Below are 57,671 nucleotides of genomic sequence, written 5' to 3'. Positions count from 1 at the left end.
CCGGCGAGATCGCCGTCGAACTCATCGCCGACAACGTGCACCTGCACCCCGAGACTGTACGCATGGCGTTCACCATCGCGGGTTCTGAGAACATCTGCCTGGTCAGCGACTCGACGGCGGCCGCAGGGTGCGCGTCCGGCACCTACCGGCTGGGACGGAGCGAGATCGCCATCGTCGGAGATTCCGCCGTCCTGACGGCGTCGGGCGGTCTGGCCGGCGGCGCCGCGAGCCTGCTCGACGTGGTGCGCTGCGCCGTCGAGGCGGGCGTCCCCGCGGAGGATGCCGTCCGCTCCGCGACGGCAGTGCCGGCGGGCGTCCTGGGACTGGCCGACGAAGTGGGGAGCCTGCGGAGCGGGCTGCGTGCCGACGCCCTGGTGGTCTCCCCCGACCTGCAGCTGAAGGGTGTGCTGCGAAGCGGGACCTGGGTCCGACCGCTGGAACTCTAGCCGGCCAGCACCGTTCCCGCCGGCGCGATCTGATGGCGGCGTCAGCGCCAGGTGCCGATACCGATCACCGGACCGGCCTCGATCCAGGAGGAGAGCCCTGCGTACACGTCGTACTTCATGGCCAGGTCGAAGGGCTTGCCCTCGTAGGCCAGCTGGACGATGATCGCCCCCGGCTGGATCCGCACACGCTCCGCTTCGGTGGGAGCCCGCCAGCCTTCCACCTCGAGGGAACTGCGGAGGAAACGGAATTTCGGAATCGGGCTCAGCGACAGAAGGCTGAGCCATTCCAGGTTCTTGTCCGTATAACGACAAACCCCCACCCGCCAGCCCTTAGGAGGGAGGCGGATGGAGGCGTCGAAAGTGCCGAGGGCACGGTTGAGCTGGTAGCGACGGAGCAGGAAGGCGCCGATCACGAGCACGAGCAGGCCGAAGACGACCGCAAGGCAGATGAACGTCACACCCAGTGGCTCCATGCCGGGAAGCCTAGACGGATTCCGGAGTCACCGAACCGCCGACCCTGGCGTTGTCCGCCACGATCACTACCCGGTTCGAGTCGACAGAGAAGAAGCCACCGTCCACACCGACCACCAGGCGTTCGCCGTCGACCGGCTCCACCGAGAGCTCACCCGCTTCGAGGATCGCCAGGATCGGAGAGTGACCGGGAAGGATCCCGATCTGCCCGTTGGCGGTGCGTGCGTTGACCGTGCGCGCTGCGCCCGACCACACGAAGTGGTCGGCCGCAACGATTTCGACCTCGAGTTCGCCGTGCGATGCCATCAGCGTTACTTACCGGTCTGAGCTTGGATCTTGGCCCACTGGCGCTCGACGTCGTCGAGGCCACCGATGTTGAAGAACGCCTGCTCCGCGATGTGGTCGAGGTCGCCGTTGCAGATCGCCGCGAAGCCTTCGATGGTGTCCTTGATGGAGACCGTCGAGCCCTCGACGCCGGTGAACTGCTTGGCCGTGTAGGTGTTCTGCGAGAGGAACTGCTGGATACGACGCGCTCGCGCGACGATGACCTTGTCCTCTTCGCTGAGCTCGTCGATACCGAGGATCGCGATGATGTCCTGCAGTTCCTTGTTCTTCTGGAGGATCTGCTTCACGCGCACGGCCGTGTTGTAGTGGTCGTGCCCGATGTACTGCGGGTCCAGGATGCGCGAGGTCGAGGCGAGCGGGTCCACGGCCGGGTAGAGGCCACGGGACGCGATCTCGCGGGAGAGCTCGGTGGTCGCATCGAGGTGCGCGAAGGTGGTTGCCGGAGCCGGGTCGGTGTAGTCATCGGCAGGGACGTAGATCGCCTGCATGGACGTGATCGAGTGGCCCTTGGTCGAGGTGATGCGCTCCTGCAGGAGGCCCATCTCGTCGGCCAGGTTGGGCTGGTAACCCACGGCGGACGGCATACGGCCGAGGAGGGTCGACACCTCCGAGCCTGCCTGGGTGAAGCGGAAGATGTTGTCGATGAAGAGCAGCACGTCCTGGTTCTGCACATCGCGGAAGTACTCCGCCATGGTCAGGGCCGAGAGGGCCACGCGGAGGCGCGTTCCCGGCGGCTCGTCCATCTGGCCGAATACAAGGGCCGTGTCCTTGAGGACGCCGGCTTCTTCCATCTCGACCCAGAGGTCGTTTCCTTCACGGGTGCGCTCACCGACGCCGGCGAACACCGAGGTGCCACCGAAGTTGCGGGCCACACGCGTGATCATCTCCTGGATGAGGACGGTCTTGCCGACGCCCGCACCACCGAAGAGGCCGATCTTTCCACCCTTGATGTAGGGGGTCAGGAGGTCGATCACCTTGATGCCCGTTTCGAGCATCTCGGTGGAGCCTTCCAGCGACGCGAAGGACGGTGCCTTGCGGTGGATCGGCCAGCGCTCGGTGATCTCGAGGGCGGACTCCTCGACGTCGAGGGGCTTGCCCAGGACGTTGAAGATGTGGCCCTTCACGCCGTCGCCGACGGGCACGGAGATGGGGGCACCGGTATCCTGCACCACGGTGCCGCGGACGAGTCCGTCGGTGGCCTGCAGGGAGATGGCGCGGACGAGGTTCTCACCCAGGTGCTGCGAGGTCTCGAAGGTGATCAGGCGGGTCACACCGTTGAGAGTGACCTCGGTGGTGAGCGCGTTGTACATTGCGGGGATTGCGTCGGCCGGGAACTCGACGTCGACAACCGGGCCGATGACACGTGCAATACGGCCGGTGGCGCCGGGGGCAACTGAGTCCGTACCGTGTTCAACAGTCTGGGCAGTCATCTCTCTCACTTCATTTACGTAGATGGCGTGGAAACAAGTCTAGCTGTGCACCCGGCGCCCGCGAGGACCCGGATGGGGTGTCAGGAGGCGTTCAGCGCATCCGCGCCGGCCACGATCTCCGAGAGCTCCTGGGTGATCTCCGCTTGGCGGGCGGTGTTGCGCAGGCGCGTGTACTTCTTGATGAGCTCGGTCGCGTTGTCGCCTGCCGACTTCATGGCCCGCTGGCGCGCTGCGAGTTCGCTCGCCGCTGCCTGCAGCATGGCGGCGAAGATGCGCGCCTCGATGTACCTCGGAAGGAGCGCGTCCAGGACCTGCTCGGGCTCGGGCTCGTACTCGTAGAGCGGAAGGAGCTCGCCGTCCTGCGCCTCGTCCTCGTCCACGACCTCGAGCGGGAGCAGCCGCATGACGGACGGCTCCTGCACGACCATGGACCGGAACTTGGTGTAGACGACGTGGATCTCGTCCACGCCACCGTCCTCGTAGTCCTTCAGGAAGGTGGACAGGAGCGCCTCACCGACCTCGCGGGCGACACTGAACTCGGGAGCATCGGTGCCTCCGGTCCAGATCCTTTCGTAGGCGCGGCCACGGAAGTCGAAGTACGACTGGGCCTTGCGTCCGACCAGGTATGCCTGGATCTCCTTGCCCTCGGAGCGGAGCGTCTCGAAGAGCCCCTCCGCCTGCTTCAGGGCACTGGCCGAGTACGAACCGGCGAGGCCGCGATCGGAGGCCATCACCAGTACGGCTGCTCGCCGCACCTGACCGTGCTCGGTGGTCAGCGGGTGGTCGATCTCCGTCTGCGACGACACGGCCGAAACGGCACGTGTGATCGCGTTCGCGTACGGCAGCGCAGCGGCGACACGCGTACGCGCCTTGCCGATGCGAGAAGTCGCGATCAGTTCCATCGCCTTGAAGATCTTCCGCGTCGACGTGGTCGAGGCGATCTTCTGGCGGTAGACCCGGATCTGGGCTCCCATTCTTGTCCTTTCCTTCGCTCCCGGGGAAGCGATCAGGCCAGGGTCCTGCACGCCGGGAGGGGTCGGGCCCCTCCCGGCAGCAGATCCTCTAGCGCTTGTGCCTGACGATCTTTTCCTGCTCGACCGAATCGGCGTCGATCGCTTCGTGCTCCTCGTGGCCGGGGTGGATCCCGTTCGCACCGGTACCGAAGAAGCCCTGCTTGAAGTTCGTGATCTGCGTCTTCAGCTCCTCGACGGTCGAATCCTCGAGCTTGCCGGTCTGGGCAAGCGTGGTGAGGATCGGCGAGGTGTGGCCGAGGTGCTCCAGGAACTCCGTCTCGAAGCGGTTGATGTCCTCGACCGGTACGTCGTCGAGGTGCCCGTTCGTTCCCGCCCAGATGGAGACGACCTGCTGCTCCACCGGCATCGGGGAGTACTGGCCCTGCTTGAGCAGTTCCATCAGGCGTGCACCGCGGGTCAGCTGCTGGCGTGAGGCTGCATCCAGATCGGAGGCGAACATCGCGAAGGCCTGCATGTCGCGGTACTGGGCGAGGTCGAGCTTCAAGGTGCCCGAGACCTTCTTCATCGACTTCACCTGTGCGGCGCCGCCTACACGGGACACCGACACGCCGACGTCCACGGCGGGACGCTGGTTGGCGTTGAACAGGTCCGACTGCAGGAAGATCTGGCCGTCGGTGATGGAGATGACGTTGGTCGGGATGTAGGCCGACACGTCGTTCGCCTTGGTCTCGACGAGCGGGAGCCCCGTCATCGAGCCCGCACCGAGCTCGTCCGAGAGCTTGGCACAACGCTCGAGGAGGCGGGAGTGCAGGTAGAACACGTCGCCCGGGTAGGCTTCGCGTCCCGGCGGGCGCCGGAGCAGCAGGGACACCGCACGGTAGGCCTCTGCCTGCTTGGACAGGTCGTCGAACACGATGAGGACGTGCTTGCCGCCGTACATCCAGTGCTGGCCGATGGCCGACCCGGCGTAGGGAGCCAGGTACTTGAAGCCCGCGGGGTCGGAGGCGGGAGACGCGACGATGGTCGTGTACTCCAGCGCACCCTTGTCCTCGAGGGTCTGGCGGACGGCTGCGATGGTCGATGCCTTCTGGCCGATCGCGACGTAGATGCAGCGGACCTGCTTGTTCACGTCGCCGGAAGCCCAGTTGGCCTTCTGGTTGATGATCGTGTCCACGGCGATGGCGGTCTTGCCGGTCTGGCGGTCGCCGATGATCAGCTGACGCTGGCCGCGGCCGATCGGGATCATCGCGTCGATGGCCTTGAGCCCGGTCTGCATGGGCTCGTGCACCGACTTGCGCTGCGTGACGCCAGGAGCCTGGGTCTCGAGCGCGCGGCGTCCTTCGGCGACGATCTCGCCGAGGTCGTCGATGGGCTGGCCGAGGGGGTCGACCACGCGGCCGAGGAAGGCGTCGCCGACGGGAACGGAGAGGATCTCGCCCGTGCGGTGTACTTCCTGGCCTTCTTCGATTCCGTTGTAGTCACCGAGGACGACGACACCGATTTCACGGGTGTCGAGGTTCTGGGCGAGTCCGAGCGTGCCGTCCTCGAACCGCAGCAGCTCGTTGGCCATGACGGAGGGAAGACCCTCGACACGGGCAATGCCGTCACTGGCGGTGGTGACGCGTCCGACTTCGACGCGCTCCGCGTTTCCGGGCTCGTAGGACGCCGCAAAGTCGTTCAACGCACTACGGACGTCTTCGGCGTTGATGGTCAATTCGGCCATCTCAGTCCCTGCTCTCCTGTGTTGTGATCACCAGATGCGTGGCGACCGGGGTGTGATTCAGTGGGTGTGACAAGGCGCGCGCGCCTATCCCGCCAGCCTGCGGCGGAGTTCGGACAAGCGCGTGACCACGGTGGAGTCGACCATTTCGTCTCCGACGCTGACACGGACTCCCCCGATGAGTGAGGGATCGACGTTCACATTGACCTTGAGCTCGCGGCCGTACATCGCGTTCAGCCCGGCTTCCAGCCGATCGAGCTGGCTTGCCGTCAGCGGACGGGTGACGCTGACGTTGGCAATCCAGCGCTGCTGGCGTGCGGCGACGAGTTCGAGGAACCTCTCGACGAGGGCCGCCGGCTTCAGTCCGCGCGGTGCCCGCACGGCCTGCGCGATGAGGAGCCTGCCGGCAGGTCCTGCCTGCGGAACGAGCTTCAGGCCGAGTGCGACCTTCGACTCCGGCGTGGCCTGCGCTTCGGACAGGGCGCGCTGCAGGGCGTGGTTCGAGGCGACTACCTGCATGAAGGAGTACAGCTCGTTCTCGAGCTGGTCCAGGCCCTCCGCCCCGCTGCCCTGCTCGGCGACCGAGATCACCACGGTCGCCGCGAGGGTCTCCAGGGCGTCCCCGATGTCGCGTGCGTTGGCCCAGCGCTGGCTGACGAGGTCCTTGACCACGTCGGCTGCCTCGGGTGAGACACGACCGGCGATGAGCTGGTCGACCAGCACGGACTTGTCCTTGCCGGTGCGGGACGGATCGGTCAGCGCGCGGCGCAGTCCGGCATTGCTGTCGAGGATCGCCAGCACGCCGAACAGGTCCTCGGCCAATGCGAGGGTTGCACCCGGCAGTCGGGACTCCAGTCCTTCACGGACCGTTGCCAGGGAGACGCTCGATACTCCTGCCATTACTTCGCTGCACCTGCGCTTTGCGACGACGTCTCGAGGTCGGCGAGGAAGCGGTCGATCACGCGCGCCGAACGGGCGTCGTCCGCGAGGGACTCCCCGACGATGCGGCTTGCGAGATCCGTGGCGAGCGTACCGACCTCGGCGCGGAGCGAGACCACGGCGGCCTGGCGCTCGGCCTCGATCTGCACGTGCGCCTGCTCCGAGATGCGTGCCGACTCGGCGGCAGCCTTCTCCTTGAGGTCCGCGAGGATCTGCGCACCTTCAGCGCGGGCTTCCTCACGGATCCGGTTGGCCTCGGTGCGAGCCTCTACCAACTGCTGCTTGTACTCGTCGAGCGCCGCGTTGGCCTGGGCCTGGGCGGCCTCGGCCTTGGCGATACCACCTTCGATCGCCTCCGTACGCGCTGCGAAGGTCTTCTCGAACGCCGGCATGACGAACTTGATGACGATGAACATCAGCACGGCGAAGCCGGCAAGCGTTACAAGGAATTCCCACCAGTTCGGTGCGAGCGGGCTCGATCCCTCTTCCGCCGCCATAATTGCTGCCTTAAGCATTTTTCACCCGTCTTTCTTCAACGTGTCTTCGAACGATCTGGACGGGGTGTCAGGCGCCGATGACGAAGGCGAAGACGAGACCCAGGATCGCGAGGGCTTCGGTCAGTGCCAGACCGAGGAAGGCGATGGGCTGGAGGACACGCTGTGCCTCAGGCTGGCGAGCTACGCCATTGATGTAGGCCGCGAACACGAGACCCACACCGATACCACCGCCGATTGCGGAGAGACCGTATCCAACGAGGTTGAGGCTACCCTGTACTTCCATTGTGTTCCTTTCAAGATGCCGCTTGCTGCGACAGGTTGTTTGGGATCATCCCCGACGGGGAAGACTTGTTGTGAATCAGTGGGCGTCGGCGTGCAGTGCGCCTTCGATGTAGATCGCGGCGAGCAGCGTGAAGACGTAGGCCTGGAGGATCATGATCAGCGCCTCGAGCATGTACATGGCGACGGCCCCGACGAGGACCAGAACGCTCGTACCCTGTAGCAGGATGTTGCCGGTGGAGACCATGTACTCGATCGCCGAGCCGGCCAGGGTCACGATGAGGTGACCGGCGAGCATCGTGGCGAAGAGTCGCAGTGAGTGGGTGACCGGGCGGACGATGAAGTTCGAGATGATCTCGATCGGCACGACGATCGGGAGGATGTACCAGGGCACGCCCGAGGGGACGACGGCCAGCTTGAAGTAGCGCAGGCCGTGCTTCTTGAGACCGATACCCACCCAGAGGATGTAGAAGATCGCCGCGATGGCGTAGGCGCTGCCCGGGTGCGAGAAGCTCGGCAGCTGGAGGAACGGGATGGCGCCGAAGATGTTGTTCACCAGCACGAAGAAGAAGGCGGTGAAGAGCCAGGGGACGTACTTGAGGAAGTCCCGGCCACCGATGATGTCCTTGCCGATGGAGTTGCGGACGAAGCCGTAGGCCGACTCACCGAGGAACTGCACCTTCCCCGGCACCAGCTGCTGGCGGCGGGACGCGACGAGGAAGAAGGTTGCGATGAGGATCACCGACAGGATGACCATGAGCATCTGCTTGCCGAAGCCGGGGTCGAACCAGACTCCGTAGTGGTCACCCCAGGGGAGGATGTCCCGGTAGTGGGTGTCCTCGATCGTCGGGGCTACGAATCCCTCTTCGGTAGTTGCGGCCGGGAGCGCAAGCGCGATCAACGCGTTTCCTCTCTGCAGTGTCCATCGTTGGGCAAGATCTGTTCGGTCGCAGTGGAACTGGTCCGACTCGTTAAGTTATGGGGATTCACTCGCGTTCAGCCTCGGGCCCGGGCACGGTCCGCCCGCCCTGCGGCTTCGGGGTGTGGTTCCGGGTGAGGTTGTGCATGTGGGAGAGGTAGAAACCCCCTGCTGCACCTAAGAACGCTCCCGCCAGCACCAACCAGCGCATGTCGAGGAGATTATCCAGCCCCCAGCCTATCAAACTCCACACCGCGATCCCGCCAATCATGTAGCTGAAGACGGCGATGCCGGCGTTGTAGCCGCCGTTGGAATAGCGCGCGTCCACGTCCTGGGGCGGCGTTCCGGGACCCTCGTCCGGGTCGGGCGTGACGCCCGCCACGTCAGCGTCCTTCCAGCGGATCGGCGGGCGGTGCTGCGCCCGCCGGCCCGTCCGACGCGGCGTCGTCGTACAGGGGTGTCCTCAGGCGGGAGAATGCGAAGACCTCCGCGACCTGCCAGGCGACGACGGTCGCGAGCGCCCCGGTGAAGAACCAGGTGCGGTCGAGCCAGTCCGGCGTCCCGAGGAGGAACAGGACGGCGGCGAACCCGACGACCTTGATCGCGTAGGTGACGGCGAAGAGCCCGAGCGCACCGGAGGGATTGGTCCTGCCGGTGAAGTGCCCGATCAGGAGGCTGATACCGAAGAAGGTGATCACGAGCGCCGCACCGAACAGCACGCTGGCACCGGCGGCGGCGGAGGTCGCGAGGGTCGCGGCGACCGCGAGCACCAGGGCGATCGCCCCGCCTGCAGCGGCGCTTCTCGCGAGGATGCGCAGCCAGGGGGACGCGGTGGCCTCCGCTGCGGCCACGAGGGGCTGGGCTCCGTTCGCCGGGTGGTCCGGTCGTGGCACGTGCTGGTCCGCTCTGTCGGCTGCGCCGTCCGGCGCCCTGCTGGTCCTCCGTCGACGGCGTCGGGAGGGTGGTGCGGGTGCGCGTGGAGAACACGCCGCACCGGCGCCTGAAATTCTACCGCACCGTGAACGGCACGCCCGGAGCGGTCAGGATGTGGCAGCCGCGCGCCGACGGGCGAGCGCGCGGAAGATCCGCGGGGAGTAGAGGTACAGGGCGACGACGGCGGCGGCGAAGAGCGAGGCGGAGACCGCCAGCGGCGCCGGTGCGGTGGCGAGCACGAAGCCGGCCGCTCCCGTCAGTGCGGACAGGATGCTGACGAAGAGGGACACCTGGACGTGGCTGAGGCCGGTGTCGGTGAGCCGCTGGTACACATGCTGCCGATGGGCGATGTAGAGGCGCTCCCCCCTGCGGGCTCGGCGGACGAACGTGGTGAACGTGTCCGCGAGGTAGATCAGCACGGGCGAGAGCAGGTATTCGAGGTAGACCCCCGCCAGCAGGCCGGTCACGGCGATCGCGGCGACGGACGCCCCCAGGAGGTAGCTGCCGACGTCTCCGAGGAACACGAATCCCCGGCCGAGGTTCCACGGCAGGAACCCGGCGAACGCCGCGGCCACCACGAGCCCCGCGACCGTCAGCCACAACTGGTCGCTCAGCACGCCGGCGTAGGAGTAGAAGAGCCCGACGACGAGCCCGTGCATGCCCGAGATGCCGTTGATGCCGTCCATGAAGTTGGCGGCGTTGATGTAGGTGGCGACGGCGATCGCCCCGATGGGCACCCACCAGTAGCTGCTCTCGTCGATGGTGGTGGCCAGCGCCGCGGTGCCGATGGCGCCGATCAGGAGCTGCGCGGAAGCGCGGACCCGGACCGGCAGGCCGCGGAAGTCCTCGATCCACCCGAGCGTTGCCGATGCCCCCACCATGCAGATGATGACCAGGATCAGCGACCGGTCGACGGCGACGAGGCCGGTCGCGAGCGAGAGCGCCAGCGCGACGAGGATCGCCACCGCTACCGCAACCCCCATCCCGCGGATCACGACGGTGCTGTGCGAGGAGCGGTGGTTCGGGATGTCGATGACGCCCAGGCGCTTCAGCAGGGGCTTGACGACGGTGGGCAGCGCGAGCGACAACCCCAGCGCGACGGCAGCGACGACTGCCAGGAGCGCCGTCACGAGTGTCCTCCCCCCGCCCGCGAGGGCGTGGGGTGCGGCGTGGACGGGTGCGCCGCCGTCGCGCCCGGTCCGTCGTGCCGGACGCCTCCCGGCCCGGGCGGGCCCTCAGGTGAACCCTCCGTGGAACCTGCTGAGGAGCCCTCGGGCGAAGCGATGCTGCGGCGGCCGTCCCCGAACCCGCCTTTGTCCTTCCACTCCGTGAGGCTGAGTTGCTGCGGATCGAGCGGCGCCACGGAGGTGTGCGAGATCTTGGGGTGCAGGGGCCGGGAATCGTTCTCCCCGACGCCGATCAGGTCCTCGTGCATCTTCTCGCCCGGCCGCAGGCCCGTGAACACGATGTCGATGTCCTTGCCGGACATCGCGATCATGCGCTGGGCGACGTCGAGGATCCGGACGGGCTCGCCCATGTCGAGGATGAGCACCTCTCCTCCCCTGCCGATCGCCCCGGCCTGGACGACGAGCTGGCAGGCCTCGGGGATGGTCATGAAGAACCGGGTGACCTCGGGATCGGTGACCGTGATCGGCCCGCCGTTGCGGATCTGCTCGGTGAAGAGGGGGAGCATGGAACCGCGGCTTCCGATGACGTTCCCGAACCGCACGGACACGTACTTCTGCCCCGTGCGCTCCGCCTGCCAGGACGTGAGTTTCTCGGCGACGCGCTTGGAGTGGCCCAGCACGCTCGTCGGATCGGCCGCCTTGTCCGTCGAGATGTTGACGAAGTTGGTGACGCCGACGGCCGCCGACGCCTGGAGGACGTTGAGGGAACCCTGGACATTCGTCTTCCAGGCCTCCTCCGGGTACTGCTCGAGCAGCGACACGTGCTTGAGGGCAGCGGCATGGAAGACGACCTGGGGCCTGCGGTCCTCGAAGATGTCCAGGAGCGCGTCCGCGTCGCGGATGTCGGCCAGGACGGTGTCGCGTCCGGTCAGCAGGCCACGACCGGTGAGGGAGATCTGCGTCGACTGGAGCCCGGTCTCGTCGCGGTCCAGCATGATGAGCTCGGCGGGCGCGAAGCCGGACAGCTGGCGGCACAGCTCGGACCCGATGGATCCGCCGGCACCGGTGACGAGCACGCGCTTGCCGGTGATGTAACCGGCCACCTCGTCCGGGTGGATGTCCACGGGGCGCCGACCGATCAGGTCCTCCACCGCCACCTCGCGGAAGTCCGCGATGCCCGCGCCCGCGGCGCCGAGCATGTCGCGCAGCGGCGGCAGGACGAGCACCTTGATGCCGAGACCCTCCACGAGGTCCGAGACCCGGCGCACCTGCGATGCCTCGACGTCGGCGAAGGCGATGACGAGGATCGAGGCCTGCGTCCGCGTGGCGATCTCCCGCAGGTCGTCGATCCTGCCGAGGACGGGCACGGTGGACAGACGGAGGTGCTTCTTGGCCGGGTCGTCGTCGATCAGGCCGACGGGGAAGTAGGGGGACTCGGGATCCTGCATCATGCGGACCACGAGGGAGTTGCCGAGGAAACCGGCACCGTAGATCAGGGTGCGCTGCGCGTCCTCCCCCGGCTTCGCCTTGCCCTCGACATACATGCGCTTCAGGTAGCGCGTCGCCGCGAGGAACATGCACGCGAAGGGGAAGGCGATGATGCCGATGCTTCGCGGGACCTCGATGACGGTGAAGAACGCGACGCTGACGAGCACCAGGATCACGGCGACGAGGACGGCGACGATCACCAGCAGTCTCGCCTCGTGGAAGCTGCCGAAGCTGTACCTCCCCCGGTACAGCGCAAAGCTGAGGCCCACCACCAGCTGGGCGATGACGGCCACCGCGCAGAAGGTCGCGATACCGGCGACGTTGACTTCCTTCACCAGCAGCTCGTAGCGGAGGATCAGCGCGAGGACGATGGCCACGATCCAGGCCGCCGCATCGAGCAGGTACTGCGACCACAGCCAGATCGCCGGCTTCTCCCCGGCGGGAGTTCCGGCAGAGCCTGGTGTCCGGGCGGAAGCCCGGCCTTCGTTGAGTCCCATGATTCCTAACGGTGTCATGCAGGCCGTCACCGCGTTCCCCCGAGGTGCGGCCGCCGGGGGCCCGGCACCGGCAGGGCCGGACCGGCCGGGGGTGGAACACGGTGTAATAGACTGCTATTACCCGAGAATACTAACTGCACCGCCTGTGCCGGGCCTGTTGCCCCACAGCCCTGGCGCGGCCCGGAAGGAACACGTTGCACGTCCCCGACGCCGGCACCCCGCGCGTGTTCATCGTGATCACCACCTTCAACCGGGCCGCACACCTCAGGAAACTCCTCGACTCCGTCGCCGCCCTCGACCCGGCACCGTCCGGAGTCGTCGTGGTCGACAACGCAAGCACCGACGGCACTGCGGAGATCCTCGCGGAGGCCGATCTGCCGGTGCCGGTCCTCGTGCACCGGCCGGCCCGGAACCTCGGAGGCGCGGGTGGATTCGCGGCCGGTGTGGCACGCGCCCTCGACGAGGGGGCCGACTGGCTGTGGCTGATGGACGACGACGTCGTCGTGCTGCCCGACGCCCTCGCATCCTTCGGCCCCTGGATGCACCGCTATTCCTGCATCCACGGCCGCCGGTACGACACCGAGGGACGGCCGTTCTTCTGGCAGCACACCCTCAACGAGTTCCTCGGCGTCCACCTGCCCGTCCGCGGCAACGTCTTCGCGCAGTCACCGGTCTTCCACACGAACGTGGGCTGTTTCGAGGGCATGCTGGTGGCCGCCCCCGTGGTGCGTGAGATCGGGCTGCCCGACGCGCGGTTCTTCCTCAACGGCGATGACCTCACCTACGGCTGGCTCATCGCACAGCGGTACCCGGTGGCGTACATCGACGCCTTCGTCCTGCGGAAGACCCGCGCGCAGCGCCAGGTGGACCTCGGGATCCGGCACCTGAACGACTCGAGCGACCTCTCGCGGTTCTGCGGCATGCGCAATCGCGGCTACCTCGCGCGCTATCTCCAGCTCCATGGCCGCCATCACCGCGTCGGGTTTGGCGTCGGAACCGTCCTGACCGCGGTGAAGGAGCTCGTGCGGCTGGTCGCCGTCGAGCGCTCCCTCTCCGGTGCGTCCTCCCTCGCCGGTGCGTCCTCGCTCTGGCGCGGCTGGCGCGCCTCGCGGGTCATCCTGCGCGACCCGGACTGGACGCCCGAGCCACCGCTTTCCCTGCCCGGCCCGTCCGGCTCCCTGGGAACCGCCTCATGAGCTGGCTGGTCCTCGGCGGCTCCGGATTCGTCGGGTCAGCTGTGCTCCGCGCGCTCCGCTCCTCGGGGATCGACGCCTCCGCCGCCGCAGCGCCGCGCCTCACGACGACGGCGGACACCGCGGATGACATCGCGGACGCGGCGGCACGCGTCGCTACCGCGGAGCTGGAGGCGATCCTGCAGGGACATGCGGTCGTGGTCAACGCGGCCGGTCTCGCCACTCCCTCCGCGGGCGGCGGAGCGGACCTGCTGGGCGCGAACGCCCTGCTGCCCGCCGTCGTCGCCCGTGCCGCAGCGGCCGCGGGAGTCCCACGCTTCCTCCACCTCAGCAGTGCTGCCGTGCAGGGCAGGACGCCGAAGCTCGACGAGACGGACACGGTCCGCCCCTTCTCCGCCTATTCACGCAGCAAGGCCCTCGGCGAGCAGGCGCTCGCGCTGGTAGCAGCCGTTCACCCCGGCCTGTCGGTGGTCACCATCCGTGCCACGTCCGTGCAGGGTCAGGGCAGGCCGACGACGGCGGCGCTGGCGCAGCTGGCCCGCTCCCCCCTCGCCTCGGTGGCCGCTCCCGGCAGCGCCCCGTCCCCCGTCACGTCCGTCGAGGCCCTCGCCGACCTGGTCCTCTCTGTCGGCCTGCACGAGGGACCGGTACCGCCCAGGGTGCTCCAGCCCTGGGAGGGACTCACCGTCCGTACCGTCCTCGAAGCCGCCGGGGGCCGACCGCGGGTGCTGCCTGCAGCGCTCTGCCGGTTCGCGGTCGGGAGCGGGTACGCGCTGTCGTCCGTGCTGCGCGGACGCCTCGACGGTTCTGTCCGCCGCGTCGAGTTGATGTGGTTCGGCCAGGACCAGGTACCGGGATGGGCTTCGGCGCAGCGCATCGTCCCGGCAGCGCGGGCGCGCGAGGTCCTTGCGGGAGCACAGCACGATCGGAACGACCAGGGCGCCCCGGAGTCCCAGGAGGACCCGGGCCCGCACGCAGGACCGCAAGACGCTGCCCGCACCTGAGGCACATCGGCGGCCGGAAGGCGCCTGGCCGGGGTCGGTCCCGGCGTCAGCGACCGGAGGGCGCCTGGCCCGCGTCGGTCCCGGTGTCAGCGGCCGGAGGCGCCTGGCCCGCGTCGGTCGCGGCGTCAGCGACCGGAGGGCGCCTGGCCGGCGTCAGCGGTCGGAGGGCGCCTGGTCGGCGTCGGTCCTGGTGTCGGCGTCGGTCCCGGTGTCAGCGGCCGGAGGCGCCTGGCCGGCGTCGGTCTCGGCGTTCCCGCCCTGCCCGTCGATACCGATGATGTCCGGGACCACCTCGCGCAGGCGCTCCAGCGGGAGGGTCCCCTGGCGGACGACGCGCAGGACCTCGCCCGTGGCGTCGACGATGGTGGACCCCGTACCGTCGGCGGCCGTCCGCGGTCCGGCGTCGAGGTAGACGGCGACGGATTCGGCGAGCTGGGCGGCCGCGTCGGCTGCCGTGGTCGCAGCGGGGTGACCGGTCCGATTCGCGGACGACACGGCCAGCGGACCGGTGATCGTGAGCAGCTCCAGCGCGACGTCATCGTCCGGCATGCGGAGGGCCACGGTCCCCATCGTGTCACCGAGGTCCCAGGTGAGCGATGGTTGTGCATGGCAGATCAGCGTCAGGCCCCCGGGCCAGAACGCCTCGGCGAGCCTGCGCGCGTCCGGATGGACGTCCGTCGCGAGTCCGTCCAGTGTCTGGATCCGCGGAATGAGGACGGGCGGGGGCATGTTCCGGCCACGGCCCTTGGAGGCGAGGAGGGTGGCGACGGCCTGCGGGGAGAATGCGTCGGCACCGATCCCGTAGACGGTGTCGGTGGGCAGGACGATGCACTGCTTGAGCGACACCGCCCGCTGGGCGGCCGTCAGCCCCTCCCTGCGCTGGACGGGATCGGAGCAGTCGTAGCTGGTGGTCACGTGCCCATCCTTCCACTCGTGCACGGCGCTCCGCACATCGGGAGGGGCGCGGCGTCCGCGGTCAGGAGGACGGCGGCGGACCGAAGCCCGTCCCCCGGAGGCCTGCCGAATAGGCGGCGAACCAGGCGCGCAGTCCCTTGATGTCGCGCTGGGTGAGGAACCAGTAGGGGAAGCCGATGACGTCCGCGCCGAACCACCGGAGGTTACGGTACTTGCGGGCCAGGTAGGCCCGGTTGCGGAAATAGGAGAACCGCTTGAAGTCGCCCTCGGGGATGACCGGCGTGATGAAGCCGCCGAAGATCGGCTTCATCTCCGACCAGGTCGCAGGGTGGCGGACGGCCACCGTCGCCAGTGTGCCGTACCTCAGGCCAGCCTTCCGCACGCGTGCCAGGAAGTCCACCTCGTCGCCGCGGATGAAGAACTTCATGTCGGGCAGTCCGATCTTCGCGAACACGTCGGCCCGGACCAGCGCACCGTTGAAGAAGTGCACCATGCCGGGCAGGTAGCCCATCGGCTCCAGCTTCGCCCGGTCGTTCGTGAGGAGGCCGTGAATCCGGAAGTTGAAGGACAGGCGCGTGGGATCCGAGGTCGCGGCGACCAGCGGACTCACGATATCGAGGTCGTGCTCGTGCGCCGCGCGGAGCAGTTCGGCGAGGCAGCGCTCGTCCTCCGGGTGGCCGTCGTCGTCCATGAGCCAGATCCACCGGGCGCCGCTCGCGATCGCTGCCAGGATGGCGAACGCGAAGCCACCGGCACCGCCGAGGTTGGCTTCCGAACGGAGGTAGTGGATGCTCCCCGCCGCGGCGTCGACGACGGCGGTGGCCGGCTTCGTGCCCGAGTCGACCAGGGCCACGGTCGCGATCGGTGCGCTCTGCGCCGCGAGGGAACGCAGGAGCTGGGCGAGCTCCTCGTGCCGGTCGTAGGTGACGGCCGCGACCGCGACGGTGTCGATGCCCCTCTCGGCGCCCGTGTCGGCCCCCGTGTCAGCGCTGGCCGCTCCTCCGGCGTTCATCCCTCCGGCGTCCATCCCTCCGGGGTCCATGGCGGATCCAGTCATCGGCTTTCCTTTCCGGTCGTGTCCAGCGACGCGCTGTCCGAGCCGAGCACGGCGCTCGTGGCGCGGTCCCGGCCGTTGAGGTCCTGATGCGTCCGGATCGTGGTCCAGAGACCTGACTGCCGGAGGAACGCGGCAACCCAGGGCGCCTGCACCTCCGCATGCTCCATCACGAAGTAGCCGCCCGGGTGGAGGAGGCGCGCCGCGGAGGAAGCAGCGGCCCGGGGCAGCTCCATGCCGTCCGCTCCCCCGCCGTAGAGCGCCATCTGCGGATCGTGCTCGGCCACCTCGGGCTCGTTGGGGACGGCGTCCGCGGGGATGTACGGCGGGTTGGATACGACGATGTCGAACGAACCGTTGTGCTCGGGCAGGGCCGTCGCGAGGTCACCACGCTTCAGGTGCACCCCGAACCGCTCCAGGTTGGGTGCAGCCCAGGCCAGTGCGAGGTCGCTGAGTTCCACGGCGTAGACGGCGGCGCCGGGCACCTCGTCGGCGACGGCGGCAGCGATCGCGCCCGACCCGGTGCCCAGGTCGACGATCTTCGGGGCCTCGAGGCCCGCCGCACGGTCGATCACGAGCTGCGCGACCGTCTCGGTTTCGGGCCGCGGGACGAAGACCCCGGGGCCGACCGCCAGGTCGATGCGCCGGAAATGCGCCGTGCCCGTGAGGTGCTGCAGCGGAACGCGCCGGGCGCGCTCGTCGACGAGCGCCTCGAAGCCGTCGGGTGCCGCTGCGCCGGTCAGGGCAAGGGCCCGGAGCCTGCCGCGGGAGACGCCCAGCAGGTGGGCGGCCAGGAGTTCGGCGTCGACGCGGGGACTGGGAACACCCGCCTCCCGGAGCTGCCGCTCGGCCGCCCGCAGGGCCTCCTCCACGCCTACTCTTCCGTGCCGATGGCGTCCAGGCGGGCCTGCTCGTCCATCTCGATGGCGGACTGCACCACGGGCTCGAGTTCGCCGTTCATGACCGCGTCGAGGTTGTAGGCCTTGTAGCCGGTCCGGTGGTCGGCGATCCGGTTTTCGGGGTAGTTGTAGGTGCGGATGCGCTCCGAGCGGTCCATGGTGCGAATCTGCGATTTCCGGATGTCGGAGTTCGCGGCGTCGATCTTCTCCTGCTCGTGCGCGAGGATGCGGGACCGGAGGACGCGCATGGCGGCTTCACGGTTCTGCAGCTGCGACTTCTCGTTCTGCATCGCGACGACGATCCCGGTGGGAAGGTGGGTGATGCGCACGGCGGAGTCGGTCGTGTTCACCGACTGCCCGCCGGGGCCCGAGGACCGGTAGACGTCGATCTTCAGGTCGTTCTGGCTGATCTCGACCTCCTCCGGCTCGTCGACCTCGGGCAGGACGAGGACACCGGCGGCCGAGGTGTGGATACGGCCCTGCGACTCGGTGACGGGCACGCGCTGCACGCGGTGCACGCCGCCCTCGAACTTGAGCCGCGCGTAGACGCCCTCGGCGGGATCGTTGGAGGACCCCTTGATGGCCATCTGGACGTCCTTGTAGCCGCCCAGGTCGGACTCGTTGGCCGAGATGAGCTCGGTCTTCCAGCCACGGGACTCGGCGTAGCGCGCGTACATGCGGAGCAGGTCGCCGGCGAACAGTGCGGCCTCGTCGCCACCCTCGCCGCCCTTGACCTCGATGATGACGTTGCGGCTGTCGTTGGGATCTCGCGGGATCAGCAGCCGGCGGAGGCGCTCCTGCGCGGTGGCGAGCTGCTCCTCGAGCACGGGCACCTCGGCGGCGAACTCGGGGTCCTCGGACGCCATCTCGCGGGCCGCCTCGAGGTCGTCGTTCAGGGTGCTCCAGCGGTTGTGCGCATCGACGATGCGGCCGAGCTCCGCGTACCTGCGGCCGAGCTTCCGGGCCAGCGCCTGGTCGGCGTGCACCGCGGGGTCGGCGAGCTGGTCCTGCAGCTCGGAGTGTTCGTCGAGCAGTCCCTGGATGGACTCAAACATCGGGTGTACCTCTTTCGGCTGTTACAGCCAGTCTACGAAGGACGGGATGGCAGACATGACCGGATCTCCTCGCGGAAGCCGGTCATCCGTGTCATCCCGGCGCCGGATGCTGTTCCCGGCCGGGTGTTAACCAGAAAACCGCCCTGGAACCGGCCACCGGGCCCGGACTCCCGCAGGCTCTGCGCCTGCGGGAGGTCCGTGCTTCGGGGCCGCGTTCCGGGCGGTTCCGGTGGTACTAGTCGGAGTCCTTGGAGCCCAGGGTGGTCTTCTGGACCTGCATCAGGAACTCGACGTTGGACTGCGTCTCCCGGATCTTGTTGGTGAGCAGCTCGAGCGCCTGCTGGGTCTCCAGACCCGACAGCACACGGCGCAGCTTCCACATGATCTTGACCTCGTCGGGCGAGAGCAGGTTCTCCTCGCGGCGCGTGCCCGAGGCGTTGACGTCGACGGCGGGGAAGATGCGCTTGTCGGCGAGGTTGCGCGACAGGCGGAGCTCCATGTTGCCGGTGCCCTTGAACTCCTCGAAGATGACCTCGTCCATCTTGGACCCGGTCTCCACCAGCGCGGTGGCGAGGATGGTGAGCGAGCCACCGTTCTCGATGTTGCGCGCAGCACCGAAGAAGCGCTTCGGCGGGTAGAGGGCAGCCGAGTCGACACCACCGGAGAGGATGCGGCCCGACGCCGGAGCGGCGAGGTTGTACGCACGGCCGAGGCGCGTCATCGAATCGAGCAGCACGACGACGTCCATGCCCATCTCCACGAGGCGCTTGGCACGCTCGATGGACAGCTCCGCGACCGTGGTGTGGTCGTCGGCCGGACGGTCGAAGGTCGAGGCGATGACCTCACCCTTCACGGTCCGCTGCATGTCGGTGACTTCCTCGGGACGCTCGTCCACCAGGACCATCATGAGGTGGACCTCAGGATTGTTGATCGTGATGGCGTTGGCGATCGACTGCAGGATGAGCGTCTTGCCGGCCTTCGGCGGCGAGACGATCAGGCCGCGCTGGCCCTTGCCGATCGGGGCCACGAGGTCGATCACGCGGGGACCGATCTTCTTGGGATCCGTCTCGAGGCGCAGGCGGTCCGAGGGGTACAGGGGCACGAGCTTCGCGAACTCGACGCGGTCCTTCAGGTCCTCGGCGGGCTTGCCGTTCACCGAGGTGACGCGGACGAGCGCGTTGAACTTCTGGCGTGCGCTGGCCTGGGTCTCGCCCTCGCGGGGTGCCCGGATCGCGCCGACGACGGCGTCGCCCTTGCGCAGGTTGTGCTTCTTGACCTGGGCGAGCGACACGTAGACGTCGTTCGGGCCCGGCAGGTAGCCGGAGGTACGCACGAAGGCGTAGTTCTCGAGGACGTCGAGGATGCCCGCCACGGGCAGCAGGACGTCGTCCTCGGTGACCTCGACGTCGTCGACCTCTGGGTTCTGGTTGCGGCCGCGGCGGCGGTCGTTGCGCTCGTTGCGGTCCCGGAACCGGCTGTTGCGATCCTCGGTGGGGGCGGCGCCGTTGCGGTTCGCGCGGTTGCGGCGGTTGCGGCCGCGGCCCTCGTCGTCGTTCGCGCCGTTTCCGCGGTTGTCGCTGCGCTCGCTGCCGTTGCGCCCGGCGTCGTTCTGGCTCTCGCCGTTCGCGTTGCCGTTCGAGCGGTCCTCGTCGCGTCCGTTGCGTGAGCGGCTGCGGCGGTCGTTGCGGTCGCCGCGGCTTTCGCCCTGGTCGGCCGGGACGTCGCCCTGGGCGTCACCCTGCTGCCCGTTCTGGGCATCGTTCTGCTGGCCGTTCTGACCATCGTTCTGCTGGCCGTTCTGCCCGGGCTGCACGTCCGCACGGTCCTCGCCGCGGCGGCTGCGGCGGTTGCGCTGGTTGCGGCCACCGTTGTCGCGGTCATTGTCACGGTCGCCGCGGTCCTGCTGCTCGCCGTCGCCGGAGTTCGCAGCGGCGTCGCGCGAAGGAGCGGCGTCGCGCACGGGGGCCTCGACCTGGTCACTCGTGACGACGGCGGCGTCGGAGGCGGGTGTGGTCACGACGCCGTCGCTGCCGGCCCGGCGGTTGCGGTTCCGGGTGCGCGGCTGGCGCTCGGCCGGAGCGGACTGCTCGTCGGAGGCGCGGTCGCCGGCGGCCTCGGCCGGGGCCTCGGCTGCGGGACGCTCTGCATCGGCGCTGCGCTCGGTGCGGACCGCGGCGACCTTGGGGCGGTCGGCGACGGCGGAACCGCGCTGGTGGTCGGAGATCGCGGACACGAGGTCGCTCTTGCGCATCCTCGATCCGCCGGTGATCCCGAGCTGGCCGGCCAGGGCCTGGAGCTGTGCGAGCTTCAGGCCCGCAAGGCCGCTGCTCTTGGAAGTTGTTGCGCCGGTTGCTTCAGCGTCTTGGGTTGCCACACCTGGTAACAGGTCAGTGGTGTCAGTCACGAAGGATCCTTCCCCCTCGTCGGGCGGCCACCTGATCGGTGGTCCGCGGTGGTTTGCCCCGTGCCGCAGGTCAAAGCAGGCGGGGTTCAGCCGAGCCGGAGACGATCCGGCAGGCCGGGTGTGCTGGAAGCCTGAGGATGTCGATGGGCGAAAGGAGAAGTCCGCACGCACAAAGATAAGGTCGGAGGCTACACCGGAGGCTGTGCTACTGCTGATGGAACCTGCAGTGTCGCGGCGGTCTGAAGAAGAGGACGGCCGGCCCAACAGAAGCACACGATGCCTGTTGGAGACTTTCACGTTTCAACAGACGCAGTAATTCCGCCTGGGCGGTTACTACCCTTGGTGCACTCCCACTTTAGCACCTTCCCGCTCCACTGCCAGCCGGAGAACCCGCCAGATCCCCGGCGTGTCCCCCTGCCCGACCAGTGCGCGCACGGCGTCCTCCGCCGCACGTGCCCCGGCCTCGCCCACCGCGAGGGTCAGGACACTCGGCCCTGCCCCGGAGATGGTGCTGGCGAAACCGGCCGCCCGCAGTCCGCGCAGGAGGGTAGCGCTCGGCAGCATGGCCGGCGCGCGGTAGTCCTGGTGCAGCGAGTCCTGCGTGGCGGGAAACAGCAGCGACGGATCGGCACCGAGGGCGTGCACGAGCAGGGCTGCGCGTCCGGCATTCGCCGCGGCGCTGCGGTGGGAGACCGACGGCGGGAGGAGTGCCCGGGCGCTCTCCGTGGACAGCGCGAGGTCCGGTACGGCGAGCACGGGGATGATGTCGGGGTGCACCTCGACACGCCTACTGTGGTAGGCCCTGCCGCTCTCCCACGAGATCGCCAGGGCTCCCATCAGGGCAGGCGCGACGTTGTCCGGGTGGCCCTCGATCGTGGCTGCCCACTGCAGGAGGTGCTCGGCGTCGAGCTGTTCGCCGACGGGGAGCAGGGCGTTGCCGGCGAGGACTCCGGCGACGATCGCGGACGCCGAGGAGCCCATCCCCCTGCCGTGCGGGATGACGTTCGTGGTGTCGAGTTCGAGCCCGGGCGCACGGCGCCCCGCGCGATGCAGGGTGCTGATCAGCGAGCTCGCGACGAGGTGGGTCTCGTCGGTCGGGAGGGCCTCGGCGCCCTCCCCGGTGGCGCGCACCGTCGTAAATCCCGACGTCGTCGTGCGGACACGCACGGTGTCGTGCAGCGTCAGCGCGAGGCCCAGGGTGTCGAAGCCCGGTCCGAGGTTCGCACTCGTGGCCGGTACCCGGACGACGATGTCCTGGCCGGCGTCGACCGTCGGGAGGTCGAGCACATTCGATGACGCGGGTGCCGCGTGGAGGCCGGCCATGTCAGTCTTCGAGCCCGAGCGCCGCAGCGACGCTCACGACGTCGAACTCCACCTTGGTGGGCTCCACATCCGAACCGTCCGCGGTGCGCAGCGCCCACTGCGGATCCTTGAGGCCATGGCCCGTGACGGTGATGACGATCGTCTTGCCCGTCGGGACGAGCCCTTCCGCGTGCTTCTTGATGAGCCCGGCGACACCGGCGGCGGACGCGGGCTCCACGAAGACGCCCTCCCGCGAGGACAGCCAGCGGTGCGCGGCGAGGATCTCGTCGTCCGTCACGGCCTCGATGAGGCCGCCGGACTCGTCCCGCGCCGCGACCGCGAAGTCCCAGGACGCCGGGTTGCCGATCCGGATGGCGGTGGCGATGGTGTCCGGCTCGGTGATCGGGTGGCCCTTGACGAGCGGCGAGGCACCCTCCGCCTGGAATCCCCACATGATCGGCGTGCGGGTCGCGACGGCGGGAAGCTCCCCGGCGTGCATCGAGGCGTAGGGCGCCGCGTACTCCTTGTAGCCCTTCCAGTACGCGCTGATGTTCCCGGCGTTCCCGACGGGCATCAGGTGGTAGTCCGGCGCGTCGCCGAGCGTGTCGACGACCTCGAAGGCCGCCGTCTTCTGGCCTTCGAGCCGTGCCGGGTTCACCGAGTTCACGAGGAACACGGGGTACGCCTCCGCGAGCTTGCGGGCCACGTCGAGGCAGTTGTCGAAGTTGCCGTTGACCTGCAGGAGCTGGGCTCCGTGGGCGATCGCCTGGCTGAGCTTGCCCATGGAGATCTTGCCGTCCGGCACGAGGACGGCGCACGTGATGCCGGCCTGCGTCGCGTACGCGGCGGCGGAGGCGGAGGTGTTGCCCGTCGACGCGCAGACCACGGCCTTCGCCCCGGCGGCGACGGCGGCCGTCATGGCCATGGTCATCCCGCGGTCCTTGAAGGAGCCCGTGGGGTTCATGCCCTCGACCTTCAGGTAGACGGCCGAGCCCGTCAGCTCGGACAGATGCCGGGCGTGCACGAGCGGCGTTCCGCCCTCGCCGAGGGTGATGACCTCGGTGGCGTCCGTGACTGGCAGGCGTTCGGCGTATTCGCGGATGACTCCGCGCCACTGGTGGGCCACTTAGATTCCCTCTACTCGAAGAACGGATGAGACGGCGGTGATGACATCGAGCGCGGCGACCTGCTTGACGGTCGCGGCGAGGGACGCCTCGGGTGCGCGGTGGGTGACGATGCGCAGCTCGGCGGTCGTGCCGCCGTCGGGCCCGCCCTGGTGGATGCGCTGGCGCATGGTCTCGATCGACACGCCGTTCTCGGCGAAGATCTGCGCGATGCGCGCCAGGACGCCCGGCTGGTCCGCGACCTCCAGGCCGATGCAGTAGCTCGTGCGCACGGTGTCGATGCTCAGCGCCGGGACGTGGCCGGTGGTGGTCTCCGTGCGTCCCGGGCCGCCCAGCACCATGCGGCGTGCGGCGCTGACGACGTCTCCGAGCACGGCCGACGCGGTCGGGGTGCCGCCCGCACCCTGGCCGTAGAACATGAGCTCGCCGGCATTCTCCGCCTCGATGAAGACGGCGTTGAAGGCTCCGCGGACCGCGGCCAGCGGGTGGGACCTCGGCAGCAGGGTCGGGTGCACGCGCACGCCGGCGCCCGCGGATCCTGCGTCGTCGGTCAGCAGCTCGGCGATGGCCAGGAGCTTGATGACGTAGCCGTCCTCGGCGGCGGCCGCGATGTCGTCGGCCGTGACAGCCGTGATGCCCTCGCAGAAGACGTTCTCGAGGGCGAAGCGCGTGTGGAAGGACAGCGAGGCGAGGATGGCCGCCTTCGCGGCGGCGTCGTGGCCCTCGACGTCGGCGGTCGGGTCCGCCTCCGCGTAGCCGAGGTCCTGGGCCGCCTTGAGGGCGTCGGCGAAGGACGCGCCGGTGGTGTCCATCTGGTCGAGGATGTAGTTCGTGGTGCCGTTGACGATCCCGAGGACGCGCGTGATGCGGTCGCCCGAGAGGCTGTCCTGGATGGGCCGCAGGATCGGGACGGCGCCGGCGACGGCCGCCTCGTAGGACAGCTGGACCCCCGCGGCGTCCGCCTTCTCGTAGAGTTCCGGTCCGTCCTGGGCCAGGAGTGCCTTGTTGCCGCTGACGACGGTCGCTCCGTGCTCGATCGCGCGGAGGATCAGGGACTTGGCGGGCTCGATGCCGCCCATCAGTTCGATCACGATGTCCGCGTCCTCGACGAGCGCCTCGGCGTCGAGCGTGAGGAGGCCGGCCGGGAGCTCGACGTCGCGCCGGGCGTCGAGCGTTCGGACCGCGATACCGACGAGTTCGAGCGGGGCTCCGGCACGGCGGCCGAGGTTCTCCGCGTCCTCGAGGAGGATGCGGGCTACCTGCGAGCCGACGTTGCCGCAGCCGAGCAGGGCTACGCGCAGGGGCTGTGCGGGGGGCGTTGCTGGTGAGTTCATGCGGTCCGTGGTGCTCCTGAATCCGTGGCTGGCAATGCGGGTTCGCGCTGGACGTCCCTGCGGAACAGGTCCTCCTCGGTCTCACCGCGCACGATGAACCGGGCAGCAGCGTCGGCCACCGCCACGACGGGCGGGCGCGTCAGGTAGTTGTAGTTGCTCGACAGCACCCAGCAGTAGGCTCCGGTTCCCGGAACGGCGAGGAGGTCGCCGGCTCCGGTGTCATCGGGGAGGTAGACGTCCCTCACCACAATGTCACCGCTCTCGCAGTGTTTTCCAACCACACGGGAGAGCACGGGGCTCGCCTCCGGGGTCCTCGAGGCCAGAACGGCCGAGTAATCCGCGCCGTAGAGCACCGGACGGGCATTGTCGCTCATGCCCCCGTCCACCGACACATAGCGTCGCGGATGCGTAACGGAGGTGTCCTCCACCACCTCGGACCCGTTCGCGGCCGCGTCGACGCGCACCGTCTTCGTGGTGCCCGCGGTGTAGAGGGTGAAGGTCGTCGGGCCCACGATGGCGCGGCCCGGTTCGATCGAGATCCGGGGCACCCGCAGTCCCAGTTCGCGGCAGGTCGCACCGACGACGGCGGCCATGGCGCGCGCGATCTCCGCGGCGGGGCGCGGCTCGTCGGCTTCGGTGTAGGCGATGCCGTAGCCCCCGCCGAGGTCGAGTTCCGCGAGTTCGACCCCGTGGCGGTCGCGGACTCCGGCCAGGAATCCCAGCAGCCGCTTCGCCGCGAGTTCGAAGCCCTCGGGCTCGAAGATCTGCGACCCGATGTGGCAGTGCACGCCGAGGAGGTTGATGCCGGGGTGGGCCAGGGCATCCGCGACGGCGCGCGCGGCAGGCGAGGAGGCATCGCCGTCGGCCCCGTCCACCTGCCCCGGACCCTGCTCGGTGGTCAGGGAGAGTCCGAACTTCTGGTCCTCGTGGGCCGTCGCGATGAACTCGTGCGTGTGCGCGTGGACCCCTGGCGTGAGGCGGAGCATGACGTTGGCCTGGCGGCCCCGCTGCAGGGCGAGATCCCCCACGAGGGCGACCTCCTGGAGGCTGTCGACGACGATCCGTCCGAGGTCCGCGTCGATGGCGCGCGTGATCTCAGCCGCCGACTTGTTGTTCCCGTGGAGTCCGATACGGGAGCCGGGCAGGCCTGCGCGGAGGGCCACGGCGAGCTCGCCGCCGGAGCAGGTGTCGAGCCCGAGCCCTTCCTCGCGGACCCAGTGCGCCACCTCGGTGCAGAGGAAGGACTTGCCCGCGTAGAAGACGTCCACTCCCCCGCACAGGTCGCGGAAGGCGTCGTCGAACGCGTCGCGGAACGTGGCGGCACGGGTGCGGAAGTCGCGCTCGGACAGAACGAACAGGGGCGTGCCGTACTGCCGGGCGAGCTCGGTCACGGGGATCCCGTCGACCTGCAGCACGCCGTCGGGTCCGCGGTCCACGTCCTCGGCCCACAGCTTGGCGTCGAGCCGGGCCGGGTCGGCGGGAACGGACAGCCACTCCGGGGCGAGCGGGGATGCTTCGGCAGCCACGGCTACATCCTCTCCGGCGCGGACACGCCGAGGAGGTCCAGGCCGTTGGCCAGGACCTGCTGCGTCGCGTTGTTCAGCCACAGGCGCGAGCGGTGCACGTCCTCGACGGCGGCCTCGCCGAGCGGGGCGACGCGGCAGGCGTCGTACCAGCGGTGGTAGGTCCCTGCGATGACCTCCAGGTGGCGCGCCACCCGGTGCGGCTCGCGGAAGGTCGCGGACTGCGCGACGACGCCGGGGAACTGGCCGAGCGCCGCCAGCAGCTCACCCTCGGTGGGGTGGCTGAGCGACGCGGCGTCGAAGGTGCTGGTGTCCACTCCGGCGGACACGGCATTGCGTGCGACGGCGTGCGTCCGGGCATGGGCGTACTGCACGTAGAACACGGGGTTCTCGTTCGTGCGCCGCGTGAGCAGGTCGAGGTCGATGTCGATGTTGGAGTCGGCGGAGAACCGGGCCAGGGTGTACCGCGCGGCGTCGACGCCCACCGCATCAACGAGGTCCTCGAGGGTCACGACCGTGCCGGCACGCTTGGACATCCGGACGGGCGCGCCGTTCTGCATGAGGTTCACCATCTGGCCGATGAGGACCTCGACGCTGTCAGGGTCGTCGCCGAGAGCCGCGGCGGCAGCCTTCAGGCGCGCGACGTACCCGTGGTGGTCGGCGCCCAGCATGATGATGTTGAGGTCGAAGCCCCGCCTGCGCTTGTTGACGAAGTAGCCGATGTCACCCGCGATGTAGGCGGGCGATCCGTCCGACTTGATGACCACGCGGTCGCGGTCGTCGCCGAAGTCGGTCGACTTCAGCCACCAGGCGCCATCCTCGTAGAAGAGGTTGCCGGAGCCCTTCAGCTGCTCGAGGAGGCCCCCGACGAAGTCGTTCTCGAACAGCGAGTGCTCGTGGAAGTAGACGTCGAAGTCGACCCCGAAGTCGTGGAGCGACTTCTTGATGTCGGTGAACATGAAGTCCACGCCGACCACCCGGAAGCGTTCGATCGCGTCGGCCTCCTCGAGGGACAGGATGTCCGGCTCTGCGGAGACGACGCGCTGGGCGATGTCCTCGATGTACTGACCGCCGTAGCCGTCCTCCGGAGCGGCCTGCCCGGACGCGCTCGCGAAGAGGGAGCGGGCGAACCGGTCGATCTGCGCGCCGTGGTCGTTGAAGTAGTACTCCCGCACCACGGACGCACCCTGCGACTGGAGCACACGCGCCAGCGCGTCTCCCACCGCCGCCCACCGGGTTCCGCCGATATGGATGGGACCTGTGGGATTCGCCGAGACGAATTCGAGGTTGATCTTCTGGCCTGCGAGCGCATCGCTGCCCCCGTAGGTGCGTCCCGACTCGACGATGGTGCGGGCGAGTTCACCGGCCGCTCCGGCGTCGAGAGTGATGTTGAGGAAGCCCGGACCGGCGATGTCGACGCTCTTCACGCCATCGATCGCTGCGAGGCGGTCGCTCAGGAGCTGGGCGAAGGCCCGCGGGTTCATGCCCGCCTTCTTGCCGAGCTGGAGGGCGATGTTCGTCGCCCAGTCGCCGTGCTCCCGGTTCTTCGGTCGCTCCACCCGCACCTCGGAGGGGAGGTCGATGCTGAGGTCGCCCGCCTCGACGGCGGCCTTCAGGCATGCGGATATAGCGGCAGAGAGTTCTTCGGGAGTCACCCGTCAAGCATAGCGACACGGGCCGCGGCACCCTGATTTTCGTGACGCGGCTCAACTCGCGCAGGCCGCCGCCCCGTTTCGGGAGAGGCCGCGACCGGACGGAACAGTCCCTGGGGCTGCCGGAAACGAAGCACCGATGGAACCCGGGACCGGCTCCACGCGTTACTTTCAGATTCAACCATTCTCGTGCGGAGTCCCCCGCACCGCGACGACCACCAGGAGCACGCAGTGACCAGAACAGGCCCGGCCGGCACACCCGCTGACAGAACCGCTGCCCCATCCGCCGCCCCATCCTCTGCTACATCCGCCGGCACGACGTCCGGCACGTCCCGACCCGGGACGACCGGCAGGACCGCCTTCCCCGCACACAAGCGCGTGCTGACGGCACTCGCCGCCGTCTCGATCCTCGGTGCCGCCGGCTGCGCGGGGGCCGAGGCCGGAACACCGGCAGGGGCCGCTGCGGATGCTCCCGCAACCACCGGGCCGGAGGAGACGGCGGCCACCGGGCCGGCGGAGACCGGAGCCGCCGCCGGCGAGCAGGCCTACAGGGATGGCACCTACACCTCGACGGGTTCCTACCAGTCGCCCGCAGGGCCGGAGGAAGTGGGCGTGACCCTCACGCTCGAGGCCGACGTCGTCACCGCCGTCGAGGTCGAACCGAAGCCCGACAACCCGACCACGAGGGAGTACCAGGGGCGCTTCGCGGGGGGCATCTCGGATGCCATCGTCGGGAAGAAGCTCGACGAACTCTCCGTCGACAAGGTGGCGGGGTCCTCGCTGACCAGCGGTGGCTTCAACGATGCGACCGGCAAGATCAAGAGCGAAGCCCGGCTCTAGGCCCGGCATGACCGACTCCTTCAGCTTCGACGCGATCGGCACCCGCTGGCGCGTGGACTGCACGACGCCGCTGTCACCGGAGCAGACAACGGACCTGCTGCGCCTCGTGGAGGACTACGACCGGCTCTACTCGCGCTTCCGGAGCGACTCGGGAGTCACAGCGCTCGCGGCCGACGGCGGTCAGCTCGTCCTGCCGGACCACGGTGCACGGCTCGGCGGCCTCCTGCGGATGCTCTACGACCTCACCGACGGCGGTGTCTCACCCCTCGTCGGTGACCGGCTGGCGGACTCGGGGTACGACGCCGACTACTCCTTCGCCGTGACGGCGGACCCGGCGCCGGCACGCGCGTGGGACGACGTCCTGCAGTGGACGGACCAGGGCATCACCCTGCGGGAGCCGGCCCTCCTGGACGTCGGTGCCGCCGGCAAGGGCCAGCTCGTCGACCTCCTGCTGGAGAGCCTCGTCGCCGCAGGCCACGAGGACGCGATCGTGGACGCCGGCGGGGATATGCGGCGGATCGGCTCCGGCGCGATCACCGTCGCCCTCGAGCATCCCTACGATCCGTCGTCCGCCATCGGGACGGTCCGCCTGGGCTCCGGGGCGCTCTGCGCATCGGCGTCCAACCGCAGGGTGTGGGGCGACGGGCTGCACCACATCCTCGATGCCCGCACCGGCCGCTGCGTCGACACGGTCGTCGCCACGTGGGTCCTCGCAGAGGACGCCATGACCGCCGACGGACTGTGCACGGCCCTCTTCGTCACCGACCCCGCGACGCTCGCGGAGGCCTTCACATTCGACTACGTCGTGGTGTACTCGGACGGACGCGCCCGCTATTCCGCCCCCCTCGCAGGAGCCCTGTTCCGATGACCACAGCACTCGACGCCCTGCTGGGCCGCCTGACCATGTACCGGCTGACGCTGGCCCTGCTCCTGGTCCTGACCGTCGAGGCCCTCGTGCTGTCGCTGGCGGGCCTCCTCGCGTTTACGCCGACCGAACTCGGCGGGACCCTCCTCGCCGCGGTCGGCGGAACGATCATCGGCACGCGGCTCCTGGCCCTGATCCTGCGGCTGCGTCCGCACGGGGACTCGTCGCTCATCACGGGGCTGATCCTGTTCCTCATCATGTTCCCGTCGGGCACCACGGCCGGCCTCGGCGGCATCCTGGTGGCCGGCATCGCCGCAGGGGCTTCGAAGTTCCTGCTGGCCTTCCGGGGGCGCCACATCTTCAATCCCGCCGCGACAGGCGCCGTCGTCGCGACCCTGCTGGGAGTGGGCGCAGCGGGATGGTGGGTCGCCAACGCCTACATGCTCCCCGTCGTCGCCGTCGGCGCCGCCCTCCTCCTCTACCGGACGCGGAAGCTCTCCATGGCCGTGGTGTTCCTCGTCGTGGGCATCGGCATCCTGCTCGTCGGACTGATGCAGGGCGGCATGACTCCCGGTGCGGGCCTGCAGCTGGTCCTCACGTCGTATCCCCTCCTGTTCCTGGTCGGCTTTATGATGACCGAGCCGCTCACACTGCCGCCGCTTCGCTGGCAGCAGTGGCTGTTCGCCGCGATCGTGGCCACCGTCCTCGCCCTCCAGCTGTCCATCGGCCCGGTCTTCCTGGGCCCGGAGTTCGCCCTGGTCATGGGCAACGCGGGGGCCTTCTTCCTGGGCCAGCGGCGCGGCGTGCGGCTGTCCTTCGCCGGCGCGCGGCAGCTCACGCCGACCAGCACGGAACTCGTCTTCGAGCCCTCGCGGCCCGTGCGGTTCCGTGCCGGCCAGTACATGGAACTCAGCATGCCGCACCGCGACGCCGACGGCCGCGGCAGCCGCAGGGTCTTCAGCATCACGTCCGCGCCGCAGGACACGTCCGCGGTCACCTTCGGCGTGCGGACCACGGAAGCGGGCAGCTCCTTCAAGAAGGCCCTCCTCGAACTGCCCAGGGAGGCACGCATCACCGGCACCCTCGTCGGAGGGGATTTCTGCCTGCCGCGCGACCGGTCGGTGCCCCTGCTGCTCGCAGCCGGAGGGATCGGCGTGACGCCGTTCATCAGCCAGCTGCGGGACCTGGCCGCGCGTGGCGAGGAGCGCGACGTCGTCCTCGCCTACGTCGTCCGGAGCGAGGAGGACATCGCGTTCCGGGACGAGCTGGCCGACCTGGGCACCCGCGTGGTGCTGTTCGTGCCCGGCGCAGAGTCCCCGGCCCTGCCCGACGGCTGGACCTACGGGGGCCCGGCTCCTGATGCGGAGAACCTCCTCGCCGCCGTGCCGGACCTCAGGAAGCGCAGGGTGCTCGTCTCGGGTTCGCCGAAGCTCATCGGCGAGATCCGCGCGGAAGTCCGCAAGGCCGGCGTCCCGCGCGTGCGCACGGACGCGTTCCTGGGCTACTGACCGCCCGTCCGCCGCCGTGTTTTCCGGGAGAAGCACTACCTGCTAAGCTCGATGAGTCCCTTACGGATGCGGGAGTTCCCGTGTCTGCCTTCGTAGCTCAGGGGATAGAGCGTCTGCCTCCGGAGCAGAAGGTCGTAGGTTCGAATCCTATCGAGGGCACCCCGACTCACGCAGAGTCCACCGCCGTCGGCCACCAGGCCGGCGGCGGTTCTGTTTTTGGTAGGCTCCACAGCACGCGGCCCCGCGGGGCCCGCACTGGCACCTACCGGCGGGGGAATCGTGGGGACGAAGGGCACGACGCAGTCGAGCCACCGGCCACGCACCGTCCCGGCACTCACCGGCCCCGTGCTCACCGTCCTCGTGCTCGTTCTCGCAGTCATCGCCGCCGGTTACATGGGACAGCTGTCGGCCGAGCCGGTGATCGACCCCTCCGTCGCCGGCCTGGAGCAGCAGGGACCCTCCGCGACGCAGTCGCCGGAGGCGCTGCCCGACGACGGCGAGCGCCTCGTCATCAGCGGCGACATGGCGGCCACCGCCCTGCTGCTCCTGGTCATGGTCGCGATCGCGCTCCTGCTGCGGTTCCTGCTCCGGTTCCTGCCGCGATTCCGATCGCCGCAGCTGGACGGGGTCCTGGACCAGACGGAACTCCAGCGGCCGGGAACCTCCCTCATGGCCGACGCCCTGCCCGCGTGGGCGGAGGCATCCCGCGCAGCACTCGCAGCCGGCACGGACACGTCCGACGCCGTCATCCGGTGCTGGCTGGATTTCGAGCGCCTGTGCGCGGCGGCGGGCGCCGGGCGCAGGCCGGCCGAGACGACGACGGACTTCGCCGTCGCGGTGTCCTCGGCGCTCGCCCTTCCACCCCGGCCGCTGTCCACCCTCAACCGGCTGTACCAGCGGGCCCGCTTCGGGCAGGAGAGGCACGATCGCTCCCCCGGCCTCCTGCCGGCCGACCGTGAACTGGCCGCCGCCAGCATCGATGAGCTGTCGGCCGCGCTGGCATCGCGCGGGTCGCGGCGCGGCGGGACTCCCCCGTGAAGCCCTCCGCATGGGCCGTCACCGGCGTACTGGTCGGGCTCGCGCTGGTCGCCGGCTGGTTCTTCGGCCTCGATGGCCGCCACGCCGTCGCCCTCGTGGGCGCGGCGCTGGCAGCAGGAATCGCCAACGGGCTCCTCGAAGCTCTCGACGTCCTCCGGCCCACCCTGCCGGCACTGCCCGAGCCTACCCGCGGCCTCGGAGACATCCAGGCGCTCGAGTTCTCGCTGTCGTCCACCGAGCCCGGCACGCGCGCGGTCCTCGACGTGCAGGCCATCGCCACCTCGGTCGTCGCCGCACGCCCGGACGCCCCGAGGAGCGATGCACTCGACGCCTTCCTCGCGCGGGCCGACCCGTCGGACCTGACGCATCGCGAGATCAGGACCTTCCTCGACGAGCTTGAGCGGATGATCCTGAAACCGCCGGAAACCGGACCGTCCAGCACGCCCCGATTCCACACCGCCGACGCGACAGCCGACACGGCACGCCATCCGCGAGCCGACGCAGCCGTACCCGCACGCCAGGAGACCCATGACCGCCCCTGACTCCACCCGTTCCACTGCACCTACCACCGGAGCCACCACCGGGCCCACCACAGGAGCGGATGCCGGCGACGGTCCCGTCGACACGGCCGCCACCCTCGGCCGGGCGATCCTCGAGCGCACCGGGACCGTCGTCGTCGGCGCCCACGAACCGCTGCGCCTGGCCCTGGCAGCGGTACTGGCCGGCGGCCACGTCCTGTTCGAGGACCTCCCCGGACTCGGAAAGACCCTCGCGGCCAAGACCCTGGCCCAGGCGCTCGGCCTCGACTTCCGGCGCCTGCAGTTCACGCCCGATCTCCTGCCGTCGGACGTGACGGGATCGTCCATCTTCAATCCGGCCACGCGGGAGTTCGAGTTCCGGCCGGGACCGGTCTTCGCGGGCCTGTTCCTCGCCGACGAGATCAACAGGACGTCCCCGAAGACGCAGTCCGCCCTCCTGGAAGCAATGGCGGAGGCGCAGGTCTCCGCCGAGGGCACCACGATGCCGCTCCAGCGTCCCTTCCACGTCTTCGCGACCTCCAATCCCATCGAGTTCGAGGGCACGTATCCCCTGCCGGAGGCACAACTGGACCGTTTCCTGGTCCGCCTGCGCTTCGGCTATCCCGGCCCCGGCGGCGAACAGGACATCATCGCCCGCCGCATCACGCGCCGGCAGGACGAGACCAGGGTGGAGAGCGTGACGACGGCCGATGGGCTGCTGCACCTCCAGGCCGTCGTCGAGTCCGTGGGGGTGGACGCCGACGTCATCGACTACGCGGTGCGGCTCACGGGCGCGACGCGCACCCATCCCGCGGTCGAGGTCGGCGCCTCGCCCCGCGGGTCCCAGGCACTCGTGCTGCTGGGCCGCGCCCTCGCCGTACTCGACGGGCGCCCCTTCGTCCTTCCCGAGGACCTCAAGGAGGGCGCCGTCGCCGTCCTCGCGCATCGGCTCACGCTCACGCCGTCGTCCTGGGCACAGGGAATCGCGACGGAGGCCGTGGTGCGCGAGGTGCTGGCCGAGGTGCCCACGCCGCCGACCGTGCCCCGTGGCTAGGCGCGCCGAGGCGCGGTCCCCCGTGTGGGCCCTTGCCGTCATCATCACACTGGTCTGCATCGTGGCCGGGCTCGTGGCCGGCCGTCCGGACACGGTCGCCCTCGCCACCCCGTTCGCCCTCCTCGCCCTCGCGGGACGCCCGGGCCCGCGGGCCACCGGGGAACCCCCGGTGCGCATCACCGCAGACCGGAGGGCCGGGGGCTCCCGCCTCCGGCTGGTGCTCGCCCCGCAGCTACCCGGCGGAGGTGCAGCGGGGCGCCGGCTGGTCGCGGTCACCCTCGCCGCACCGGGATGCCCGCCCGACGCGCTGGTCCTGCGGGCCGACGAGGAATGTCCCCTGCTGGTGGATGCGCCGCTCTCGGGAGAACTCGACGTCCTGTCCTACGGCGCGGCCGGCTTCAGGCCCGACCTCTCGGGCGCAGCGCCGTTCGTGGCGGCCCCGCCCGTTCGCGTCAGCATCCTCCCGCCGGTCGGACCGGCCCTCGCGCACCCCGTGTCCCGACGCCTCGTAGGCCTTGCCGGAACGCATGCGTCGCGGCGGCCGGGAGAGGGCGGCGAGCTCAGGTCGATCGCGCCGCTGCAGCCCGGTGACCGGCTGCGACGCATCGACTGGCGTGCCACGGCGCGCCGCTCGGCGGACCAGGACCGGCTCATGGTGCGCCGCACCTTCGCCGACGCCGAGGCATCCGTCCTCCTCGTCATCGACCAGGGACACGACCTCCCGGCGTCGACCGCCGCATGGTTCGCCGCCGGGCCGCAGCGGCTCGTTCCGGGATCGCTCCACGTGGCGCGCGCCGCCGCCACGACGGTGGCCGCGTCCTATCTCGCCGTCGGCGACCGCGTGGGTCTGGACGACCTCTCCGGCACACGCAGGGCTCTGCGCTCGGCGGCCGGCGTCCGGCACCTCGAGCAGATCCGGACCCGTCTCGCGGGCACGTCGGTCGTTCCGCGACGGCGACGGCGCCGGGACCCCGCGCCGCCCCGGGGCGCCGTCGTCGTCGTGTTCTCCGCCTTCCTCGACGCGGAACCGGCGCGACTCCTGCGCCTGTGGCACGCGCAGGGCCACCTTGTCGCCGGCGTCGACTGCATGCCACCGCTGGACCGCAGCGAGTCGACGGTGGCGCAGGCACAGGCCGTGCGGCTCACGCTCCTCCGGCGATGCCTGCTGATCGAGGACCTGCAGCGCGAGGGCATCCCCGTGTTCCGGGGAGCTTCTGCGGACCCCCGGCTGGACGGACGCACCGGCTCGAGCGGAGCAGCCGGGGATTCCGGAACCTACCCAGGGGCGGATTCAGGGGCGGATCCCGGCACGGACCTCGCCATGGGTCTGCGGCTGCTGGCGCGCCAGGCCGGCAGGCGCACCGGGCTGGGTTTCGGACAGGGCTCCCCGCAGGGCTCGGGCTGGAGCGTCCCGTGAGCACGCGACGCCCGGCTGCGGGTGCGGGTGCGCGGGCCGTCCCCGACCGCGGGGGACTCGTACCCCTCCCGGTGGTCCGTGGAGCCACCGCCCTGATCGCCGTCCTGCTCGGCACCCTCGTCTGGAACGGTTCCGTCTGGGTCGTCCTCCCCGTGGTGGTGGCGGCGGGCGCGGCGTTCATCGCATCGATCGGCGTGGTAGCGGTGTCCCTCCTCCTCCTGGTGGTGGCCTACGCGGTCAACATGCCGTCCGGATCGCCGTGGCTGCCCGTCTTCGTGGCCGGACTCCACGCCGTCTTCCTCCTCTATCTGCTGCTCCTGCCACTGCCCCTCCGCGGCTGGATCAGTGGTGCGGCGCTCCGGGCGATCGCCTGGTCCTTCCTGCGCCTCCAGGCCGTGGCGCAGCCCGTGGCCCTCCTCGCACTGCTGGTGGACGACTCCGGGTCCAGCGTCGTCGCCGTGCTCGCCGGCGTGGGTGCCCTTGCAGCGTGGGTGCTCTGGCTCGTCGGACGACCGGCCCGGGGGGCCCCGGACCGGGAGTGAGCCCTGCACGCCTGCTCCGCGTGCGGTCCCCGCCGGAACCGGACGGGATTGCGGACAGCTTTCGTCCGCTTCCCGTCGTACCGTGGTGGCATGATCGAGACCTCGGCCCGCCTGCTGCAGCTCCTCTCCCTCCTGCAGCTGCGGCGCGAGTGGACCGGCCCGGCCCTGGCCCAGCGCATGGACGTCACGGAACGCACCGTCCGGCGGGACATCGGGAAGCTGCGCACCCTGGGCTACCCCATCAACGCCTCCCCCGGCATCGCCGGCGGATACCAGCTCGGTGCCGGCGCCCAGCTCCCGCCGCTCCTGCTCGACGACGACGAGGCGCTCGCCGTCGCGATCGGGCTCACGGCGGTCACGGCCAGCCCGGTCTCGGGCGTGGGCGAAGCCTCCGTCCGTGCGCTCACCAAGCTCGAACAGGTCCTGCCGCCCCGCCTCCGGCCCCGGTTCTCGGGGCTGCGGTCCGCCGTGACCCGGATGGCGGCCGCCAGCACACCCGTCAATCCCGAGGTGCTCACCGCCCTCTCCGCAGCCATCACCGAACGGCGCTGCGTCGCGTTCCGCTACGACCGGCACGACGGCGAATCCTCCCGGCGGGTCGTCGAGCCGTACCGCCTCGTGGACACGGGCCGGCGCTGGTACCTCGTCGCCTTCGACCGCGAGCGGGAGGGCTGGCGGACCTTCCGGGTGGACAGATGCCAGAGCGTGCCCGTGGCGAGGGACCGGTTCGTGCCCCGGCCGTTGCCGGCGCCGGACCTCGCCGCCTACGTCCAGGAATCCATCACGCGGTCGCCCTTCTCCTATGACGCCGTCATCCGGTTCTCCGCGCCCCTGAGCGAGCTGGAGGCGCATGTCCCGGCAACCACGGGGACCCTGGAGGCGGACGGAGAGGAGCACACGCTGCTCCGGGCGGGCTTCGACTCCCTCGACTTCCCGCTGGCCTACCTCGCGAGCTGGGACATCGACTTCGAGGTCCTCGAGCCGGCTGCGATGCGCGAGCGCGCGCTCGTCGTCGCCGACCGCCTCCGCCGCTCCGCCCGAGGAGCCGGACAGGACGGGACCGAACGGGACGGAGCCGGACAGGACGGGACCGGACGGGATGGGACCGGCCAGGACGGAACCAGCCAGGACGGAACCGGAGCCGGCGCCGTCGGGAAGGCAAGCCCCAGCCGACAGTGAACGGAGGCCTGCCGGTCGGCACGACGAACTAGACTGGCAGGCAACTATGGCACTGACAATCTCCTACCCCGCGGACCTTCCCGTCTCGGAACGCCGGGCAGACATCATGGCTGCCATCGCAGCGAACCAGGTCACCATCATCGCCGGCGAGACCGGCTCCGGGAAGACGACACAGATCCCCAAGATGTGCCTCGAACTCGGCCTGGCCGAGCACGGGCTGATCGGCCATACCCAGCCACGGCGGCTCGCCGCCCGCACGGTCGCCGAGCGTATCGCCGAGGAACTCCAGGTGGACCTCGGCGAGGAGGTCGGCTACCAGGTCCGCTTCACCGGGTCGGTGGGCCGGAAGACGAAGATCAAGCTGATGACCGACGGCATCCTGCTCGCCGAGATCCAGCACGACCGGATGCTGCGCAAGTACAGCACCATCATCATCGACGAGGCCCACGAGCGCAGCCTCAACATCGACTTCATCCTCGGCTACCTTCGGCGCATCCTGCCCGAGCGGCCCGACCTCAAGGTCATCATCACCTCGGCGACCATCGACCCGGAGCGGTTCGCGGCCCACTTCGCCGCCGATGCCGCCATAGAGGACACCTCCCCCGCGCCCATCATCGAGGTCTCCGGGCGCACCTACCCCGTGGAGATCCGGTACCGTCCGCTCGACCAGCCGCCGGGCGGACTCGACGACGGCGACGGCGGAGCGGACAGCGAGCTGGAGGAGGAACGCGACCCGCTCGACGCCGTGTGCGACGCCGTGGACGAACTCTCGCTCGAGGCCCCCGGGGACATCCTCGTGTTCTTCTCCGGCGAGCGCGAGATCCGCGACGCTGCCGACGCCCTCCGCGCCCGCATCCAGTCCACGGCACGCCTGCGCGGCACGGAGGTCCTGCCCCTGTTCGCCCGGCTCTCGCTCGAGGAGCAGCACCGCGTCTTCCGTCCCACGGGCAGCCACCGCCGCATCGTGCTCGCGACGAACGTCGCCGAGACGTCCCTGACGGTCCCCGGCATCAAGTACGTGATCGACACCGGGACCGCGCGCATCTCCCGTTACTCCCACCGCACGAAGGTGCAGCGCCTGCCCATCGAGCGCGTCTCGCAGGCGTCGGCGAACCAGCGGTCGGGCCGCAGCGGGCGCGTCTCGAACGGCATCGCGATCCGCCTCTACTCCGAGGAGGACTTCGCCTCGCGCAGGCCCTTCACGGAGCCCGAGATCCTGCGGACGAGCCTCGCGGCCGTCATCCTCCAGATGGCCGCAATGGGTGTCACGCGTGGCCCGAAGGACATCGCCGAGTTCCCCTTCGTGGAGCCTCCCGAGACCAAGGCCATCAACGACGGCGTCGCCCTGCTGCGCGAACTCGGGGCGCTGAAGGACGACGGCAGCCTGTCCGCGGTGGGCCGCAAGCTCGCCCAGCTCCCCGTGGACCCCCGCCTCGGCCGCATGATCGTGGAGGCGGGCTCGCGCGGCTCGGTGAAGGAGGTCATGGTCCTCGCCGCCGCGCTGACCATCCAGGACCCGCGCGAGCGGCCCTCGGCGGACCAGCCGGCGAAGCAGCAGCAGGCGGCCGAGAAGCACAAGCGCTTCGTCGACGAGAACTCCGACTTCACCGCCTACCTCAACCTCTGGCGCTACCTCCAGGAGAAGCAGGACGAGCTCTCCTCCACCCAGTTCCGGAAGCTGTGCCGGACCGAGTTCATCAACTACCTGCGCGTGCGGGAGTGGCAGGACCTCTTCCAGCAGCTGCGCCAGCTCGCGAAGCCCCTCGGCATCACCCTGCCGGCCGGCCCCGTGGACCCGGTGGGACTGCACGAGCAGATCCACATCAGCCTGCTCTCGGGCCTGCTGAGCAACATCGGGCTCTACGACCAGCGCAAGCGCGAGTACGCCGGTGCGCGCGGGACGCGTTTCGCCGTCTTCCCCGGGTCGGCGCTCTTCAAGAAGTCACCGGACTGGGTCATGGCCGCCGAGCTCGTGGAGACCTCGCGGCTGTGGGCCCGCGTCGTCGCCCGCATCGACCCGCTGTGGGCGGAGCAGGTCGCGCCGCACCTGGTGAAGCGCACCTACAGCGAGCCCCACTGGTCGAAGAAGATGGGCGCCGTGATGGCCTACGAGAAGGTGACGCTCTACGGCGTGCCGATCGTGCCGCAGCGCCGCATCAATTACGGCCGGATCGACCGCGAGGTCGCCCGCGAGCTGTTCATCCGGCATGCCCTCGTCGAAGGCGACTGGAAGACGCACCACACCTTCTTCAGCCGCAACCAGGCCCGGCTCGCCGAGGTGGAGGAACTGGAGAACCGCCTGCGCCGGCGCGACCTGCGCGTGGACGACGAGACGCTGTTCGAGTTCTACGACCAGCGGATCAGTGCCGACGTGGTGTCCGAGAGGCACTTCGACTCCTGGTGGAAGACCGCCCGCCAGGACCGCCCCGACCTGCTCGACTTCGACCCGGAGAAGCTCCTGAGCGAGGATGCCGCGGAGCTCGACGAGGAGGCCTTCCCCAGCGTGTGGCACCAGGCGGGCTTCGACCTGCCCCTGGCCTACGAGTTCTCGCCCCTGACCCCGGGTGCGCACGACGGCGTCACCGTGACCATCCCCGTCCTGTTCCTCAACCAGCTCGACCCGAAGCCGTTCCGCTGGCAGATCCCGGGCCAGCGCGTCGACCTCGTCACGGCCCTGATCAAGTCCCTGCCGAAACAGGTACGGAAGAACTTCGTGCCCGCTCCGGATGTCGCCCGGGCGGCGGTCGCCACCCTCGAGTCGGACTTTGACCCCGCGCAGGACGACCTCGAGGCATCCCTCGAGCTCGCCCTGCGGCGCCTGCGCGGACACGTCATCCCGCCGGGATCGTGGAACTGGTCGGCTGTCCCCCAGCACCTGCTGATGATGTTCCGTATCGTCGACGCGGGTGGCCGGGTGCTCGACGAGTCACGCGACCTCGAGTCGCTGAAGGAATCCCTGGCACCGGCGGTGAGCCGCGCCATCGCGCAGTCCCTCGGCGCCACTCCGGGCAGCACGCGGCCCGCGGGCGGACCCGGGCGCGGCGGTGGCCGCGGGAAGGGCGCCACCGGCCCTGCCGGTCGCGGCGACAACGGCAGCCATCCCTCCGGCCGGGGATCCGGGCGCACCGCCGGCGCAGCGGAAGCACAGCCGGCGGGCATGTCGTCCTCCTCGTCCGGCACGCCCCGCGGAGGCGTCGCCGTCGCGCCCGCCGTGGCCGAGCGGACCGGCGAGAAGACCTGGGTGTTCGGAACCCTCGAACGCGAGGTGTCGCGCACCGTCGCCGGCCACCGCGTCACGGGTTTCCCCGCCCTCGTCGACGAGGGCTCCTCCGTGGGCCTGAGGGTCTTCCCCACGGCGGGTGAGCAGGCCGCCGCGATGCGGGCCGGCATCATCCGGCTCCTCTCCCTGCGCATCCCGAGCCCGGCGAAGTACGTGCTCGAGCACCTGAGCAACACGGAGAAGCTCACGTTCAGCCAGAACCCGCACGGCAGCGTCGCGGAACTGATCCGGGACTGCTCCCTGGCAGCCATCGACAAGCTCGTGCCGGAGGAGCTGCCCTGGACCGAGGAAGCCTTCTCCCGGTTGTACGAGGAGGTCCGCGCCGAACTGATCGACACGGTCTTCACGGTGACGGCGACGGTCGAGAAGGTGCTCTCCAGCAACCGGCGTATCCAGAAGCAGCTCAAGGGCACCACGAGTCTCGCGCTGATCACGGCCCTCAACGACATCCGGAGCCAGCTCGAGCACCTCGTCTACCCCGGCTTCGTGGCCGCGACGGGCTACGCGCAGCTCTTCCACCTGCCTCGGTACCTCAAGGCCATCGAGGTGCGGCTGGAGAAGCTGCCGACCAACGTGCAGCGCGACGGCGTCGGCATGGCCGCCGTTCAGCGGCTGGAGGACGAGTACGACGACGCCGTCGCGTCCCTCGCGGCCGGACGGCACCGCCCCGCCGCCCTCACCCGTGTGCGCTGGATGATCGAGGAGCTCCGCGTCAGCCTGTTCGCGCAGGATCTGGGCACGGCGTACTCGGTGTCCGAGAAGCGGGTGCGGACAGCGCTCAACGAGGCACTCGCGGCGACGCGCTGAGGCTTACCGTCAGGCAGGCACGGAGTCGCCGTACCCGGCGTCCCGCAGCGCGCTGCGGAGAGCCTCGGCGGCCCGGTCCATCGCCGCCGGATCCGGTGCCGGGTCCACCCGCTTGACGTCGAAGTCCGCAGGCGACTGGGTCGGCCAGACGTGGACGTGGAGGTGGGGCACCTCGTAGCCCTCGAGCAGGACCCCCACGCGCCGGGCCCCGAAGGCTTCCTGCTGCGCCCGGCCGATCTTCTGCGCGACAGCCATCACCGTCGCCAGGATTTCGGAGTCGGCCTCCAGCCAGTGCTCGATCTCCCGGCGCGGCACCACGAGCGTGTGGCCGGGGGTGATGGGCGCGATCGTGAGGAACGCGACGACGTCGTCGTCCTGCCACACGAACCGCCCGGGCACCTCGCCGTCGATGATACGGGTGAATAGCGTCGGCATCGGTCCTCCTGGTCGTGTTGTGGAACGGACGCCCTCACGTGAGGGGCGGCCGGGCAGCTGGACGCTGCTCCGCAGGGGTGGCGGTACGGGGCGTCCTGGGGTCATGCCCCGACGCTACCGTGCCGTCCTGCGGCGGGCCAGCACGCACCGCATCAGGGACCAGGACCTGCCCGTGGTTCCTCCGGCGTTCCTGCCGTACGCCACGTGTCCAGGGCGATGACCACTCCCAGGACGACGAGGGACAGTGCAATGGAGGCGAGGGCGTCGGTGAGCCAGTGGTAGCCGAGGTAGAGCCGGCTGACCACCTGCGCGGCAATACCGCCCCACGCGGCAAGGAACCCGGCGAGCACCGGACCCGGGCGCCTGCGGCGGGAGAACACGATGAACGCTCCGACGAGCAGGAAATCGGAGGCTCCCAGGACGTGGCCGGAGGGGAAGGAGTACGTGCTGTCGCTGCCGAGCAGCATCGCACTCGCCGGCGGGCGGGCACGGCCGACGAGGTGCGTGATCACTTCGGCAAGGACCACCCCCGCGGTCATGGCGCCGGCCAGGAGCAGGGGGCGCCAGATGTGGCGCGCCTTGACAATCCAGACCGCGGTCACCATCACGACGACGATCGGCAGGACGACAGGTCCGAAAACCGTGGCCAGGACCACCATCACCACGGTCACCGCCGCGATGCGGTGGCCCACGAACCAGGAGTTGACCGGTTCGTCCAGCGTGGCCAGGTCATCCTTCTGCAGCACATCGGTCAGGGTGAGGAAGAAGAAGCCGCTGCCGGCCAGAACCAGGACGACCGCCGCGATGTAGAGCATCTTCCGCGTTCGAGCACTGACCTGGCGTTCCTCGACCACGAGCTTCCCGTGGAGGATCCAATGGGCCTTCACGGGAAGATGCCGACCGGTCACGGGACTCCCGTTCCCCTCAGCCGCCCGTCACCACGGGCAGCCCCTGCGTCGTCGACCACTGGGACCAGGAGCCGGGGAACAGCGCCGCGTCGATGCCCGCGATCTCGAGGGCCGCTATCTCGTGGGCGGCCGTGATGCCCGACCCGCAGTAGACCGCGACCCTCCCGCGGTCGGCGCCCAGCGAGGCGAAGCGGCTCCGGAGTTCCTCGACCGGCCGGAAGCGCCTGTCATCGCCCAGGTTGTCCGTCGTGGGTGCGCTGACCGCCCCGGGGACATGGCCGGCCTGTGGGTCGACCGGCTCCTGCTCACCCCGGAAGCGTTCCCCGGCCCGGGCGTCGAGGAGGACGTCGACTCCTGACGGCTCGAGGAGGTCGGGGATCGAGACCACCGGCATATGACCCGTGGAGAGATGGACGTTGCCCACGCAGTGCCGCTCCTCCCCGCCCTCGACGTCGAACCCGGCTGCGCGCCAGGCAGTGAGGCCGCCGTCGAGCAGGCGAACCGATGCGAACCCGGCATCGCGCAGGAGCCACCAGAGGCGCGCGGCGGCGAGGTTGCCCGAATCGTCGTAGGCGACCACCGTGTCCCCGTCGTCGAGCCCCCACTGGCGGGCGGCTTCCTGCAGGGCATCGGCGTCGGGAAGCGGATGGCGGCCGAGACCGGGCCCACCGGGAGCGCACAGCTGCGTCTCCAGGTCCACGTACACGGCGCCCGGTATGTGAGCTGCACGGTAATGCTCGTGGCCGGCGGGGTCGCCCAGGGACCAGCGAACATCGAGCAGGAGAGTCTGCGCGCCGGAGGTCATCCGGTCCTGCAGCTCCTGCACATCCATCAGAGTCTTCATCGAGATCTCCTGTCGGGACGGGCGACCGGGACGCGGTGGTGACCGCGCCCGGTCCTGATGCAGGCCAGTCCACCACACGGCGCTCCGGACACCAAGGGACCCGTCAGCCGACACTCTTTTCTTCGCCGCCCCCTTTCGGGCACCGCCGCGTCCAGGTGCACCCGGAGGGCACAGCTGCCCGTCCTGCCCTTCAGTGCGGGAACGAGTGCGGGAACGACGGCGGGCGGCAGGCGCCGCCTCAGATCTCGATGCTCTCGCGGACCGCGAGGTGGGCGAAGGCTGTGCCGTACCGCGAACCGAGGCGCGTCACGTGGCCCTCGACCATGCCCAGTCCCGTGTCATTGAGGAGGGCATCGTGGATCTGGAACGCGCGGGGCGCACGGACGGAGACGACGAAGTCCACCACTTCCGCCAGTTTCGACCACGGCGCATGCACGGGGACAAGGAGGGTGTCGACGTCGATGCCATCCGGCACGATGAACGAGTCACCCGGATGGTAGACGCCGTCGATCAGGAAGCCCACGTTGGCGACGAGCGGGACCAGCGGATGGATGAGTGCGTGCTGTCCGCCGAAGGTCCGCACACCGAACCCCGCGGCGGAGAACTCCTCGCCGCCGGCCACGGCGTGGACCCGCTCCCCTGCGGCGTCGCCCAGGCCCTCGCGGACCGCGTCGGCCACGCCCCGTGGCGCCCACAGCTCCACGGACAGGTTCCGGGACAGCGCCGCGACGACCCTGTCCAGGTCGATGTGGTCCGGGTGCTCGTGGGTGACCAGGACGGCGCCGGCGCCCTCGAGGGCTTCCTCGACCTCGGAGAACGTTCCGGGGTCGACGACGAGTGCGCGCCCGTCCTGCTCGAACCGTACGCAGGAATGGGTGAACTTCGTGAGCAGCATGGGCCCAGACTACCCGCGGCGGCGCTGATAATCTTGACTCTGGTCCAGGGCCTCCGAGTGCCCGCGGAAAGGGTAGGACATGACGCCTGAGGCGACATCCGAGGCAGTACCGACGGCAGTCTCCGGGTCGGTCCCGGTGTCGAGCCCGGATCCGGCCCCGGCACCGCAGCCTGCCCGCAAGGAGCAGCGCGTCACGCGCCAGCGGCGGGCCGTCAGCGCCGCCCTCGACGCACTGGCCGACTTCGTCAGCACGCAGGAACTCCACCGGGTGCTGCACGACCGCGGGGAATCGGTGTCCCTCGCCACCACCTACCGCATCCTCCAGTCCATGGCCGACGACGGTTTGGTGGACGTGCTGCGCAACGGTGACAACGAGGCGGTCTACCGCCGGTGCGCCGTCGAACATCACCACCACCACCTGCTGTGCCGGAACTGCGGACGGGCCGTGGAAGTCGAGGCGCCCGCCGTCGAGCAATGGGCCGCGCGCATCGCCGCAGAACACGGGTTCACCGATGCCGCCCATACTGTCGAGATCCACGGGGTCTGTCCGGACTGCGCGGCGCTCGCAGCAGGGTCCTGACATCGCCGTCCGGACGTCGGCAGGGCAACCGTTGCACTCCCTGCCGCAGACGGGAAGGGCCACCGTGGGCACCACCGCAGCGCTGACGACGCCGGTGCCGTCCATTAGGCTGGATCCGTGACGCCTTCCGACAGCTCCGCCCCGGTGGAGCCGAGCACGTTCGCAGCCGAATCCGGTGTCCGCGAGGACTCCGGTCGCCTCGAGGGCCTGGTCGAGGCAGTGCGCTGCTACCGCAACGCGGAGAGCTTCATGCGAGGCAAGAGCCGCGACTCGATGCACCTGGGGAAGACGGACATGACGGCACTGCGCCTGATGCTCCGCGCAGGGCAGGCGGGAAGCCCTCTTACCGCCGCCGCACTCGCGCGCGAGCTCGAGATCTCCACCGCCGCCACCACCGTCCTGATCGACCGCCTCGAGAAGAGCGGCCACGCCGAGCGGCGCCGGAGCGGAACCGACGGACGCTCCATCGAGATCTGGCCCACGGCCGCCACGGACAACGAGGTGCGCTCGACCATGGGCACGATGCACGAGCGGATGATGGAGATCGCCGCCGCCCTCTCACCCGAGGAGAGCGACACCATCCGCCGTTTCCTCGACGACCTGGGAAAGGCCATGCTCGAACTCGACTTCTCGTTCCCGGAGCCGGAACGCCCCGGGGCTTGAGCCGGCATCCTGGAAGAAGGGAAAAACCGTCTGGAAGTAGGGAAAACAGCGCTTACCTAGAGAGCTGAACTACTAGATGGTCTAAACTGTAGCCATGAAACCTTCGGACGCACGGCAGGGAGCCGGCTACTGGTACCCCCCGTCCGGAGAAGGAGCGGCCGCTCGGCCCGCGACCGGGGTCGACGTGCTCAACGCACTGAGGGCCTACCGCGCCGTGGAGAGCGGACTCCGTCGAAGCCTCAGCCAGCGGCTGAACGTCAACGAGACGGACCTCGCCGCACTCCGCTACCTCCTCGCCGTATGGCAGCAGGACCAGGGCGCGAGCCCCAAGGAACTCGCACTCGCACTCGGCATCTCGAGCGCATCGACGACCCTCGTGATCGACCGCCTCGAAAGGGCCGGCTACATCCGCAGGCGCCGTCACCCCGTCGATCGCCGCGCGGTCATCCTCGAGCCGGGCGAGAAGGCCACCGACGAATTCCAGGCGGCCTTCGACATCGAGAAACGGGGAGTCCTGGCGGCGGCGGACAGCCTCACCCGCGAGGAGACGGAGACCGTCACCCGCTTCCTGCGGAGCATGGAGCAGGCCATCACCGACGCGGTCGGCGAGCCGGACCGCGTCCCCGGCTCCTGAACCCGAGCCTCCTCACCCGTCGGCCCGCGCCCAGGGCTCGGACCCGGTCAGGTCCCCATCCGGGGCTCCTGGTTCAGGAACCTGTCGGCACCGCACGTCCCGGCACGGGTTCGGCGACCCGCGGACTCCTGGACCGCCGCGCCGATCGCCGCGAACTGATGAAGCGGCACACGAGGTAAATCGCGAAGGAGATCGTGGTCACGTAAGGACTGATCGGGATGCGCCCGCCGAGCGCCAGCAGGATGCCGCCCACCACGGATGTGCAGGCGAACACCACGCTGAGCAGGACGGCGGGACCGGGCGCCGAGGTGACCTTCAGTGCCGCGGCGGCCGGCGTGATGAGAAGCGCGAGGACCAGGAGTGCTCCGACGACCTGGATGGACAGCGCCACCGCGATCCCCAGCAGCACCATGAAGAGGATCGAGAGTCCCCGCACGGGTACCCCACGTGCTTCCGCGAGGTCTGCGTCGGCACTGGCGAAGGTCAGGGGCCGCCAGATCGCGGTCAGCGCGAGGATGACGACGACCGCGCACCCGACGAGCAGGTTGAGCTGCACGTCGTCGACCGAGACGATCTGCCCGGTGAGCAGGCCGAACTTGTTGGCAGCGCGGCCCTCGTACAGGGCGAGGAACAGGATCCCCAGGCCGAGGCCGAAGGGCATGACGACACCGATGATGGAGTTCCTGTCCCGTGCCCGGATCCCCATCAGCCCGAGGACGAGCGCGGCGAGGACGGACCCGACGAGCGAACCGGCGACCACGTTGGCTCCTGCGAGGAGCGCGAAGGCCGCGCCGGCGAAGGAGAGTTCGGCGATGCCGTGGACCGCGAAGGCGAGGTCCCGCATCATCACGAACATCCCGATGAGACCCCCGAGCAGCCCGAGGACCGCTCCGGCGATCAGCGAGTTCCGGACGAGGGGCAGCAGCTGCGCGTAGTTGTCGAAGGTGAAGATGGCGCTGAAGATCTCCTGGAAGTCCATGGCCTAGGCGCTCTCGTGGTGGTGGGTGGTGGCGTCGGGCAGTCCGACGACGACGATCCGGCCGTTGCTGTGCAGGACCTCGACGGGGCTGTCGTAGAGCTCGGAGAGCACCTCGCTGGTCATGACCTCGGCGGGTGACCCGACGCGGAACCTGCCGTCCGCGAGGTAGAGCACGCGGTCCACGTAGTCGATCACGGGATTGATCTCGTGGGTCACGAACACCACGGCGCTGTTCTTCTCGCGGCGCTGCCGGTCGATGAGGGCGCTGACCGCCTGCTGGTGGTTCAGGTCCAGCGACAGCAGGGGCTCGTCGCACAGGAGTACCGCCGGGTCCGTGGCGAGTGCCTGGGCCGCGCGCAGCCGCTGCTGCTCGCCGCCGGACAGCAGCCCGACAGGGGCGTCCGCGTAGGACTCCGCGCCGACGTCGCGCAGGAGCCTGTGCACTGTCTCGTCGTAGTGGCGGTTGCGCATCCTCAGGCCCCACCGGTGGCCGTCGACGCCGAGGCCCACGAGGTCCCGGGCCCGGAGCGGCGTCTCGGGCGGGAAGGACTTTTGCTGCGGGATGTAGCCGAGGTTCCGGCTGCCGCGGGTGATGGGCCGGCCGGCGATGGTCGCCGTGCCGGTGTCGAGCGGCTGCAGGCCCAGGAGAACCTTCAGGAAGCTCGTCTTCCCCGACCCGTTGGGGCCGAGCACGGCGAAGAACTCGCCGGGCATGATGTCGAGGTCAAGTCCCTCCCACAGCGTCCGGTCGCCGAAGGAGAGCGCCGCGCCGCGCAGGCGGATCGCCGGCGTCCCGCCTGCCCCGTCCGGGGAGGCCTGGCCGGGCATCGTCGAGGTCATGCGGTGCGGCTTCCAGTCTGTCGGGGTTCATATGAGCGTGCCGGGGTCGAGCAGGGTGGTGCGGGGTAGGACCTCCCGGCCCTCAGGAGGCGAGGGCAGCCTCGATGTTCTCCGTGTTGGCAGTCATCCAGGAGACGTAGTCCTCGCCCTCGGGCAGTGTCTCGGTGAAGTCGAGGACGGGGAGGCCCGCGTCGTCGGCCGCGGAGCGTACCGCTTCCGTCTGCGATCCTTCGGTCTGCCCATTGTAGGCAAGGAAGGCGAGGGTCCCGCCGGACACGAGCGTCTTCATCTCCTGGAGCACCGCGACAGGGACATCCGTCTCCTCCTCGATGGCCTCGCTGAATTCCTCCGGCGTGACGTTCTCGAGGCCCGCCGCCTCCAGGAGGTAGGCGGGGACCGGCTCGGTCACGGCGACCTCACCCCCGGGTCCGTCCGAGGCGAGGGCGGCGAGCCCGTCCTGGATCGGCTGGAGCTGCGCGGCGAAGGCGTCCGCCCGCTCGCGGTACGCTTCGGCGTTGTCCCCGTCGAGCCGGCCGAGCTCCTCGGCGATGGCGTCGGCGAGCCCCACCATCGCAGGGAGGTCGTACCAGACGTGCTCGTTGAACGTGCCGTGCTGGTGGCCTTCCTCGTGGGCCGAGGCGTCGGCAGAGGCATCACCGGAGGCGCCGGCAGAAGCGCCGGAGGCGCCGTCCGTGTCCTCGTGACCCTCCTCGTGACCCTCCTCGTGACCCTCCTCGAGGCCTGACACCTCGACGGCGCTGAGCACCGTCGCCACACCCGTCTCGTCGGCGAGCCTGCCGAGGAACGCGTCGTAGCCTCCGCCGTTCTCGATCACGAGATCGGCCCCGGACACCGACAGCTTGTCCTGCACGGTTGGCTCGTAGGAGTGGGGGTCCTGGCTGAGGCTGGTGACGATGGCCGTCACCTCGACGTCGTCCCCTCCCACGGCTGCGGCGATGTCCCCGTACACGTTCGTGGGGGTCACGATCGTGAGCACACCGTCGTCGGCGCCGGAGGATCCCGGAGCCCCGGACCCGCCGTCCCCGCATGCGGCGAGGCCGAGGGTGGAGACCGCCAGGAGGGCGGGCACGGCGAGACGGCGGGAAAGGGGCATCGGGACCTCGATCAGACTAATGAGAACAATTTACGTTAGCGGACCGAGCATAACCCGAATGCGAATGGTTCGCATCTCTGGAGCATGGAACCGGCCCTCAGGCGACGGGGGTCTCCGTCCCGTTGACGCCCTCGCCCGTCCTCCGGGCGCCCTGGTTCTGCGTCGCATCCCGGATCTCGCCGACGAGCTGCTCGATCACGTCCTCCAGGAAGAGCACGCCACGGGTCGAGCCGTCCGGTCCCAGGACGCGTGCGAGGTGCGAGCCCGTCCGCTGCATCACGGTGAGGGCGTCCTCGATCTCGTCATGGAGCGACAGGTTGGCGAGCGTGCGGACCTTGTTCTCCGTGATGGGCCTGCGGTACATCGCCTGCGGCATCGACATGATGTCCTTCAGGTGCATGTAGCCGGTGAGGTTGCCGTGGTCGTCCACCATCACGAAGCGGGAGAACCCGGTACGGCCCACCGCCCGCTCGAAGTCCTCGGGAGTCGCATCGGTCCGGACGGTGACGAGCTCGCTGAGGGGAACCATGGTGGTCTCGGCGGTCTGGCCGGAGAACTCGAGCGCACTGGTGATGAGCCCGGACTCGTCGTCGACCAGCCCGCTCTTCGTGGACTCCTCCACGATGGACTGCACTTCCTCGAGCGTGTAGGTCGAGGAGACCTCGTCCTTCGGCTCCACGCCGAGTACACGCAGGATGTGGTTCGCGGACCAGTTCAGCGAGGAGATCACAGGATGGACGACGCGCGCGATCAGGACGAGCGGCGGAGCCAGGAGCAGCGCTGCCTTGTCGGCGACGGAGACCGAGATGTTCTTCGGCACCATCTCGCCGAAGGTCACGTGGAGGAAGGTGACCAGCATCAGGGCCAGGCCGAAGGCGACGCCGTCCGCCACTCCCTCCGGCACCCCGACGGCCTCGAACGGGACGACGAACAGGTGATGGATCGCAGGCTCGGCGACCTGCAGGATCAGGAGCGAACACACCGTGATGCCCAGCTGGGAGCAGGCGAGCATGAGGGACACGTGCTCCATGGCCCAGATCGTGGTCCTGGCGCGCTTCGAGCCCGCCTCGGCGAGAGGTTCGATCTGGCTGCGGCGCGCGGACATCACCGCGAACTCGGCCCCGACGAAGAAGGCGTTGCCCATCAGGAGGATCACGAGCCAGAGAATTCCTGCCCAGTCGCTCATCGGTCGTCCTTCCGTACGGCAGTACTGCCGGCGAGGGCGGGCCGCGGCCCGTCATGCGTGCGGGCGCTCAGGTCGACCGACTGGTGTTCGGGGACGACGGCGCTGTCAGCGGCCACCCCGTCCGGGCTGTCCACGTGATGGTCCCCCACAGGTTTCGGTGCGGGCCGGAACTGGACCCGGTCGATGCGGCGCCCGTCCATGCGCTCGACCGAGAGGGTGCCCGCCGGGAGCTCGACCCGGTCACCCGGCGCCGCGACCCGGCCGAGTTCGGCCATGATGAACCCGGCGACGGTCTCGTAGCCGGCTTCATCCGGTACCACGAGTCCAGGGATCTGCACCGTGACCTCGTCGGGACGCATGAGCCCCGGGAAGAACCAGTCTCCCGCGGCGCTCTGCAGTACGCCCGGCTTCAGCTTGTCGTGCTCGTCCTTGACCTCGCCGACGATCTCCTCGACCAGGTCCTCGAGCGTGGCGACACCGGCGGTGCCACCGTATTCGTCGAGCACGACGGCGAGCTGGAGGTTCGCCTCGCGGAGCTCGCGGAGGAGTGAGTCGAGGTGCACGGTCTCCGGGACGCGCAGGACCTCGGTCATGATGGTGCCGGCGGGCAGCTCCGCACGCTTGTGGCGGGGAACCGCGACGGCCTTCTTGACGTGGACCACTCCACGGATGTCGTCGGCGGAGTCCCCGATGAGCGGGAACCGCGAGTAGCCGGTGCGCCGTGCGGCCTCGACCACGTCGGCCACGGTCTGGTCGGAGTCGATGACCTCCATGCGGATACGCGGCGTCATGACGTCGGCGGCCGTCCGCTCCGAGAAGCTGAACGTCCGTGCGAGGAAGGTGGCCGTGCCCTGGTCGAGCGTGCCCATCTCGGCGGACCGGCGCACGAGGGACGAGAGCTCCGACGGCGTCCTCGCGCCCGAGATCTCCTCCTTGGCCTCGAGTCCGAAGACGTTGAGGATGCGGTTCGAGAAACCGTTGAGCACGATGATGGCCGGCTTGAAGACGGCCGTGAACACCAGCTGCGGGCGGGCCAGCGCCTTGCCGACCCGGAAGGGCAGCGAGATGGAGAGGTTCTTGGGCACGAGTTCGCCGAGGAGCATCGACAGCAGTGTCGCCAGGACCATCGCGATGATGAGGGACGTCGAGGCCACCAGCGCCTCCGACAGGCCGAGCGCGCCCAGGGGCGTTTCGAGGAGCCGCCCGACGGACGGTTCCATCACGTAGCCCGTGAGCAGCGTGGTGAGCGTGATACCCAGCTGACAGCTCGAGAGCTGCGTGGACAGCGACTTCAGGCACCGCAGCAGCGGCTCGGCCTTCGTGTCGCCGTCGTCGACGGCGCGCTGCACATAGGTCTGGTCGAGCGCGACGAGCGCGAACTCGACGGCCACGAAGAACCCCGTCCCGAGGACGAGGAGGAGGCCGACGGCCAGATAGATCCATTCCACCGCTACATCCCCTCCTCGGTCACACCGGGTCGGGAACGCAGCGGCCCGCGTCTGAGGGGGTCCGCGGCGTCGGACTGGAGGGGCGCTGCGCCCTGGTCGGGACCGGCGTCGGCCGGGCGTCCCGCAGTGGGCTCGGGCAGCGGATGGGCAAGAGAGGAGGGTATGCCGGCGTCGAGCCGGCCCCTAGAAGGACTGTCCATAAGAAGGCCAGTTTACCGGCTCGGGCGCCGCCCGCCACACGAATTCCCGAGCTGTACGCCGATCGCGGACAGCCGGGCGCTACCAGCTCTGCTGGAGCGGCCGCCCCTCCTCGTAGCCCGCCGCCGACTGCACGCCCACGACAGCACGCTCGCGGAACTCCGCGAGCGATGCCGCGCCGGCATAGGTCATGGAACTGCGCACGCCGGCGGTGATCATGTCGAGGAGGTCCTCCACGCCCGGCCGGGCAGGATCGAGGTACATCTTCGAGGTGGAGATTCCCTCCTCGAAGAGGCCCTTGCGGGCCCGTGCGAACACGTCGTCGCGGCGCGTCCGGTTCTGCACCGCGCGCGCGGAGGCCATGCCGAAGCTCTCCTTGTACCGGCGTCCGTCGCTGTCGGTCTGCAGGTCGCCGGGGCTCTCGTAGGTCCCCGCGAACCAGGAGCCGATCATGACCTGGCTCGCGCCGGCGGCGAGGGCGAGGGCGACGTCGCGCGGGTACCGCACGCCGCCGTCGGCCCACACATGGGCGCCGAGCTCGGCCGCCGCCTGGGCGCACTCGTGGACGGCGGAGAACTGCGGGCGTCCGACGGCGGTCATCATGCGCGTGGTGCACATGGCACCCGGGCCGACGCCGACCTTGATGATGGAGGCCCCAGCGGCGACGAGGTCGCGCACGCCGTCGGCGCTGACCACGTTGCCGGCGACGATGGGGACCTTCGGATCGAGGCCGCGTACGACGGCGAGCGCGTCGAGCATCTTGCGCTGGTGGCCGTGGGCGGTGTCGACGACGAGGACGTCGACCCCGGCGTCCAGCAGCGCCGCGGCCTTGGCCTCCACGTCGCCGTTGATGCCCACCGCCGCCGCTACGCGGAGCTTGCCCGCCGCATCGAGCGCCGGCTCGTAGATGGTGGAACGGAGCGCGCCGGTCCGCGTGATGACGCCCTGCAGGACGCCGTCCCGCACCACCGGCGCCAGGGAGGCGCGGGCGCCGTCGAGTTCCTCGAAGGCCTTCTGCAGGGCCACGGCGGGATTGTCGTCGAACAGCGACGCCTCGAAGGGGGCCGGGGCCGGACGCATCACGGACTCGAGGGAGGCGAAGCGGTCCACCTCCTCGCAGTCGGCCGCGGTGACCACGCCAACGCAGACGCCGCCGTCGACGACGAGCACGGCGCCGTGGGCACGCTTGTACATGAGGTGGAGTGCGTCGATCACGGTGTTGCCGGGCTGCAGCTTGAGCGGCGTCTCGAAGACCGGGTGGCGGTCCTTCACCCACGACGTGACCTCGGCGATCACCTCGACGGGCACGTCCTGCGGCAGGACACCGATGCCGCCGCGCCGCGCCACGGTCTCGACCATGCGCCGACCGGTCACCGCCGTCATGTTGGCGACGACCAGCGGGATCGTGGTGCCCGTGCCGTCGTCCGACGAGAGATCGACGTCGAAGCGGGAGATGACCTCGGACGCCGACGGTACGAGGAAGACGTCGGAGTAGGTGAGGTCGGTGGTGGGCGGGTTGATGAAGCGCATGGTTCTCCCTGGATCGACGGCCGCAACAACGGCCGCACAGAGTATAGTGCCTTCCCGCCCGCCGTCCCATTCGACGCGGCATTCCGCACAGCGTTCCACGCGGCCTCGGAGGACGTCCGGAGTGCCGCGTGCACCGCTCGCGGACACGCCCTGATTGGCTTGTTTGTTGCTCGTGTCACTACACTTGGACAGGGTCCAGACACGGCTTTGCGCCGATCCTGACGACCGCACCGCGCTCAGGGCAACTTACGGAAGAGGCGTATACCAAGTGCCAGAACAAACCAGCCACCGTCTACCTGAAGAGTTCGGCGGGAACGAGTGGCTTGTTGATGAACTCTACGAACAGTTCCAGAAAGACCGCCACTCGGTCGACAAGAAGTGGTGGGACCTGTTCGATTCGTTCGACGCAGAAGATACAGCAGCAGGGAACGACCGCACTGCAGCGGACGAACCCGCCAACCCCGCACTGGCACCGACGGCCACGCGTCCCGCGGCCCCGTCGTCGAATGGTGGCACCCCGCCCGCACCGGCTGCCCCCGCGCATCCCCCGACGAAGGAACTGCCGGTCGTGAGGACCGAGGCTGCCGCGCCGAAGGCCTCCGGTGAGAGCCCCGCGAGCACCCAGCAGAGCGGCAAGCCCCCCGTGGCGAACGAACCGGCGAAGAAGCCGGAGACCTCCCGGGAGGACAAGCCCGCCGCCCAGCCCATCCCGGCACAGCTTCCCGCCTCGGACCGCAATGCCGAGATGGAAGAGAACAAGGTCAGCGTGCTCCGCGGGCCCGCCAAGGCGATCTCCACCAACATGGAAGCCAGCCTGAGCGTCCCCACCGCGACGAGCGTCCGGGCCATCCCAGCCAAGCTGCTGATCGACAACCGCGTGGTCATCAACAGCAACCTGGCCCGCGCCCGCGGCGGTAAGGTCTCCTTCACGCACCTCATCGGCTACGCGATCATCCGGGCTCTCGCCCAGTTCCCGTCGCAGAACGTCTACTACGACGTCATCGACGGCAAGCCCTCGGCAGTGCAGCCCGCCCACGTGAACTTCGGCCTCGCGATCGACATGCCGAAGCCCGACGGGACGCGCTCGCTCGTGGTGCCGAACATCAAGAAGGCCGAGACCATGAACTTCTCGGAGTTCTGGCACGCCTACGAGGACCTCGTGAAGAAGGCGCGCGCCGGCAAGCTCGGCGCCGACGACTACGCCGGCACCACGGTGTCCCTGACCAACCCCGGCGGCATCGGTACCGTCCACTCGGTCCCGCGCCTCTCCAAGGGCCAGGCCTGCATCATCGGGGCGGGCGCCCTCGAGTACCCGGCCGAGTTCCAGGGCTCCAGCGAGAAGACGCTCGCGAAGCACGCGATCAGCAAGACCATCACGCTGACCTCGACGTACGACCACCGCGTCATCCAGGGCGCGGGCAGCGGTGAGTTCCTGCGGATCATCCACCAGCTGCTGCTGGGTGAGCAGGGCTTCTACGACGAGATCTTCGAGTCGCTGCGCATCCCCTACGAGCCCGTGCGCTGGAGCGCCGACATCCAGGTCGACCCGGTGGACCAGATCAACAAGGTCGCCCGGATCCAGCAGCTCATCCACGCGTACCGCGTGCGCGGCCACCTGATGGCGGACACCAACCCGCTCGAGTACGTCCAGCGCAAGCACGCCGACCTCGACATCCGCACCCACGGCCTCACGCTGTGGGACCTCGACCGCGAATGGCCCACGGGCGGCTTCGGCGGACAGCCGATGCTCAAGTTCCGGGACATGCTCGGCGTCCTGCGCGACGCCTACTGCCGCACCACCGGCATCGAGTACATGCACCTGCAGGACCCCGCCGAGCGGCAGTGGTTCCAGGACGAGCTGGAGCACCCCTACTCCAAGCCGAGCCGCGAGGAGCAGCTGCGCATCCTGCACAAGCTGAACTCCGCCGAGGCCTTCGAGACGTTCCTGCAGACGAAGTTCGTCGGCCAGAAGCGCTTCTCCCTCGAGGGCGGCGAATCCCTGATCCCGCTGCTCGACGCCGTGCTCTCCGGTGCGGCCGACGACGGCCTCGACGAGGTCGCCATCGGCATGGCGCACCGCGGCCGCCTGAACGTGCTCACCAACATCGCCGGCAAGACGTACGCCCAGGTCTTCCGCGAATTCGAGGGCACGCAGGACCCGCGCTCCGTGCAGGGCTCGGGCGACGTGAAGTACCACCTCGGCACCGAGGGGACGTTCACCTCCGACGCCGGCAACGAGACCAAGGTCTACCTCGCCGCGAACCCGTCACACCTCGAGGCCGTCGACCCCGTGCTCGAGGGCATCGTCCGGGCGAAGCAGGACCTCCTCGACCAGCACGACAGCTTCCCCGTGCTGCCGATCCTCATCCACGGTGATGCGGCCTTCGCGGGCCAGGGCGTCGTGGCGGAGACCCTCAACCTGTCGCAGCTCCGTGGCTACCGCACCGGCGGCACCATCCACGTGATCGTGAACAACCAGGTCGGCTTCACCACGAGCCCGACGTCGTCGCGTTCCTCGGTGTACTCCACGGATGTCGCGAAGATGGTCCAGGCTCCCGTGTTCCACGTGAACGGCGACGATCCGGAGGCCGTGGTCCGCGTGGCCCAGCTGGCCTACCAGTTCCGCCAGCGGTTCAACAAGGACGTCGTCATCGACATGGTCTGCTACCGCCGTCGGGGCCACAACGAGGGCGATGACCCCTCGATGACGCAGCCCATGATGTACAACCTGATCGAGGCGAAGCGCTCGGTCCGCAAGCTGTACACCGAGGCCCTGATCGGCCGCGGCGACATCACGCAGGAAGAGGCGGAGCAGGCCCTGCGCGACTACCAGGAGCGCCTCGAGCGCGTCTTCGCCGAGACCCACGCGGCCCAGACGTCGCCGATCCCGGTCGTCACCAAGGACCCGAAGGCGGTCTCGAACCTCGAGCGGCCCTACGCGCAGCAGTCCTCGGACGGCGGCGAGTCCGCCGCGCAGCCGACGGCGATCAGCGCAGAGACGCTGGCGCACATCGGCGCGGCGCACATCGCGATCCCCGAGGGCTTCACGGTCCACCCGAAGCTCAAGGCACTGCTCGAGAAGCGTGAGCAAATGTCCCGTGAGGGCGGCATCGACTGGGGCTTCGGCGAGGTTGCGGCCTTCGGGTCGCTGCTCATGGAGGGCGTGCCCGTGCGGCTCGCCGGCCAGGACTCGCGCCGTGGCACCTTCGTGCAGCGGCACGCGGTGTTCCACGACCGGGCGACCGGCCACGAATGGCTGCCCCTGGACGACCTCAGCAAGGACCAGGCCAAGTTCTGGGTCTACGACTCCTCGCTGAGCGAGTACGCGGCCATGGGCTTCGAGTACGGCTACTCCGTGGAGCGGCCTGACGCGCTCGTGATCTGGGAGGCGCAGTTCGGCGACTTCGTCAACGGCGCGCAGACCATCATCGACGAGTTCATCAGCTCCGCCGAGCAGAAGTGGGGACAGCGTTCCTCGCTCGTCCTGATGCTGCCCCACGGCTACGAGGGCCAGGGCCCCGACCACTCCTCTGCACGCATCGAGCGCTTCCTGCAGATGTGTGCCGAGGAGAACATGGTGGTCGCGAACCCGAGCAGTGCCGCCTCGCACTTCCACCTGCTGCGTCAGCACGCCTACCGCCGCCCGCGGAAGCCGCTCGTGATCTTCACCCCCAAGCAGCTGCTGCGCCTGAAGGCAGCGGCAAGTCCGGTGGAGGAGTTCACGCAGGGCACCTTCCAGCCCGTCATCCCCGACACGCTCGGGACGCCGGGGAACGACGTCGAACGCGTCATCCTGGTGTCCGGACGGCTCTACTACGACCTGCTGTCCTCCCGGCAGAAGCTCGACGACGGCAAGACGGCCATCGTCCGCGTGGAGCAGCTGTACCCGCTCCCGCTGGACGAGATCAAGGCCGCCCTTGCCACCTACCCCAACGCGGAGATCGTGTGGGCGCAGGACGAGCCAGCGAACCAGGGACCGTGGCCCTTCATCGGGCTCAACCTCCCCCAGGAGCTCGACCGGCGCGTGCGCCTGGCCTCGCGTCCGGCGTCCGCGTCGACCGCCACGGGATCGGCGAAGAGCCACGCGGTGGAGCAGGAACTCCTCATCAAGAGGGCGTTCGGCCGGCAACAGTAGGCCATCAGTATGATGTTGGGTGGGGCTTCAGGCCCCACCCGATGTCTTTAAGGGCGTGCGCGGGTTCTCCGGCAGCCCGGCACCATCCGACGACCAGTACACCGAGGGACCAGTGGAACAACGCAGAATCCGGCTAGCAGCAGTGGGCGACGAACTCCTCGCGGGGCTCGGTGATCCGCGGGCACTGGGCTGGATCGGACGCGTGATGGCCCGGACCCGGCCGGACAACGCCTTCGTCGAGGCCTACAGCCTCGCGGCTCCCGGCGAGGGGACGGAGTCCCTGGCGAACCGCTGGCTGCAGGAGGCCGGACGCCGCTTCGGCGACGGGTTCGAGAACCGCCTCGTCATCGGCCTCTCGGACCGCGACCTCGACCTCGAGCTGTCGACCGCGAGGAGCAGGCTCAACCTCGCCAACATCCTCGACGGCGCGGCACAGATGAGCATCAAGGTCCTCGTCGTCGGTCCCCCGCCGGGCCTCGATGCCGAACGCAACCGCCGCCTCGCCGACCTGTCCGCGGCGTTCGGCGACGTGACCACGCGCCGCAAGCACGTCTTCGTCGACACGTTCACACCCCTGCTGGCGCACGAGCAGTGGCGCCACGATCTCGCCGCGAACGGCGGGACGCCGGGCCAGGCCGGGTACGGCCTCATCGCCTGGCTCGTCCTGCACCGCGGCTGGTTCCAGTGGCTCGACGTGCCCGCTCCTGAGT

At 69.6% G+C, this 57,671-nt stretch carries 50 protein-coding genes, 1 tRNA gene and 1 pseudogene (2 of these 52 running past the window's edge); 19 read left to right on the top strand and 33 right to left on the bottom strand.

Annotated features, from left to right (window positions below):
• Window positions 1–446, top strand: partial view of an N-acetylglucosamine-6-phosphate deacetylase gene (locus P5G52_RS09785; protein ID WP_301226910.1) — the 3' portion only. 763 nt of this gene lie to the left of the window's left edge; the window shows 446 of its 1,209 coding nt (coding positions 764–1,209); its start codon lies beyond the left edge, outside the window; it ends in the stop codon at window positions 444–446.
• A gap of 41 nt (window positions 447–487) precedes the next feature.
• Here P5G52_RS09785 and P5G52_RS09780 read toward each other — a convergent pair whose 3' ends face one another.
• The 13 genes from P5G52_RS09780 to P5G52_RS09720 all read right to left on the bottom strand — a co-directional run bounded on the left by P5G52_RS09780 (window position 488) and on the right by P5G52_RS09720 (window position 12,065).
• On the bottom strand, window positions 488–919 hold the full coding sequence (locus tag P5G52_RS09780; RefSeq protein WP_301226908.1) for a DUF2550 domain-containing protein: 432 nt from the start codon (window positions 917–919) through the stop codon (window positions 488–490).
• A 10-nt stretch (window positions 920–929) separates the two neighbouring features.
• Complete coding sequence (locus P5G52_RS09775; RefSeq protein WP_301226906.1) at window positions 930–1,223, bottom strand: F0F1 ATP synthase subunit epsilon; 294 nt, start codon at window positions 1,221–1,223, stop codon at window positions 930–932.
• A gap of 5 nt (window positions 1,224–1,228) precedes the next feature.
• Window positions 1,229–2,692 carry a F0F1 ATP synthase subunit beta gene (gene atpD / locus P5G52_RS09770; protein WP_087076255.1) on the bottom strand — a complete coding sequence of 488 codons (1,464 nt, stop codon included), beginning with the start codon at window positions 2,690–2,692 and terminating at the stop codon, window positions 1,229–1,231.
• A gap of 80 nt (window positions 2,693–2,772) precedes the next feature.
• Window positions 2,773–3,666 carry a F0F1 ATP synthase subunit gamma gene (locus tag P5G52_RS09765; RefSeq protein ID WP_301226903.1) on the bottom strand — a complete coding sequence of 298 codons (894 nt, stop codon included), beginning with the start codon at window positions 3,664–3,666 and terminating at the stop codon, window positions 2,773–2,775.
• A gap of 88 nt (window positions 3,667–3,754) precedes the next feature.
• Window positions 3,755–5,389 carry a F0F1 ATP synthase subunit alpha gene (atpA, locus tag P5G52_RS09760; RefSeq protein WP_301226902.1) on the bottom strand — a complete coding sequence of 545 codons (1,635 nt, stop codon included), beginning with the start codon at window positions 5,387–5,389 and terminating at the stop codon, window positions 3,755–3,757.
• Window positions 5,390–5,473: 84 nt separating this feature from the next.
• Window positions 5,474–6,286, bottom strand: a complete 813-nt coding sequence (locus P5G52_RS09755; protein WP_301226900.1) for a F0F1 ATP synthase subunit delta — start codon at window positions 6,284–6,286, stop codon at window positions 5,474–5,476.
• Window positions 6,286–6,840, bottom strand: coding sequence for a F0F1 ATP synthase subunit B (locus P5G52_RS09750; RefSeq protein WP_301226898.1), 555 nt, complete (start codon window positions 6,838–6,840; stop codon window positions 6,286–6,288). Before P5G52_RS09750 ends, P5G52_RS09755 begins: the two co-directional genes overlap by 1 nt.
• Before the next feature lie 49 nt (window positions 6,841–6,889).
• Window positions 6,890–7,105, bottom strand: coding sequence for an ATP synthase F0 subunit C (locus tag P5G52_RS09745; RefSeq protein WP_019481292.1), 216 nt, complete (start codon window positions 7,103–7,105; stop codon window positions 6,890–6,892).
• Window positions 7,106–7,180: 75 nt separating this feature from the next.
• Window positions 7,181–8,002 carry a F0F1 ATP synthase subunit A gene (gene atpB, locus P5G52_RS09740; RefSeq protein ID WP_301226894.1) on the bottom strand — a complete coding sequence of 274 codons (822 nt, stop codon included), beginning with the start codon at window positions 8,000–8,002 and terminating at the stop codon, window positions 7,181–7,183.
• A gap of 85 nt (window positions 8,003–8,087) precedes the next feature.
• The gene (locus P5G52_RS09735) at window positions 8,088–8,348 is read right to left on the bottom strand and encodes a hypothetical protein (RefSeq protein WP_301228752.1); all 261 of its coding nucleotides are present in this window, start codon (window positions 8,346–8,348) and stop codon (window positions 8,088–8,090) included.
• Window positions 8,349–8,403: 55 nt separating this feature from the next.
• Window positions 8,404–8,913: a Cg1360 family ATP-synthase-associated protein gene (locus P5G52_RS09730; RefSeq protein ID WP_301226892.1), complete on the bottom strand. Its 510-nt coding sequence runs from the start codon at window positions 8,911–8,913 to the stop codon at window positions 8,404–8,406.
• A gap of 147 nt (window positions 8,914–9,060) precedes the next feature.
• Entirely contained in the window at window positions 9,061–10,083 is a 1,023-nt protein-coding gene (locus P5G52_RS09725; RefSeq protein ID WP_301226890.1) for an MraY family glycosyltransferase, read from the bottom strand.
• On the bottom strand, window positions 10,080–12,065 hold the full coding sequence (locus P5G52_RS09720; protein WP_301226888.1) for a polysaccharide biosynthesis protein: 1,986 nt from the start codon (window positions 12,063–12,065) through the stop codon (window positions 10,080–10,082). The genes P5G52_RS09725 and P5G52_RS09720 overlap by 4 nt, the downstream gene beginning before the upstream one ends.
• A 194-nt stretch (window positions 12,066–12,259) precedes the next feature.
• Here P5G52_RS09720 and P5G52_RS09715 point away from each other — a divergent pair, with 194 nt between their 5' ends.
• Entirely contained in the window at window positions 12,260–13,261 is a 1,002-nt protein-coding gene (locus P5G52_RS09715) for a glycosyltransferase (RefSeq protein ID WP_301226886.1), read from the top strand.
• Window positions 13,258–14,262, top strand: a complete 1,005-nt coding sequence (locus P5G52_RS09710; protein ID WP_301226884.1) for an NAD-dependent epimerase/dehydratase family protein — start codon at window positions 13,258–13,260, stop codon at window positions 14,260–14,262. The genes P5G52_RS09715 and P5G52_RS09710 overlap by 4 nt, the downstream gene beginning before the upstream one ends.
• 153 nt (window positions 14,263–14,415) lie before the next feature.
• Here the strand turns inward: P5G52_RS09710 and P5G52_RS09705 are convergent, their stop codons facing one another.
• The 10 genes from P5G52_RS09705 to argS form a co-directional block, all read right to left on the bottom strand.
• A complete protein-coding gene (locus P5G52_RS09705) occupies window positions 14,416–15,177 on the bottom strand; it encodes an L-threonylcarbamoyladenylate synthase (RefSeq protein ID WP_301226882.1) in 762 nt (253 codons plus the stop codon).
• A gap of 61 nt (window positions 15,178–15,238) precedes the next feature.
• On the bottom strand, window positions 15,239–16,234 hold the full coding sequence (locus P5G52_RS09700) for a glycosyltransferase (protein ID WP_301226880.1): 996 nt from the start codon (window positions 16,232–16,234) through the stop codon (window positions 15,239–15,241).
• A complete protein-coding gene (gene prmC, locus P5G52_RS09695) occupies window positions 16,231–17,103 on the bottom strand; it encodes a peptide chain release factor N(5)-glutamine methyltransferase (protein ID WP_301226878.1) in 873 nt (290 codons plus the stop codon). Before prmC ends, P5G52_RS09700 begins: the two co-directional genes overlap by 4 nt.
• A 2-nt stretch (window positions 17,104–17,105) precedes the next feature.
• The gene (gene prfA, locus P5G52_RS09690; protein ID WP_301226876.1) at window positions 17,106–18,185 is read right to left on the bottom strand and encodes a peptide chain release factor 1; all 1,080 of its coding nucleotides are present in this window, start codon (window positions 18,183–18,185) and stop codon (window positions 17,106–17,108) included.
• A gap of 235 nt (window positions 18,186–18,420) precedes the next feature.
• On the bottom strand, window positions 18,421–20,589 hold the full coding sequence (rho, locus tag P5G52_RS09685; RefSeq protein WP_301226874.1) for a transcription termination factor Rho: 2,169 nt from the start codon (window positions 20,587–20,589) through the stop codon (window positions 18,421–18,423).
• A 333-nt stretch (window positions 20,590–20,922) separates the two neighbouring features.
• Window positions 20,923–21,912 carry a homoserine kinase gene (gene thrB, locus P5G52_RS09680; RefSeq protein ID WP_301226872.1) on the bottom strand — a complete coding sequence of 330 codons (990 nt, stop codon included), beginning with the start codon at window positions 21,910–21,912 and terminating at the stop codon, window positions 20,923–20,925.
• A 1-nt stretch (window position 21,913) separates the two neighbouring features.
• On the bottom strand, window positions 21,914–23,017 hold the full coding sequence (thrC, locus tag P5G52_RS09675; RefSeq protein ID WP_301226870.1) for a threonine synthase: 1,104 nt from the start codon (window positions 23,015–23,017) through the stop codon (window positions 21,914–21,916).
• A complete protein-coding gene (locus tag P5G52_RS09670) occupies window positions 23,018–24,349 on the bottom strand; it encodes a homoserine dehydrogenase (RefSeq protein WP_301226868.1) in 1,332 nt (443 codons plus the stop codon).
• Window positions 24,346–25,875 (bottom strand): diaminopimelate decarboxylase, encoded by a 1,530-nt coding sequence (gene lysA, locus P5G52_RS09665; RefSeq protein ID WP_301226866.1) that lies wholly within the window; start codon window positions 25,873–25,875, stop codon window positions 24,346–24,348. Before lysA ends, P5G52_RS09670 begins: the two co-directional genes overlap by 4 nt.
• Window positions 25,876–25,877: 2 nt before the next feature.
• Entirely contained in the window at window positions 25,878–27,527 is a 1,650-nt protein-coding gene (gene argS, locus P5G52_RS09660; RefSeq protein WP_301226864.1) for an arginine--tRNA ligase, read from the bottom strand.
• A gap of 228 nt (window positions 27,528–27,755) precedes the next feature.
• On the opposite strand from argS, the gene P5G52_RS09655 reads away from it, so the two are divergent.
• The 11 genes and pseudogenes from P5G52_RS09655 to hrpA all read left to right on the top strand — a co-directional run bounded on the left by P5G52_RS09655 (window position 27,756) and on the right by hrpA (window position 40,572).
• A complete protein-coding gene (locus tag P5G52_RS09655; protein WP_363321880.1) occupies window positions 27,756–28,364 on the top strand; it encodes an FMN-binding protein in 609 nt (202 codons plus the stop codon).
• A 7-nt stretch (window positions 28,365–28,371) separates the two neighbouring features.
• On the top strand, window positions 28,372–29,232 hold the full coding sequence (locus P5G52_RS09650) for an FAD:protein FMN transferase (RefSeq protein ID WP_301226862.1): 861 nt from the start codon (window positions 28,372–28,374) through the stop codon (window positions 29,230–29,232).
• Entirely contained in the window at window positions 29,229–30,737 is a 1,509-nt protein-coding gene (locus P5G52_RS09645; protein WP_301226861.1) for an FAD-dependent oxidoreductase, read from the top strand. Before P5G52_RS09650 ends, P5G52_RS09645 begins: the two co-directional genes overlap by 4 nt.
• Window positions 30,738–30,823: 86 nt before the next feature.
• Window positions 30,824–30,896: transfer RNA gene (locus tag P5G52_RS09640), tRNA-Arg, on the top strand.
• A gap of 120 nt (window positions 30,897–31,016) precedes the next feature.
• On the top strand, window positions 31,017–31,775 hold the full coding sequence (locus P5G52_RS09635; protein WP_301226859.1) for a DUF4129 domain-containing protein: 759 nt from the start codon (window positions 31,017–31,019) through the stop codon (window positions 31,773–31,775).
• On the top strand, window positions 31,772–32,317 hold the full coding sequence (locus P5G52_RS09630) for a hypothetical protein (RefSeq protein WP_301226857.1): 546 nt from the start codon (window positions 31,772–31,774) through the stop codon (window positions 32,315–32,317). The genes P5G52_RS09635 and P5G52_RS09630 overlap by 4 nt, the downstream gene beginning before the upstream one ends.
• A complete protein-coding gene (locus tag P5G52_RS09625; protein WP_301226855.1) occupies window positions 32,304–33,347 on the top strand; it encodes an AAA family ATPase in 1,044 nt (347 codons plus the stop codon). The genes P5G52_RS09630 and P5G52_RS09625 overlap by 14 nt, the downstream gene beginning before the upstream one ends.
• Window positions 33,340–34,764, top strand: a complete 1,425-nt coding sequence (locus P5G52_RS09620) for a DUF58 domain-containing protein (RefSeq protein ID WP_301226853.1) — start codon at window positions 33,340–33,342, stop codon at window positions 34,762–34,764. The genes P5G52_RS09625 and P5G52_RS09620 overlap by 8 nt, the downstream gene beginning before the upstream one ends.
• Window positions 34,761–35,306 carry a hypothetical protein gene (locus P5G52_RS09615; RefSeq protein WP_301226851.1) on the top strand — a complete coding sequence of 182 codons (546 nt, stop codon included), beginning with the start codon at window positions 34,761–34,763 and terminating at the stop codon, window positions 35,304–35,306. Before P5G52_RS09620 ends, P5G52_RS09615 begins: the two co-directional genes overlap by 4 nt.
• Window positions 35,307–35,396: 90 nt before the next feature.
• Window positions 35,397–36,344 (top strand): annotated as a pseudogene (locus P5G52_RS09610) (helix-turn-helix transcriptional regulator); the annotation flags it as partial.
• A gap of 187 nt (window positions 36,345–36,531) precedes the next feature.
• A complete protein-coding gene (gene hrpA, locus P5G52_RS09605; protein WP_301226847.1) occupies window positions 36,532–40,572 on the top strand; it encodes an ATP-dependent RNA helicase HrpA in 4,041 nt (1,346 codons plus the stop codon).
• A 9-nt stretch (window positions 40,573–40,581) separates the two neighbouring features.
• On the opposite strand, the gene P5G52_RS09600 is transcribed toward hrpA, so the two are convergent.
• From P5G52_RS09600 to P5G52_RS09585, 4 genes are all read right to left on the bottom strand, one after another.
• A complete protein-coding gene (locus P5G52_RS09600; protein WP_301226845.1) occupies window positions 40,582–41,007 on the bottom strand; it encodes an HIT family protein in 426 nt (141 codons plus the stop codon).
• 152 nt (window positions 41,008–41,159) lie between these two features.
• Window positions 41,160–41,894, bottom strand: a complete 735-nt coding sequence (locus P5G52_RS09595) for a phosphatase PAP2 family protein (RefSeq protein ID WP_301226843.1) — start codon at window positions 41,892–41,894, stop codon at window positions 41,160–41,162.
• A 37-nt stretch (window positions 41,895–41,931) separates the two neighbouring features.
• Entirely contained in the window at window positions 41,932–42,759 is an 828-nt protein-coding gene (locus P5G52_RS09590; protein ID WP_301226841.1) for a sulfurtransferase, read from the bottom strand.
• Between the two features lie 238 nt (window positions 42,760–42,997).
• Window positions 42,998–43,654 carry an MBL fold metallo-hydrolase gene (locus P5G52_RS09585; RefSeq protein ID WP_301226839.1) on the bottom strand — a complete coding sequence of 219 codons (657 nt, stop codon included), beginning with the start codon at window positions 43,652–43,654 and terminating at the stop codon, window positions 42,998–43,000.
• 79 nt (window positions 43,655–43,733) lie between these two features.
• Here P5G52_RS09585 and P5G52_RS09580 point away from each other — a divergent pair, with 79 nt between their 5' ends.
• The 3 genes from P5G52_RS09580 (at window position 43,734) to P5G52_RS09570 (ending at window position 45,531) form a co-directional block, all read left to right on the top strand.
• On the top strand, window positions 43,734–44,234 hold the full coding sequence (locus P5G52_RS09580; protein ID WP_301226837.1) for a Fur family transcriptional regulator: 501 nt from the start codon (window positions 43,734–43,736) through the stop codon (window positions 44,232–44,234).
• Between the two features lie 117 nt (window positions 44,235–44,351).
• A complete protein-coding gene (locus P5G52_RS09575; protein ID WP_301226835.1) occupies window positions 44,352–44,897 on the top strand; it encodes a MarR family winged helix-turn-helix transcriptional regulator in 546 nt (181 codons plus the stop codon).
• A 94-nt stretch (window positions 44,898–44,991) separates the two neighbouring features.
• A complete protein-coding gene (locus P5G52_RS09570; RefSeq protein WP_301226833.1) occupies window positions 44,992–45,531 on the top strand; it encodes a MarR family winged helix-turn-helix transcriptional regulator in 540 nt (179 codons plus the stop codon).
• A gap of 73 nt (window positions 45,532–45,604) precedes the next feature.
• Here the strand turns inward: P5G52_RS09570 and P5G52_RS09565 are convergent, their stop codons facing one another.
• The 6 genes from P5G52_RS09565 to guaB1 all read right to left on the bottom strand — a co-directional run bounded on the left by P5G52_RS09565 (window position 45,605) and on the right by guaB1 (window position 52,826).
• Entirely contained in the window at window positions 45,605–46,510 is a 906-nt protein-coding gene (locus P5G52_RS09565) for a metal ABC transporter permease (protein WP_301226831.1), read from the bottom strand.
• A gap of 3 nt (window positions 46,511–46,513) precedes the next feature.
• Window positions 46,514–47,350, bottom strand: a complete 837-nt coding sequence (locus P5G52_RS09560; protein ID WP_301226829.1) for a metal ABC transporter ATP-binding protein — start codon at window positions 47,348–47,350, stop codon at window positions 46,514–46,516.
• 82 nt (window positions 47,351–47,432) lie between these two features.
• On the bottom strand, window positions 47,433–48,464 hold the full coding sequence (locus tag P5G52_RS09555) for a metal ABC transporter solute-binding protein, Zn/Mn family (protein WP_301226827.1): 1,032 nt from the start codon (window positions 48,462–48,464) through the stop codon (window positions 47,433–47,435).
• Between the two features lie 97 nt (window positions 48,465–48,561).
• Window positions 48,562–49,650, bottom strand: coding sequence for a hemolysin family protein (locus tag P5G52_RS09550; protein WP_301226825.1), 1,089 nt, complete (start codon window positions 49,648–49,650; stop codon window positions 48,562–48,564).
• Window positions 49,647–51,098: a hemolysin family protein gene (locus P5G52_RS09545; RefSeq protein WP_301226823.1), complete on the bottom strand. Its 1,452-nt coding sequence runs from the start codon at window positions 51,096–51,098 to the stop codon at window positions 49,647–49,649. Before P5G52_RS09545 ends, P5G52_RS09550 begins: the two co-directional genes overlap by 4 nt.
• 279 nt (window positions 51,099–51,377) lie before the next feature.
• Complete coding sequence (gene guaB1 / locus P5G52_RS09540) at window positions 51,378–52,826, bottom strand: GMP reductase (RefSeq protein WP_301226822.1); 1,449 nt, start codon at window positions 52,824–52,826, stop codon at window positions 51,378–51,380.
• Between the two features lie 268 nt (window positions 52,827–53,094).
• On the opposite strand from guaB1, the gene P5G52_RS09535 reads away from it, so the two are divergent.
• A complete protein-coding gene (locus tag P5G52_RS09535) occupies window positions 53,095–56,961 on the top strand; it encodes a multifunctional oxoglutarate decarboxylase/oxoglutarate dehydrogenase thiamine pyrophosphate-binding subunit/dihydrolipoyllysine-residue succinyltransferase subunit (RefSeq protein WP_301226820.1) in 3,867 nt (1,288 codons plus the stop codon).
• A gap of 112 nt (window positions 56,962–57,073) precedes the next feature.
• A protein-coding gene (locus tag P5G52_RS09530; protein WP_301226818.1) for a GDSL-type esterase/lipase family protein crosses the window boundary here: on the top strand, window positions 57,074–57,671 show its 5' portion. Its footprint extends 2 nt past the window's final position; the window shows 598 of its 600 coding nt (coding positions 1–598); its start codon is at window positions 57,074–57,076; the stop codon is cut by the window's right edge — 1 of its three bases falls inside, at window position 57,671.

This window comes from Arthrobacter burdickii (assembly GCF_030433645.1).
Classification (GTDB): domain Bacteria; phylum Actinomycetota; class Actinomycetes; order Actinomycetales; family Micrococcaceae; genus Arthrobacter_D; species Arthrobacter_D burdickii.
The sequence above is the reverse complement of the archived record's forward strand: the minus strand, read 5'-3'. Positions and strand labels throughout refer to the sequence as shown.

Bases quoted from the DNA above. Each gene is read 5' to 3' on its own strand.
- P5G52_RS09780 (WP_301226908.1), bottom strand. From the start codon at position 919: ATGGAGCCACTGGGTGTGACGTTCATCTGCCTTGCGGTCGTCTTCGGC.
- P5G52_RS09775 (WP_301226906.1), bottom strand. From the start codon at position 1,223: ATGGCATCGCACGGCGAACTCGAGGTCGAAATCGTTGCGGCCGACCAC.
- atpD (WP_087076255.1), bottom strand. From the start codon at position 2,692: ATGACTGCCCAGACTGTTGAACACGGTACGGACTCAGTTGCCCCCGGC.
- P5G52_RS09765 (WP_301226903.1), bottom strand. From the start codon at position 3,666: ATGGGAGCCCAGATCCGGGTCTACCGCCAGAAGATCGCCTCGACCACG.
- atpA (WP_301226902.1), bottom strand. From the start codon at position 5,389: ATGGCCGAATTGACCATCAACGCCGAAGACGTCCGTAGTGCGTTGAAC.
- P5G52_RS09755 (WP_301226900.1), bottom strand. From the start codon at position 6,286: ATGGCAGGAGTATCGAGCGTCTCCCTGGCAACGGTCCGTGAAGGACTG.
- P5G52_RS09750 (WP_301226898.1), bottom strand. From the start codon at position 6,840: ATGCTTAAGGCAGCAATTATGGCGGCGGAAGAGGGATCGAGCCCGCTC.
- P5G52_RS09745 (WP_019481292.1), bottom strand. From the start codon at position 7,105: ATGGAAGTACAGGGTAGCCTCAACCTCGTTGGATACGGTCTCTCCGCA.
- P5G52_RS09720 (WP_301226888.1), bottom strand. From the start codon at position 12,065: ATGGGACTCAACGAAGGCCGGGCTTCCGCCCGGACACCAGGCTCTGCC.
- P5G52_RS09710 (WP_301226884.1), top strand. From the start codon at position 13,258: ATGAGCTGGCTGGTCCTCGGCGGCTCCGGATTCGTCGGGTCAGCTGTG.
- P5G52_RS09700 (WP_301226880.1), bottom strand. From the start codon at position 16,234: ATGACTGGATCCGCCATGGACCCCGGAGGGATGGACGCCGGAGGGATG.
- prfA (WP_301226876.1), bottom strand. From the start codon at position 18,185: ATGTTTGAGTCCATCCAGGGACTGCTCGACGAACACTCCGAGCTGCAG.
- thrB (WP_301226872.1), bottom strand. From the start codon at position 21,912: ATGGCCGGCCTCCACGCGGCACCCGCGTCATCGAATGTGCTCGACCTC.
- P5G52_RS09670 (WP_301226868.1), bottom strand. From the start codon at position 24,349: ATGAACTCACCAGCAACGCCCCCCGCACAGCCCCTGCGCGTAGCCCTG.
- P5G52_RS09650 (WP_301226862.1), top strand. From the start codon at position 28,372: ATGACCGACTCCTTCAGCTTCGACGCGATCGGCACCCGCTGGCGCGTG.
- P5G52_RS09645 (WP_301226861.1), top strand. From the start codon at position 29,229: ATGACCACAGCACTCGACGCCCTGCTGGGCCGCCTGACCATGTACCGG.
- P5G52_RS09625 (WP_301226855.1), top strand. From the start codon at position 32,304: ATGACCGCCCCTGACTCCACCCGTTCCACTGCACCTACCACCGGAGCC.
- hrpA (WP_301226847.1), top strand. From the start codon at position 36,532: ATGGCACTGACAATCTCCTACCCCGCGGACCTTCCCGTCTCGGAACGC.
- P5G52_RS09600 (WP_301226845.1), bottom strand. From the start codon at position 41,007: ATGCCGACGCTATTCACCCGTATCATCGACGGCGAGGTGCCCGGGCGG.
- P5G52_RS09590 (WP_301226841.1), bottom strand. From the start codon at position 42,759: ATGAAGACTCTGATGGATGTGCAGGAGCTGCAGGACCGGATGACCTCC.
- P5G52_RS09585 (WP_301226839.1), bottom strand. From the start codon at position 43,654: ATGCTGCTCACGAAGTTCACCCATTCCTGCGTACGGTTCGAGCAGGAC.
- P5G52_RS09580 (WP_301226837.1), top strand. From the start codon at position 43,734: ATGACGCCTGAGGCGACATCCGAGGCAGTACCGACGGCAGTCTCCGGG.
- P5G52_RS09570 (WP_301226833.1), top strand. From the start codon at position 44,992: ATGAAACCTTCGGACGCACGGCAGGGAGCCGGCTACTGGTACCCCCCG.
- P5G52_RS09565 (WP_301226831.1), bottom strand. From the start codon at position 46,510: ATGGACTTCCAGGAGATCTTCAGCGCCATCTTCACCTTCGACAACTAC.
- P5G52_RS09560 (WP_301226829.1), bottom strand. From the start codon at position 47,350: ATGACCTCGACGATGCCCGGCCAGGCCTCCCCGGACGGGGCAGGCGGG.
- P5G52_RS09555 (WP_301226827.1), bottom strand. From the start codon at position 48,464: ATGCCCCTTTCCCGCCGTCTCGCCGTGCCCGCCCTCCTGGCGGTCTCC.
- P5G52_RS09550 (WP_301226825.1), bottom strand. From the start codon at position 49,650: ATGAGCGACTGGGCAGGAATTCTCTGGCTCGTGATCCTCCTGATGGGC.
- guaB1 (WP_301226822.1), bottom strand. From the start codon at position 52,826: ATGCGCTTCATCAACCCGCCCACCACCGACCTCACCTACTCCGACGTC.